Origin of the sequence: uncultured Thermosynechococcus sp. (assembly GCF_938074695.1) — a bacterium.
In the GTDB taxonomy this organism is placed as follows: Bacteria; Cyanobacteriota; Cyanobacteriia; order Thermosynechococcales; family Thermosynechococcaceae; genus Thermosynechococcus.
On record NZ_CALJEM010000020.1, the window covers coordinates 1 to 55,456 of the forward strand.

The following is a 55,456-nucleotide window of genomic DNA, read 5'->3' on the forward strand; positions in this document are numbered from 1 at the left end:
CTTCGTTACCCAATTTGCCGTGCGCGTTGCCTATTATGCTTTTGCTGCTTGCTTCAGCATCTTCCTCATTCTCTACCTTTTGCGGGGAATCGGTTGGCTGACAATGCTGCCGGGGGGACTTTTCTTGAGCCTCGTCATTGCCAGCTGGTTTACAGGGCTTTGGTCGGTTTTCACATTCTTGAAACAGCGTTACTAGCCTTCTCGCGGTGGATTTTTCTTTGCCGACGGATCTATTCAGGTGGGCAAACCCCTGATTTTTGCGTTGGATCCGCCGGAGTCCCTCTGGGAGCGGGTTTGAGCATTTTTAGTTACCTCGTAGAAAATAATTTACCCCCCCTTGCAAGGGATTCCTCGGAACAGGGGGTTGCAATCCGCTCAGGGAGAGGCTATATTAAGGACGCTCTTGCTTCCCTTGGGGAAAGCTGACTAAATGGAAATTAAAGGGTGGAAACAATTTGAAAGACCTTATCCATGCTTGTCAGCTCAAGGAGCATCATCATTTGCTTAGGAACATTGCGTAGGTAAAGTTGCCCGCCAGCGGTGCGAACGGTTTTAAGCGCAACGACGAGGGCACCTAAGCCAGAACTGTCAATGAAGGTGACCTCAGCGCAATCCAGCAATAAGTCTTGGGTTCCTTGTTGAACTAGTTCAGCGATTTTTTGACGAAATTCCTGAGCTTGCGGGCCACCAAAGACCCCTGACAGCTTGATGACTTCAGCAGTGTTGGCCATAGCATGATGACGAAAAGGGAATCCCCGCTAGTATAAGCCTTTTTCCCTAGCAATTCCCAGAGAGGGGCGGCTCTGTGAAATTTTGTGGAGCAAGCGTAACAAGCCGTAGTAGTCATAGTAGGCTTAACTCTAGCCGTTGAGAAATTTCTAGGACGATAACTCATGGTGCAACGTGGTTCTAAAGTCAAGATTCTCCGCCCTGAATCCTATTGGTACAACGAAGTGGGCACCGTCGCCTCCGTGGATCAAACCCCCGGCGTCAAATATCCGGTAATTGTGCGCTTTGACAAAGTCAATTACACCGGCTACAGCGGCAGTGCTGGTGGTGTGAATACGAACAATTTTGCGCTCCATGAACTGCAAGAGGTGGCTCCTCCCAAAAAAGGGAAATAGTGTCTTGTGCCGGAATTACCGGAAGTAGAAACAGTCCGCCGTGGGCTAGAAGTCGTCACCTTGGGGCAGCCTATTGTGGGGGGAGAAGTGCTTCTAGCCCGTTCGATTGCCCTTCCTGACCGGCCCCAAACCTTTATCGAGTCCCTGCGCGATCGCGCCTTTACCCAATGGCAACGGCGGGGGAAGTACCTTTTGGCCACCCTCAGTGACGACAGTTGCCTTGTCATTCATCTGCGCATGAGTGGCCAGCTCCTATGGCTGACGACCCCCCAGCCCCCCTGTCCCCATACCCGTGTCCGCTGGTTCTTGGCAACGGGGGCAGAACTCCGTTTTGTGGATCAACGCACCTTTGGCCGCTGTTGGTGGATTCCGGCCCATTGCCGCCCGGAACAGGCAATTCCCACCCTGGCCACATTGGCACCGGAACCCCTGAGTGAAGCCTTTACAGTGCGGTTCTTGGCGGAGCGGTTGGTGCACCATCGCCGTGCCCTGAAAACGGCTCTGTTAGATCAAACCGTTGTTGCGGGCATGGGGAATATCTATGCCGATGAGAGTCTTTTTTTAAGTGGCCTGCACCCCGCCCTGCCCACCCACACCCTGACAACGGAGCAGATCGCTCGCCTGCACCAAGTCATTCGCCGAGTGCTCAAGGAAGGAATTGCAGCGGGTGGTACCACTATTCGCACCTTTGTTACGCCGCAGGGGGTAAATGGTCACTATGGGGGTCAGGCATGGGTGTATGGTCGCCAAGGGAAAGCCTGCCGCGTCTGTGGCACGACCATTGAACGGCTGCGCTTGGCAGGCCGCTCCAGTCACTATTGTCCCCGCTGTCAGCCACTCTCGTCGGCAATGGGCAGATAGAGGGTGAGAATTTCGCCGGCTTGGCGATCGCGCCGTTGAATCACCTTTGCCCCCACGGCCTCAATCAAGAGTTTGGCAGCTTCAAAATTGAGACTCAGTTGCCCTGTTGCCGGATGCCAGAGGAGAAAGTGCCCCAAAGCGGCAAGATCGCTGCGGTATTTGTACTGGGGCGATCGCAATTCCAGCTTCACGTGCTGTCCTGCCCGCTGCACCACTAGCTGCAATTCACTCTCAGGGGCAAGGGTTTGGCTGTAGTACTCCACTAATCCTGTCAACACCTGATCCAAGGACGTTGGATCACTGAGGACGCGGGGTAACTCTGACGGACAATCCACTGCCAGTTTAACTTGCCGACGCGCCGCCTGTTTTTGCCAGCGGGTCAAGTTTGTCATGAAAAGTTCCGCCAAGTGGGTTTGGCCCAAAGCAAGGGGGGGCTTAGGGCTAGGACGAGTGAATATTTCTGCAGCATCACTCAGCAGATTAAAGCGGGTGATTTGATCTTGAATCTCTTGACCAATTTTTTGCAGATACTGGTAGGTGCGCTGGGGTAAATTCTCTTGCCGTTGTAGCAATTGGATAAAGGTATTGATGGTTGTGAGGGGAGTGCGCACCTCGTGGGCAAGGGCTTGCAGGAGGCTAATGTCAGCGGCCATGGGTGTTGTAGCCGCAGTCGGGGGGAGAGCCTCAGGGTAACTGTAGTCCAACAACCATTGGGCAAATTCGCTCACCAAGCGATAGCTGGGGGGAACCATGGCCGCGCCGGCAAACCATTGATCTATGGGGTGGAGATCGGTTAAAGGCAGTTGCTGCCGTAGCTGCTGCCAAAAGGCATGAATTTCTTCTGGATCAAAAGAAAAATGCAGTCCTCGCTCCCCTTGATAGACCAGCAACAGATTGACCTCCGGACTCAGTAACAGGCAAAAAGGACTCCTTCCCTCCCCCCCTGAGGGCAAAAGGGTCATTGCCGACAAAGCAGGCTTGGCATCCGTGGGGGGGAGGTAGGGGAGCGATCGCCCCTGGGGCAAGAGGACATAGGTTTTTAGGGGGGAATCTTTGACAATCGGACTGGGGAAGGAGACTAAAAAGCCCTCAATGGGATGTATTACTGCCAATAATTTTTCTAGGGCAGCCACCCCCGCTTGCCACTGCCAAAAGCGATCGCCGGCCCGACCGTCATCACGATCAATCGCGGAATGCGAGCGTCCCATAGCAGCCAATACAACGTCCCCCACTGCCTTGACCATAGCCCCAACGTTTCCGATTCGCCTAGGGGTAAAACCGAACTTAGGCGGGGATGATGCCGTACAGATCGTAAATGTCGGCAGCGGTGATTTTTACAGGGACAATTGTGCCCAAGGTGGCCCTGCCCTGGACATAAACTACCCCATCCACATCGGGGGCAAAGCGGGGAGAGCGGCCAATCAATTCCCCAGTTTGCGGATTTTCCTGTTCAATGAGCACAGGCACGGTCTTGCCCACCTCGGCGGCATTTTTGCGCTGAGCAATGGGTTGTTGCAGTTGCATCAGGCGATCGCGCCGCGCTATTTTGATTTCCTCTGGGATTTGATTGGGCAGCTCATAGGCAGCAGTGCCTTCCTCAGCGGAGTAGGTAAAGACCCCCACATGGTCAAACTCGTGCCGCTGCACAAACTGGCAGAGGTGTTCAAAGTGGCGCTCCGTTTCACCGGGAAACCCCACAATAAAGGTCGTGCGCATTACTGCTTCGGGTAAGTCCTGCCGCAGCCGCTCCATCAGGCGATCGTTGACCCCCGCCTGCCATGGCCGATTCATTGCCCGCAGGACTTCAGGGTGGGAATGTTGCAGCGGCAAGTCCAGATAGGGCAGGATGTTGGGCGTTTCCCGCATCGCCGCAATGACTTCAGGCGTCAGCCCCGTGGGATAGGCATAGTGCAGGCGAATCCAAGGCACGTCCACTTTGCCAAGGGCGCGAATCAGCGTTGCCAGTTGGGGCTGGCCATAGAGATCCATGCCGTAGTTGGTCGTAATTTGGGAAACAAGGATGATTTCTTGTACCCCCTCAGCGGCTAACTGCCGAGCCTCGTTGACAATGGACTCAATGGAGCGCGATCGCTGGTTGCCCCGCAACTGGGGAATAATACAAAAAGCACAGCGATAGTCACAGCCTTCGGCAATGCGCAGATAGGCCACAGGTGCCGGGGTGGTGCGGTAGCGGGGAACCGTTTCATCGGCAATGTAGGTGGGGACGGCACTGATTTGCTGCACCCGCTCGCCCCGTTCCACCCGCTCAATGACCTCGACAATGTGGTGGTAATCGCCACTGCCAACAACGGCCACGGCTTCGGGAAGCTCCGCCAAGAGTTCCCCTTGAAAGTGCTGTGCCAGGCAGCCGGTGATGACAATTTTCTTATTGGCCTCCGCCAGTTCGACAAGGGTGCGCACCGACTCTTCGCGGGCGGCTTGGATAAAGCTACAGGTGTTGACCACAACGTAGTCGGCTTCGGTTTCATCGGTTCCTACCCCATAGCCCGCCGCCGCAAGGAGACCAATCATGTGCTCTGTGTCCACGCGGTTCTTGTCACAGCCTAGGTGGGCAAAGGCAATTTTGGGTTTGCTGGGTTTTGACATCTAAGCGACTCGGTGCCCTCTAACAGTAGGGGGTAATATCTTCGCCACACTCCTCGGCTAAGTAGGTGAGGGAGCGGAAGCGCAACCCCATTAACTGATCATAGAGGGGATTGAGTTTACACAAGGGGGGGATATGCACAATCTTGCGGCCAAAGAGGACAATATCGCGCTCAAAGGGGCATTGGGGGGGAATCAGGCGGCAGAGAAAGCGAGCCACCTTGGCATCCTTGATCTCTAACCCATCCAGCCAGCGGCGCACCGGATCCAGCAGGCGCAGGGTTTGCTCATTGCTCTCGTGCTGGCCATCAAGGGTATGTTTTAGGGAGTCCAAGGCATCAATTTCCAGTCCTAGGGCACGGCAGAAGCGTTGCAGTTCGGCATCCTCCGATTGGGAGTAAATGCCATTGGCCAACGCCACCATGACGGCGGTGCGCAGGAAATTTTCCGCAAGGGGGCGATCGCTGCCAAAGGTGGCCTGCAATTCTGCATCGGTGACGGGGGCAAACTGCTCAAGATCGATTTCAGGGGCAATTTCCTCGCGAATTAGACTAGTAATCAGTTGCTTTTCTTCGGGGTCAAAGTGACCATCGGCACAGGCAATACTCAAAAGTCCTTTAATCCAAATGGCCGTTTGTTCCGGTGTCAGCTCAAGGGGAGATGCCACTGGGGTTGTCATAGAGATTGCCTCAAGATTACTGCTCACTACGACTCTACTCTAGCCCTTGGGCCTTCGTACCCTTCTGAAAGAGCACGATCATCCTTGCTACAATTGACGAAGTTTTGTTAAGCAGTGTGTCACGTCCTTGACTGTTTCGCTGTTGCCCTCCACCTGCTCTAGCCCTTGGTATGCCCTTGATCCCATTTGGCAGGGGGATGCGGCAGCGATCGCCCAAGGCTTGCCCCATGATCTTTTAGCGCCCGCGTGGCAAATGCTGATTCTGGGGGATGGCTCCCCCACCCGCCACCTCCAACTGCTGACCGGTGAAACTACAGAAGTGGATGTGATTGATATGTCCGCTATTGGCCACGCCAGCGATCGCGCCCCGGCGCAACTACAACTGATTCCAGCTCCTCGGCTGCGGCGTCAGGTGTGGCTACGAACTGCCTCAGGTCAACGCCTTGCCTATGCCACCTCCTGGTGGGAAGCCGCCCATGTGGATGAGTATTTGCAAAACCGCGCCATGCCCATTTGGACGAATCTCGCCCAGCGCAAGGTGGAGCTTTATCGCGATATTCAGGCGGTGTATCTAGGGCACTCTGAAACCCTGGCTGCCGCCTTTGGTGAGCCGGGACCCTTTTGGGGGCGGCATTACCTCTTTTGGCACGATCGCCGTCCTATCACCCTCATCTATGAAGTCTTTTCTCCCTATCTCTGCCGTTACCTTGGCCCAATGGGAAGTACGGTCTATTTGGCAAATTCAACTCCAACATTAGCCTAGGGCCGGTGTTTCCGTAACGTTTTGTAAATATAATATGAACAGCTTTTTGTCTCCCTTGGGGACTACGTTCATCTTCGTCAGTTAGGGTAACGTCATTCATGCGAGTTGCAATTGCCGGTGGTGGCCTAGCGGGCTTAGCCTGCGCCAAGTATCTAGTGGATGCGGGACATACCCCCATCGTCTTTGAGCGTGCCAATGTCCTTGGGGGCTTGGTGGCGGCATGGCAGGACGCCGATGGGGACTGGGTAGAAACGGGCTTACACGCCTTCTTTGGCGCCTACCCCAATATGTTGCAACTCCTTGAGGAATTGGGAATTAGCGATCGCTTGCAATGGAAACGCCATGCCCTGATTTTTAACCAACCCGAAAAGCCGGGGGTGCTCTCGTGGTTTGCTGTCCCCGATATTCCTGCGCCCTTTAATGTGCTGCTCTCGATTTTGCGCAACAACGATATGCTGACCTGGGAGCAGAAGTTCCGCTTTGCTTTAGGCCTGTGGCCGGCGATCGTGCGCGGTCAAAAATACGTCGAGGCGATGGACAAATACACACTCCTTGAGTGGCTACAACGCCAAGGCATTGATGAGCGGGTGAACTCCGATATTTTCATTGCCGCCTCCAAGGCTCTCACCTTCCTGAACCCCGATGAAGTCTCGGCAACGATTCCCCTGACGGCAATGAACCGCTTCCTGCGGGAACGCTATGGCTCAAAAATTGCCTTCTTAGACGGGGCGCCCCCCGAACGCTTGTGTCAGCCAATTGTGGATTACGTTACGACCCGCGGCGGTGAAGTGCACACCAATGTGGCACTGCGGGAGATTGTCCTCAATGAGGATCTCTCTGTGCGCTCCTTTGTCATGGCCGATCGCGAGGGGCAGCGGCGCTTTGAAATCACCGCCGATGCCTATGTCTCGGCAATGTCCGTGGATGCCCTTAAACTGCTGCTGCCGAAGCCGTGGCAAGACCTGCCCTTTTTCCAGAAACTCAATGGCCTGGAAGGCGTTCCTGTGATTAATGTCCAAATCTGGTTTGATCGCAAATTGCCGACCGTGGATCATCTCCTTTTCTCGCGATCGCCCCTCTTGAGTGTCTATGCCGACATGAGCGAAACCTGCAAGGGCTATGCCGATCCCGACAGGTCAATGCTGGAGCTGGTATTAGCCCCTGCCGCCGAGTGGATTGGCCGCAGTGATGAAGAGATTGTGGAGGCCACCCTTGCCGAACTGGCCAAGCTCTTCCCCAATCACTTGCCAGAACCTGCTAAAGTGCTGAAAACAGCGGTGGTGAAAACCCCCCGTTCAGTCTATAAAGCCACCCCCGGTCGCCAAGCCTTTCGCCCAGAGCAGGTCACCCCCATTCCCAACTTCTTCCTCGCGGGGAGCTATACAATGCAGCCGTACCTTGGGAGTATGGAAGGGGCAGTTCTTTCTGGTAAGCTGACAGCGCAGGCGATCGCGAAGCGGCTCGCAGAGAGCAACACCCCACAGCCCCCCAAACCCTCTACTCAGACTGTCGCCAATGCTGCAACTGCCTAGAGCCGAGTACGTTCCTCCCCTGATTTCCCTCGACGAAGCCTACGAGTTGTGTCGTCAGGTAACCGCCACCTACGCCAAGACGTTTTACCTCGGCACACTGTTGATGCCTCCCGCCAAGCGCCGCGCCATTTGGGCAATTTACGTCTGGTGTCGGCGCACCGACGAGCTAGTGGACGGGCCGCAGGCAGCCACAACCACCATGGCCACCCTCGATGAGTGGGAAGCCCGCCTTGAGGACATTTTTGCCGGTCGCCCCCACGATGCCATGGACTTAGCCCTGACGGCAACGCTGGAACAATACCCCCTAGACATCCAACCCTTTCGGGATATGATTGCGGGCCAGCGGATGGACCTGCACCGCAGTCGCTATGACACCTTTGCCGAGTTGGAACTCTACTGCTACCGCGTTGCGGGTACGGTGGGCTTGATGTCCCTTGAGGTTATGGGCGGCAATCCCTATAGCGATCGCCTGTGTTCCCCTTGGGTAGATCCCTATCAGGCCAAAGGTACCCTCAAAGATCAAGCGATTGCCCTCGGCATTGCCAATCAGCTCACCAATATCCTGCGGGATGTGGGAGAAGATATGCGGCGGGGACGAATTTATTTACCTTTAGAGGATTTAGCTGCCTTTCATTACACCGAGGAAGATTTGCAGCGGGGGGTAATTGACGATCGCTGGCGGGCACTGATGCGCTTTCAAATTCAGCGGGCACGACAATTTTATCGGCAAGCAGAAGTGGGGATTGCCTACCTAGAGCGGGATGCCCGTTGGCCTGTGTGGTCGGCGTTGATGCTCTATCGCCAAATTCTTGATGTCATCGAAGCCAACGATTACGATGTCTTTAACCGGCGCGCCTTTGTCTCTGGGTGGCGCAAGCTGCTCTCTATTCCCATTTCCTGGTTGAAGGCCAGCTTCTAGGTACCATGGCAGATCTCTACGTGGATTGGGACGAGTATCATCGCACCATTGAACGGTTGGCGATCGCCGTTTATGAATCGGGATGGCAGTTCAATCAAATCCTCTGCCTGGCCAAGGGGGGTCTGCGGGTAGGGGACATTCTCAGCCGCTTGTTTAATCAACCCCTCGCGATTTTGGCGGTGTCGTCCTATGGCGGTATCAATAAGCAAGAGCGGGGGCGCATCACCTTTGCGCGGGACTTGACCATGACCACTGCCACCTTAGGCAGCCATGTCCTGTTGGTGGATGACTTAGTGGATTCTGGCCTTTCGTTGAAAAAAACGCTGCGGTGGCTAGAGCTAAAATACGGCTTTGCCGTTGAGGAGGTGCGCACGGCAGTGCTGTGGTACAAAGCGGCCTCCTGTATTCGTCCAGATTACTATGTGCATTACCTGCCGGGGAATCCATGGATTCATCAACCCTTTGAACGCTACGAACAACTCACAGCCGCTGAGCTTGCTCGAACTCTAACCTCCTGTCCATGACGCCTACTCTTACTCCCCCCCACCACTGGCAGCGTCGCCACGTCCTCTCCCTCCAAGACTTTACGGTGGCGGAGCTAGACATTGTGCTGCAAACGGCACTGAGTTTTCAAGAAGTCCTGAATCGTCGCACTAAAAAAGTGCCAACCCTGCAAGCGCGGGTGGTGGCCAATCTTTTTTTTGAAAGTTCAACACGCACTCGCAATAGTTTTGAGCTGGCAGCCAAACGACTTTCTGCCGATATTCTCAACTTCTCTCCCGGCACCTCTGCCCTCACCAAAGGGGAAACGATTCTCGATACCGCTAAGACCCTGTGGGCGATGGGGGCAGAGTTCATGGTGATTCGCCATCAGCAGTCGGGAGTGCCCCAGACCATTGCAGCGGAAATGGATCGTCTTGGCGCTCAGGTGGCCGTTCTCAATGCCGGTGATGGCTTGCATGAACATCCCTCTCAAGCGCTGCTGGATCTGTTTACCCTTTGCCAACTCTACGATCCACATCAGCCCTGCTGTGCCCTGTTGCAGGGGAAGAAAATTGCCATTGTCGGGGATATTCGCCATTCCCGCGTGGCGCGATCCAACCTCTACAGCCTTAAGACCGCTGGTGCCGATGTGCACTTAGCTGGCCCCCCTACCCTGCTGCCGCCGGAATTTGCAGAGTATGGGGCAACACTCCACTGGACGCTGGAACCGGCCCTTGCCGATGCTGATATTGTCATGACGCTGCGGCTGCAACGGGAACGCATGGATCAACACTTGATCCCCAGTTTACGCGAGTACCATCGGCAGTTTGGCATTACCCATGAGCGGCTGCGCCTGTGTAAACCCCATGTGCGCGTGATGCATCCGGGGCCGGTGAATCGCGGTGTGGAATTGAGTTCGGCACTGCTGGAGGATCGCCAATCGAGCCTTGTTAATCAACAGGTGACCAGTGGGGTGGCGGTGCGGATGGCCTTGCTGTACTTAATGGGAACGTACCATGGAGTGAAGGAATGATTAGGGTGACGTTTCTGCCGGATCACGTCTCTGTTGAAGCCGAAGCGGGCGAAAGTTGGTTGAGCGTAGCTGAGCGAGCCGGTGTGGAGATTCCCACGGGGTGTCGCATGGGGAGTTGCGGAGCCTGTACGGTGGAATTGGCGAATGGCGAAGAAATTCGCACCTGTATCTCTACAATTGCCGGCGATCGCAAAGATTGCACCCACATTACGGCCTATGTGTTTCGCGATCCGACTTGGTAACTTAAGGGAAGATTGGGCAGCAGTCACTGCCAAATGAGAAAGCGCACCGTTAAAAAAAGTGCCGAAACCCCTAACTGCAATGCCGTAATCGGTATCCCATAGCGCAGGAAAGTTTTGAAGCGAATGCGGCGGCCGTGGAGTTCGGCAATCCCCGCACCGACGATGTTGGCAGAGGCACCGACAAGGGTGGCATTGCCCCCTAAGGTTGCTCCTAGCATCATGGCATAGAACAGGGGTAGCACCTGTGCTGGTAAATCACCACCATAGCCGACGTGAAGAATTTCTGCACCCGCTAGCCCCACCTCTACGAGGTATTTTTTCAGCAGCGGTACCATCGCCACCACCAAGGGGATATTGGGAATGACGCTGGAGAGAATGCCAATCGTAAACAGTAGGAGTAGCGAGCCAAAAAAGATATTTTGGCCAATGATAACGCCGAGAAGTTGCGAAAGTTGGCCAATGATGCCTGTTTTCTCCAAGCCACCAATGAGGACAAAAATACTCATAAAGAAGATCAGGGTGGCCCAGTCCACATCCCGTAGAATGTTGGTAACCGTATCAATCTTGCTTTGATGGGACAAAAGGAGTGCCAAGGCAGCCCCCATTAAAGCAACCGCAGGGGGAGCCACTTTAACGACCATGCCATCGCCAATAACAAAGAAGGTCAAGACAAAGACGATGATCACACAGCCGACGGCCAGGGTGCGGGGATGATTAATTTTCGGGTGGGGCAAGTGATCGAGGGAGTTGAGTTCTTTGCGCCAAATACGGCGAAAGAGAATCGGCAGGCAAAAGACAATGACGGCGATCGCCAGTACCCCCCCTAGACTGAGACGCAGCAGATAATCGGCAAAACTAAGATTGATGGCATCCCCGACAATATAAGTGGCTGGATCGCCGACAAGGGTCAGCAACCCGGCACTATTAGAGACAATCACCATCAGGATAATCAGGGGCACAAAGTCCACCCCCACTTCAGCCGCCATGGGGGGCAACAAGGGGGCAAGGAGCATCACTGTCGTGGCATTGGGCAGCACGGCACAGATGGGGGTTGTTAGAGCCACGATCCCCAACAGCAGGCGTTTTCCCTGACCTCGGGCAAGGATCACCATTTGGGTTGCCAGATACTCAAATACCTTGGTGGGTTCAAAGGCGCGAACCAGAACCATGACCCCAAAAAAGAGAGCGAGGGTACCATGACTGCGGCCAATGTAGCTAATGGCCTCCCCAAGGGTCATGATATTGAGAAAGACAAGGAGAATCGCCCCCAAAAAGGCCGCAATCGTAATGTTGATCCACTCGGTCATGATCAGAAGGATCACGCCTAGGAAGATCGTGCCAGCAGCGAATGCATGCCAGTGTTCAATCAGCATTGGGCTTCCTGAAAATTGCTAAGGTAACAAATTCGGTCAACGCCACGAAACCGAAACGCTGGAACACTGAGCAGTTGTAAAAAAAACAGCCAGTCTCCAACTGAATGCCGACGAAGTTAGCTGACGGGCTAGGATTCAGTGGTATCCTTTCTCGGTGGAGAATGCGCCCCTGATTCGTTGGTTCCTCCGCTCTAAGCTGCCAAGGCTCAGATTAGGCACAAGAAGATAAATTGCTACTCAACGTAGCATAGGCCTCTTGAATCCTTCAAGAGAAATTCTTCTATGACGTAAATAGAAAACCTTAATGAACGCTTTCCCAGACTGTTGCTCCTTGGTTAAATGTGTCAAAATGTTTCCTGTGTCAATTTAACAGTGGCCTACCCTTGCAAACTCCTACGGCGATCGCCCTTGGCAATTTTGACGGTGTCCATCGAGGGCATCAAGAGGTGATCCGCACCCTTGTGGCCGCAGCCCCTCCAGAGTGTTCCCCTTCGGTGATTACTTTTTCACCCCATCCACAGGCGTTTTTCACAGGGGAGAAGCGCCTTCTCCTGACCCCTGAGGCGGAAAAATCTGCGCTCCTAAAGCAGTATGGCATTGAGCAGGTGATTGTTTTGCCCTTTACCCATGCTTTGGCTCAACTGTCGCCCTTGGAGTTTGTTGAGCAAATTTTGGTGCAGCAGTTGCAGGCAAAGGTGTTGAGTGTGGGATTTAATTTTGGCTTTGGACGGGGGCGATCGGGCACAGCGGAGGACTTGCGCAGCCTCTGTGCCGCCTTTGGCATTCCGGTGCACATTGTGCCCCCCTATTGTCGGGGGAGCGATCGCGTGAGTAGCTCGGCGGTGCGGGCAGCCCTCGCAGAGGGGGATGTGGCCTTGGCACGGGAGCTATTGGGACGCCCCTATGCCTTGACGGGGACGGTCATTCCAGGGGAACAGTTGGGACGCCAGTTGGGGTTCCCCACAGCCAATTTGTCCCTCCCCACTGAGAAATTATTGCCCCGCCATGGGGTCTATGCCTGCCGCGTAACAGGTGCAGCATTTGCTGGTGAGCAATTGGGGGTGGTAAATATTGGTCTGCGACCCACGGTAACAGGCCGGCAGGTGACCACGGAGGTGCATCTGTTGAATTGGCAGGGGAGTCTCTACAATCAAGAAATCACCCTCCACCTGGAGGCCTTTATTCGCCCAGAGGTGAGATTTCCCAGTTTGGCTGCCCTACGGGCGCAAATTGCTGCCGATTGCCAAGTGGCTGCCGATCTCTTGAAGCAAGTTGTCTCCTATGCGTGAACCTCTCCGGCGACTGGTAACGAACCTTGGGCAAGTCATGGTGGGCAAAGAAGCCGCCATTGAACTCCTGTTGGTGGGGTTGCTGGCAGGGGGTCACGTCCTGTTGGAGGATGTGCCGGGGGTGGGGAAAACGCTCTTGGCCAAGGCGTTGGCGCGATCGCTGGGGGGGACCTTTCAGCGCATCCAAGCCACACCTGATTTACTGCCCACCGATTTATCGGGCACGAACATCTGGAACCCCAAAACCGCAGAGTTTGAGTTTCGCCCCGGCCCTGTCTTTTGCAATATCCTCCTAGCGGATGAGATTAACCGTGCCACACCGCGAACCCAATCGGCCCTTCTAGAGGTAATGGAGGAATACCAAGTCACCATTGATGGCGTCACCTACCCCCTACCACAGCCCTTTTTTGTGATCGCCACCCAGAACCCCGTGGAGTACCAAGGCACATTTCCCCTGCCCGAAGCCCAGTTAGATCGCTTTGCCCTGTGTTTTAGTTTGGGCTACCCTAGCGAGGAAGAGGAGCTGCAGATGCTACAACGGGTGCGCGGGGGCTTGGAGGTCAATCAATTGGAGCCTTGCCTGAGCTTGGGGGAAATCCAACAGTTGCGGCAGCAGGTGCTACAGGTACGGGTGGAACTTCCTTTGCAAAAGTACATTCTTGCCCTTGTGCGGGCGAGCCGTGAGAGCGATCGCATTACGCTGGGAGTGAGTCCGCGGGGAACAGTCATGCTCCAGCGAACAGCTCAAGCCTTAGCGTTTCTCAATGGCCGCGACTACGTCCTGCCCGATGATGTGAAGCAATTGGCCCCCCATGTACTGACCCATCGTCTAATTACAGCAGCGGGGCGCTCAGGTCGTGCCTGTGTAGCAGAACTGTTGGAAACAGTGGCAGTTCCCTAGGGGGAGGTAGCGCGAATGCGGGAGGACGTGGCCATGGATAGCGTGGCTCAAGTTATTAGACTCCCCAGGCTGGATTCGAACCAGCGACCAATCGGTTAACAGCCGACCGCTCTACCGCTGAGCTACTGAGGAATATTGACGTTTTTCTAGTGTAGCGTAGTTCACTGCTCTTTGCAAGCCTCGACCCCCCTTAAGACGGCAGTTTGGGCCAGCGCTGCCGCAGTTCAGTGACTACTCGATCTAGGGCAACGGCATGGGAGGCCTTAAAAAGAAGGCGATCGCCCGCTTGCATTTCCTTCAATAGGTACTCCACCAATTCTTCGTGGCAAGCAAATTGTTGACTGGGAACATGCCCCGCTCCGCGCGCAAGGGCTGCCCCTTCATTACCTCTATCGAGGATCAAGAGACCATCGAGGTCTAATTCGGCAATCGTTGCCCCCACCTGCTCATGAAAGGGGAGGGAAAACTCGCCCAGTTCGCGCATAGGGCCGAGAACCGCCAGATGCCGCCGACCGGGGAGCGATCGCAACAGGTGCAAGGCCGCCACCATGGATTCTAGGCCGGCATTGTAGGTTTCATCCAGCAAGAGAATATCTGGTTCAAGGAGATAGCGGCCGCCGCGACCACTGGGCAGTTCTAGCATTAACTGGGGAGGCAGACAACTGCTCTCTAGATCCAGAGCTTGCAGTACCCCAAGGGCGGCCAAAAAGTTGAGGGCATGGTGGGCGCCAGCAAGGGGAACGGTGTAGGTACGTCCATTCACATGCAGGGTTTGGGGGGGTTGGTAGCGTCCCCGCAGGGTGCCCCCCTCAAGGCCATAGGTAATCGTGCGTCCTGACCAAACCTGCATGGCTGTTGGCAAGAGCAAGGGGCTATCGGCATTGAGCACCGCAGTTCCCCCCGCGGGCATTTCGGCAAGCAGTTCGCATTTGGCTTGGGCAATGGCCTCGCGCGAACCCAAGCGACCAATATGCGCCGTGCCAACATTGGTAATTACGGCAACATCGGGCTGGGCAATCCGGCTCAAGAGGGCAATTTCGCCGCGGGCACGCATCCCCATTTCAATCACGGCAAATTGGTGATGGGGTTCCAGTTGCAGGAGGGTCTTAGGAACGCCAATCTCGTTGTTGAAGTTGGCTGTGGTTTTGTGAACAGCACCGTAGTGACTGAGGACAGCAGCAATCATTTCCTTGGTGGTGGTTTTGCCCACCGAGCCAGTAACTGCAATGACTTTGGCTGAACATTGCTGCCGCCACCACTGCCCCAAGCGCTGATAGGCCCATAGGGTATCCGGCACCCGAAGCTGCGGCAAAGGAGAAGACACTGCTGTCTCGACAATCAGGGCGATCGCCCCCGCTGCAGCCGCTTGCTCCACGAATTGATGGCCATCAAAGGTTGCCCCCCGCAGGGCAACAAATAGATTTCCTGCGGCAATCTGGCGGGAGTCAGTGCTGACCCCCGTAATGGGTACCTCTGGCGAGGCAGTTTCTACCCCTAACGCATGGGCGATCGCCCCCAGGGTCGTGTTCACGAGGCTGCCCTGCCAATGTGACTACATTTCAAGTAAGGTTGTAGTACCTCCGGTACCCGCACCGTGCCATCCGCCTGTTGGTAGTTTTCCAGAATGGCCGCCATCGTCCGTCCAACGGCTAAACCAGACCCATTGAGCGTGTGCACAAACTGGGTTCCCTTTTGCTTGGCTCCCTTAAAGCGAATCTTGGCTCGACGGGCTTGGAAATCCCCAAAATTAGAGCAACTGGAAATTTCGCGGTAGCAGCCCGCTGCGGGCAGCCACACTTCCAAGTCGTAGCACTTCATGGCAGCAAATCCCAGATCTCCGGTGCACAGTTCAACCACCCGATAGGGCAGTTTCAGGGCTTGGAGAATGAACTCTGCATCGGCCACAAGGGCTTCATGTTCCGCAGCGGAAGTTTCCGGATGAACAAACTTAACCAACTCAACTTTATTGAATTGGTGCAGGCGAATGAGACCGCGGGTATCCTTGCCGTAGCTGCCCGCTTCGCGCCGAAAACAGGGGGTGTAGGCACAGTGGTAAATGGGCAGTTGCTCGGCGGCTAAAATTTCCTCCCGATAGAGATTCGTTAGCGGCACTTCCGCCGTTGGAATCAACCAGAGATCATCATCGGCACAGCGAAAGCTCTCCTCAGCAAATTTGGGGAGTTGCCCCGTTGCGGTTAGCGAGGCGGTATTCACCAACAGGGGCGGCAACACTTCCACATAGCCGCGCTCGCGGTGGGTATCGAGCATGAACTGGATCAAGGCCCGCTCCAGGGCAGCCCCCATGCCCCAGAGGGTAACAAAGCGGCTTTGGGCGACTTTTACCGATCGCTCCACCTCCCAGAGTCCCAGTTGAGTGGCAATGTCCCAATGGGGCTGGCACGGCTGAGTTGGTTTATATTCATCCCCCCAACGGCGCACCTCCACGTTTTCGGTTTCATCGCGGCCAATGGGAGTTGTTTCGCTGGGAAGGTTGGGAATTGTCAGCAGCAGGCGCTCTAGTTCCTCCTTGAGCTGCCGTTCTTGGGGTTCGAGATCACTGAGCTGCTGCTTGAGATCGTTGGCCTCGGTCTTTAGAGCTTGGATTTCGGGGTCAGTGGGGGGAACACCGGACTTAATTTTTCTGCCGACAAGGGCACCAATTTCGTTACTGCGGGCCTGGAGGCGCGATCGCTGTTGTTCCAACTGTCGCTGTTGCGCATCCAATTCTAAAATGCGCTCAAGGTCAAAGTCACCGCCGCGCCGCCGCAGGCGATCGCCAAAGGCTTGGGGGTTTTCTCGCAGTTGTTTTAGATCAATCACAGGTGACGAAACCTAGTGCAAACCGCATTGATCCTATCACCAAGGAAGGAGATTGATTCTAGGGACTGCCTTGCCGTTGTTTGTCATCCAACCCGCTAAAGTTCGTCTATCCACCATCGAGATTTTGATATTGGTGGCGTCAACAAGGGGTCACCGTCCTCTAAAATGAGGGATGTATTAAGCGGTGTTAGCAATATGAGTGTCATTAGTCAGGTTCTTCTTAAAGCGGATGATGAATTACGCTACCCCACCACGGGCGAACTACAGACGATTATTGACTTTTTCCGAACGGGTGAGCAACGTCTCCGCATTGCCACAACACTGGCCGAAAATGAGAAACGTATTGTTGAGCAAGCCAGTAAACAACTGTGGCAGAAGCGGCCTGACTTCATCTCACCGGGGGGGAATGCCTACGGTCAGAAACAGCGTGCCCTCTGTCTGCGCGACTATAGCTGGTATATGCGCCTGATTACCTATGGCATCCTTGCGGGTGACAAAGACCCCATTGAGCGCACGGGCATTATTGGTGTACGGGAAATGTACAACTCCCTGGGCGTGCCAATGGCTGGCATGGCAGAAGCAATCCGTTGCCTGAAGGAGGCCTCCTTGGCACTGCTGAGCACCGAAGATGCCGAAGTTGCTGCTCCCTATTTTGATTACATTATTCAGGAAATGTCCTAGGACAAGGGGCAACACCACGCCCAGTGGCCGCTTGTTTGAACCCCTAAGGGGGCAAGGCCACCCTCTATGAAACAGCCCCTCGAAGTCGTCATTTTGAGTAATGGCCCCGGTGAACTGGCCACGTGGGTCTATCCCTTTGTGACGGCGCTGCGGCAACAGGTCAAACAAGGCATCCGAGTCTCAGTGGTGATGGTTCCCTGTCCCCATGCCAGTGGTCAGGAGGCGGAGATTGCCCGCCGCTATCCAGGGGTAGATCGCGTGCTGCCGGCCACAGAGTTTTGGCACCTTGTGCGCACAAAGACCACTCGCAGCAAATGGGATTGGTTTCCCCAAGGGGTTGTGGTCTTTTTGGGAGGCGATCAACTGTTTGCAGTCCTGCTGGCCAAGCGGCTAGGCTATCGCTGTGTGCTCTACTGTGAGTGGCAGGCACGTTGGCAAAGGTGGGTAGATGGCATTGGGCTGCGCCGTCCTTTACCCATGGGCAAAACCAGCGCCAAGGTGGCGGTGGTGGGAGATCTGATGACCGATGTGCAAGCCCTTGCCCTCGATTCTTTGCCTGATGTACGCCAGCAGTTAGGCCTTGCCCCAGAGGCTCCCCTTGTGGGTCTGATGGTCGGTTCCAAGCCCAATAAACTTAAGTTGGGGGTACCCCTTTGCCTGGCGATCGCCGACCATTTAGCTGCCGCCCATCCCCCGATTTCCTGTGTGATTCCCGTGGCACCCACCCTGACGCTCAACACCCTTAGCGGTTACGCCGATCCCCACTTTAACTCGGAACTCAAGCACGTTGAGGGCACCACTGCCACACTCATCCAACCCAAGGAAGGGTTGCCCTATTTGGAGACGCCAAGGGGAACGAAAATCTATCTCTGGCAGCAGCTACCCAACTATCCTCTCCTACGGCAACTTGCTCTCTGTGTCACTACCGTTGGCGCCAATACCGCAGAACTTGCCGCCTTGAATGTGCCGATGATTGTTCTGTTGCCTGCTCAACAGTTACGGGTACGGCGAGCACACCCTTGGGATGGCTTAGCGGGCTTACTGGTGGGCTTGCCGGCGATCGGACGGCAGTGGACGGCGCTGGTCTTTTGGGCACTCGTCGCCAAAGGATTGGGCTGGCGGCGCTTTTGGCAGTTGTGGCGATCGCCCCAAATAGATTGGGCCTTGGTAAAACAGGGGCTTGGCTACAAGGCGTGGCCGAATATCTGGGCGGGCAGAGAAATTGTACCGGAGCTGGTGGGTCCCATTGAGCCGGCGGCGGTGGCGGATTACATTAAGTATCTTCTGAATCACCCTCAGGAATTGAGTCAGATGCGGCAGGACTTGCAGGCGCAGGTGGGTGCGGCGGGGGCGGCGGCAAAACTGGTGGATTTGACGCTTCAGGTGGCGGGTTGGGCTGCCAGCGATCCAGAATGTCCTTGAGCACAATTTCCGTAAACCAAATCTGACCCACAATCACCAAGGGCAGCGCCAACAGCAATCCTAAAAAGCCGAAGAAAATCGCAAACACAATTTGCGAAACGAGGGTGACCGCCGGTAGTAGCGCCACCTGTTTGGCCATGACGACGGGTACCAGTAGGTACTGCTCCAACTGTTGAATGACAATGTAGGCAATCAGCACCGCCACTGCTCGCCAAGGGTTGTCAATAAAAGCAATGATCATCGGTGGAATCACACTCAAAGCAGGGCCAATATTGGGAATTGCCTCCAGAAGACCCGCCAAAAAGGCATTGGCCAAGACCAACCGTACCCCCAGCAGAGCAAGAACAATGCCGCTGACTACGCCGATTACGAGCATATTCAGGCCTGTGCCCGCCAGCCACGCCAAGAGTGCCTGTTCACTTTCAGTGAGAATGGTGTCAATGCGAGACCGATAAAAAGCTGGAAACAGGCGAATAAAACCGCGGCGGTAGGGCTGGGGATCAATCACGAGCATCACCGTCAGCACCAAGACCAGCAGCGTATTCAGTAAGACCGCCAGTGTATTGGAAAAGAGGGCAAAGAAGTTATTGAAAATTTGCTCAAGGAACGGCTCTAATTGGGTAATTAGCCGATTAATTACAGGAGTGTCATCAAAGCCGCTACTTGGTAAAAGGTAAGCAATCTCATCAAGCCATGCCTCCAGTCGCTCCAGACCTTTGGGAATCAATACCCCCAGTTGCTGCGCTTCTTGCAAAAAGGGGGGAATAATCATCCAAAAGAAGCCAAGGATGATCAGGAAAGTCAAGCTAATACTGATGGCGATCGCCCGTCCCCGTTGCAGTCCCCAGCTTTGGAGCCGCAGTTGTAGCCAGTTGAGGGCCGTTGCCAAGACCACCGCTAAGAAGACTAAAAGCAACACTTGGCGAATCTCCCAGAGGATGTAGAGACACACCCCCAAAACCAATAGCCCAATCCACTGCCCAAACGTCACCGTTTTGCGTCCAATCCCGACCTCAACTCCCTATTAGAATAGGATTAGAGTAGGTTTTGAAGCCCTCTCCGCCCAACCCCCGACTTGGCTAGAGGAGAAAGACGGTATTGTTGTCGCGGAGCTGGGGATACTCCGCTGGGGGTCTGTGATTGAACTGGGCAAAGTAGGCGGCCAAGGGTTCCGGTAGGGTCGGTAGCGTGACTTGGGTATCTCCCTTGGCAATTTCCGGCCAGAGGAACGAGAGAGCTTGGGCGAGGGGCTTGGCCTCAGCTTCCGATAAATTAAAAGGCGGCAAGGTAAGAAAGCGCACCATAAACCCCACACCGCGCTGAAGCATCCATTCCCGCGAGAGATCACTCAAGGTGGGGTAGGCACTGAGGGACTCAATGCGGTAGGATTCCACATCCACTTGCCACCCCCCCTGGGGGCGTTCCTGCAGAATGAGCCGACGATAGGGATGGGGATAGCTCACCAGCGAACCGGTCGTTAGGTCAAACAGACCCCCCTCATAGGCAATGTCTTGAACATGGAGATGTCCGGTTAAGACCAATGACACCCCTGCCGATCGCAATAGGTTCAATAGCTCTGCCCGATTCTCCAAGAGGTAGCGCTGCCCCATCGGACTTTGGCTTTGCTGTGGCCAATGCTCAAGGACATTGTGGTGAATCATCACAAGGCGCAGCCCAGAAAAGGGTTCTGCCAATAGAGCCGCCAACCATGCTAGTTGTCCTTGATCAACTGCTCCCACCTGCTGACCCGTTGAGCTAAATTGGTTGGAATTTAGGGCAATCAGTTGCAGATTGTCTGCGAGCAGGGTTTGATAGTAATGCTTGAGGCTCTTGCCATAGCCAGCGTGGGCATACCACTGGGGAAACTCAGCCCAGCCAATACGGTTGTTATCCCCTAGAGCAAGAGGCACATCGTGATTTCCCGGAATGACATAGCAGGGAATGGGCAGGGTTTGCAGATAGGTACTGAGCCAGCAATGGTTTGCCCGCTCGCCATCCCGTGTCAGATCGCCGGGAATCAGGAGGGCATCAATTCCCAGCCCTAGGAGATGGGCAACGGCGGCTTCAAAGGCAGGGATACTGATTTCGTAGAGAAAAATAGGGGGAGAATCTGTCGGAATAGTCGCCGGCAGGGCAATGTGGGGATCACTGATAATTCCGAGTCGCACCGCCATCGCTATTTCCTAGTGGCGGAAGTGTCGCCGGTTGGTAAAGACCATGGCAATTCCCGCTTCATTGGCTGCTTGGATAGACTCATTATCCCGCAGACTGCCTCCTGGTTGAATAATCGCGGCAATACCGGCACGGGCAGCGGCTTGCACAGAATCGGCAAAGGGAAAAAAGCCATCACTGGCCAGCACCCCTCCGCGCGCTGCCTCCCCTGCCTGATCAAGGGCAATTTTGACAGCCCCGACGCGATTCATTTGACCTGCACCAATCCCTTGGGTTTGGCGATCGCGACTGACCACAATGGCATTGGACTTCACATGCTTCACCACTTTCCAAGCAAAGATCAGTTCGGCCATGAACTCTGGCGGGGGTTCTGTGACCGTCACCACCTGCCAAGTGTGCGGTTCAATTGGCGCTGCCTGCATCTCTTGGAGAAGAAACCCCCCAGCAATTGTCTGTACTGTAACAGGAGGAGCAGTTTCTAACTCCCCTAGGGTTAAAACCCGCATCTTCGGCTTGGTTTTTAGGATGGGCAGCGCCGCTTCCTCACAGGCGGGAGCCACGACACATTCTAAAAAGGTACGGGTTAGGGCTTCAGCCGTGGCCACATCCAAGGGGCGGTTGAGGGCAACAATGCCGCCAAAGGCAGAGACGCTATCCGCCGCAAGGGCACGCTCGTAGGCTGCCACTAGGGTCTTGCCCTCAGCGACGCCACAGGGATTGGTGTGTTTGACAATGACGGCAGCGGGGGCACTGTCCCCTAAGAATTCGCTAATAACGCCCCGTGCGGCTTCCAAATCCAGCAGGTTGTTGTAACTGAGTTCTTTGCCTTGGAGCAGCTCAGCTGTAGCCCAACCCCTAGGGTGTGCCCCCGTCATATACCAAGCCGCCCTTTGATGGGGATTTTCCCCATAGCGCAGAACTTGTTTTTGCTGTCCGATAAGGTGAAAGACGGGGGGCAGAATCTCCGCTGGAGCACCAGGCGAAGTGATTTCTTGGAGATACGTGGCGATCGCCTGATCGTAACAGGCGGTCAGGGCAAAGGCTCGCTGAGCACAGGCCAAGCGAAAAGCAGGCTGAGGTTCACCGTAAAGACGCAGTTCCTGAAGGTAGGTCTCATATTGGCTCGGATCTACCAAGACCGTTACATAGGCATGGTTTTTGGCAGCAGCGCGGATGAGCGTGGGGCCTCCAATGTCAATCTGCTCAATGGCCTCTCCCAGCGTGACGTTGGGTCGGGCAATGGTTTCCGCAAAGGGATAGAGATTGGCAACCACTAGATCAATGGGATTGATCCCTTGGGCTTGCAGATCAGCTTGGTCTGCCGGGCGATCGCGCCGTGCCAAGATGCCGCCGTGAATTTTGGGGTGCAGGGTCTTGACCCGTCCGCCGAGAATTTCCGCTGCTCCTGTGTACTCAGCAACAGTGGTTACAGGAATTCCTGCCGCTTGCAAGGTCTTTGCAGTGCCGCCGCTACTTAAGAGCGTAAAGCCAAACTCCTGCACCAAGGCCGTTGCCAACTCCACCAGTCCTTGCTTATTACTGGTGCTAAGTAAGGCAATTCGCCCCATGACCGCCTTCCTCCTCGGTGACTGGGAACACCTAATTTTAGCGGAACATGCTGCTCACAGAGCTATCTTCATGAATCCGCCAAATGGTTTCTCCAAGAATACTCGCCACCGAAAGCACTGTCAGTTGGGGGAAGCGTTGGTTTTCCGGCACCGGAATGGTGTTAGTCACAATGACCTCTTCAAAGTCACCCCCTTGCAGGCGCTCAATCGCCGGCGGTGAAAATACGGCATGGGTAGCACAGGCATAGACTTCCTTGGCACCTTCCCGCCGCAGGACTCGTGCCCCCTCTAGGATCGTGCCCGCTGTATCAATCATGTCGTCCACCAGCACTGCCGTTTTGCCCTTAACATCCCCCACCACATTCATCACTTCGGCCACATTGTGGGCTTGGCGTCGCTTATCAATAATGGCGAGGGGCGCATCGTCAAGTTTATTGGCAAAGGCACGGGCGCGGGCTACCCCCCCCACATCGGGAGAGACTACAACAATATCCTCTAGATTTTTGCTGCGCAGGTAGTCAAGGAGTACGGGCGAAGCATACACATGATCTACAGGAATGTCAAAGTACCCCTGAATTTGCGCCGAGTGCAAATCCATGGCCAAGACGCGACTTGCCCCTGCTTGAGTGATCAGATTGGCCACTAATTTAGCGGTAATAGATTCACGGCCGGCGGTCTTGCGATCGGCACGGGCATAGCCATAGTAGGGAATTACCGCAGTCACTTGACGGGCGGAAGCGCGGCGGCAGGCATCCACCATAATCAGCAGTTCCATTAGGTGGTCGTTGACGGGTCGGCAACAGGGCTGAATTAGATAGACATCACAACCGCGAATGGATTCTTGAATCTGCACATACAGTTCGCCATCAGCAAACCGCTTGCGCACCATTGGGCCGAGATCAATACCGAGGTAGCGGGCAATTTCCTGAGCAAGGGCAGTATTGGCAGAACCCGAAAACAGCTTTAGACGACTGTGATCAGAAGCGTGAGAGGGGGTCGTCGTGGGCAATGGCGCAGTGTGAATCACAGCATCTCCCCAAGATGGCGTGCATTTTGAGTTCGATCTTATCATTTCCAACTTCGGGAGCCACTACCCTAGGGTTGAATTTATAGGAAAATTAGGAAAATTATAGAAAAACAAATTTTGAGGTCATCATCTTTACCAATGGCGCGATCGCAATTCCGACAATTGGGGGATGTTTTCTTGTCACCGACAGGTGTAGCTTGGTTATTCCTCTTACCTGCACTGTTATTTTTGACAATTTTTGTTTTTTTGCCGATTCTGTACCTAGTCTATCTCAGTTTTACAACCGGTAGTTTTAGTCAGGAAGGGGTGCGCTGGGTTGGCCTCCAGAACTATCAACAGTTGTTCCTCAGTCCCGACTTTTGGCAGGTGATTGGCAATACCCTCTATTTCACAGCAGCAACGGTACTACCGACAATTGGGCTGCCCCTACTATTGGCGGTGGGTCTCAACCAAGCAATTGCCGGACGGGATCTTTTGCGTACAGCCTACTTTTTGCCGACAATGACCTCAATTGTTGCCGCCGGTTTAGGCTTTCGTTGGTTGTTTCAAAGCGATGGCCCGGTGAATCAACTCCTGCAAAGGTTAGGGGGTGAACCCATTGCTTGGCTGAGTGATCCAACATGGGCAATGCCGGTGCTGATTTTGCTCAGTAGTTGGAAGCAGTTGGGGTTTAATCTAGTGGTTTTTTTGGCGGGGTTGCAGACCATTCCTCGCGATCGCTACGAAGCCGCCCTCCTCGATGGTGCCAACGCTTGGCAACGGTTTCGCTACATTACACTGCCGGGGCTGCAACCTACTCTAATCCTTGTGTTTGTGACAACCACCATTTTTACCTTGCGCAGTTTTGAACAGGTCTATGTGGTGACTGGCGGTGGCCCCCTAGATACAACAAACCTGCTGGTATTTTATATTTACCAACAGGCCTTTGCATTATTCGACTTTGGTTATGCCGCTGCGGCGGCAACAGTTCTTTTGGGAGTGACGCTTGGACTCCTCTGGCTACAGTTGCGTACGCGCCAAGACCCCACCTTCTAGAGAGAGGAGCCAAGACCGGCGTAGGCACCGTAGAAGAAAAGTCCCACAATGACAATCACTCCCATGCCGGCCACTGTGGCCACAATCCACAGGGGAATACGCCCACCTTCAGACAACATGATTAATTCCTCCTAGGCAAATTCGGGTGTGGGAAAGAGTTTTAGTTAAAGAAGTAGCTGGAAAAAAGCAACGCAAGGACAAAGATCAACAGCAATCCTAGATACAGGGATGTGCGATTTAGTTCGACGGGCTGACGATTTGGATTCGGTTCCATGGCTGTACCTTCCTAACGGTGGATAAACTGCATTGCCGCGATCGCCCCGAGGAAGAAAATCGTGGGCACAGCAAGCGTATGAACGGCCACCCAGCGGACCGTAAAAATGGGGTAAGAAACGGGTTCTTGATTAGGAGTGTTACTGGTCATGGCAATCCTACTTCAACTGTTCTAAGAAGGTTTCAACTTGTTGTTTGGCTTCAAAGCGATCGGTCACCAGCGGGATTGACCGCTGCTCCTGAGCATAGTAGCTGTCAGGGCGGGGGGTGCCAAACACATCATAGGCCAAGCCGGTGCTGACAAAAAGCCAGCCTGCAATAAACAACGCCGGAATGGTGATACTGTGAATCACCCAATAACGGACACTAGTGATAATGTCGGAAAATGGTCGTTCTCCTGTCGTTCCAGCCACGTTGCGATGCCTCCAAAGTGTCTAATGTCTAGCAAAGGAAACGCTACTATCCATCATACAGCTTTTTTTCACAAGGATTTAACTACGTAAATCCACCCTCCCGCCCAAGATAAAGCAGCCGCGAAAGTGGGCAAGTGGCTGTTGCAGAACTGCAAGCTCCCTAGAGAGCCTAAACAGTCTCAAACAGTGGCTCGCTAGAGGCCGGCCTTGGCGAGATCATTGAGTACCTCCTCGGCGCTCTGGTAGCGATCCCGAAAGTTATATCTGATCATTTTGTTGATAATGGCAACAAACTGCGGCGACAGATGCCGTCCCGGCTGCCAGACAATATCCCCCGTGTGGGGGTCAGAGGGCAAATCCATTGGAGCAAGTCCCGTCAGGCCCTCAACAATAACCATGCCCAAAGAGTAAATATCACTGGCAATCACGGGTCGTCCTGCCATTTGCTCGCTAGGGGCATAACCACGGGTACCAATTGAAATCGTGTATTTGCCGTGCTGAAGTAAATCTTCCGGCTGGACATGGCGTACCGCCCCAAAGTCAATCAAAAACAGTTGTTGATCACTGCGGCGGCGCAAGATATTGGCGGGCTTAATATCCCGATGCACCACCCCAAACTGATGCACATACTGCAAAATCTCCAGAATACCCTTAAGAATGGCGAGGGCTTCGGCTTGGGAGAGGGTAACTTTCTTTTCAAACTCCTCTTTGAGAGATTCGCCATCCACATATTCCTGGGCGAGATAGAAATATCCCCCCTCCTCAAAATACGCCAGCAGTCGAGGGATATGCTCGTGTTGACCCAATCGGGCTAATGTTTCTGCTTCCCGCTGAAAGAGGCGACGGGCAATGGCTAAAAAGCGTTCATCCTTACGGGAGGGCACCAACTGCTTGACCACGCAAATCGGATGATCCGGCAGGTGTAAATCCGCGGCCAAGAACGTTCGTCCAAATCCTCCTTCTCCCAGTTGACTCAGGAGACGGTAGCGTCCCCCCACCGTTTGGAGCAGTGGTTCACTAGGTTCCTCGGCAATCTCAGAAACGGCGGTGGTTTCCGGCTGCGTGCCGCTCGGTGTTTGCGGCTCTGTGGTTGGGGGTGCCGACGAGGGGACGGCCATAGTGCAAATCTCCTCTGGGAGCTGGGTGGGATCTGCAGGCGGTGTAGGTAAGGGGTCAGGGTTGGACGGTTGTGTTTCCAGTAGGTCTGTTCGCGGAGCCTCTGGAATTGGCAATTGGGTTTCGGGCAAGTCCGCACTGGTGGTGAACTGGGTTGATGGTATCGAGATTGGTTCTGGGGGAGTCAGTGGCTGAGGAAGGGGAAGTTGTGTTTCAGGCAAATCGGCACCGGCGAGGCTAGGGGTCTCCCGGAGGGTTGTTAAGGCTTCGGGAACCGTTAGTTGGGTTTCCGCTGAATCAAGGCGCAGGGTCGGGGGTATTTCTGGGGGAGTTGTAGGAACCCCCCTCTGAGTTTCGGGAAGATCAACCTTCGTGGGTTCAGGAGCAGTCGTGGCAGTTTCTGGCAAATCTGTAGCGGCAGGTGCCGCCTCCTCAGCGTGAACCACTAAGAAGGTTTCCCTCTCGGTGATGGGCTGTGGTGCTGTCTCGCGAATTTCTGTGGGTGGAATTTGATCCACGACGGAGGTGAGGAGGGTGGGGGCCGTGTGGGGGTTATCCCCAGTGGCGGGGGGTGGGGTGGGTTCAACGGGGGTAAAGGGAATCGCCGTTTCAGGTTGCAGCACCGTTGCGTTGGCATCCGTCTCTAGGCGAGAGACTTCTGTTGGCGGGGTTTCGGGAATTTCCAAAATGGGGGCTGATTGGGGTGTGGTTGGTTGACCTACGCCTTCAGTAATGAACTCCAAGGGAGCAGCCGTTGGTGTAGAGGGGCTAGAGATAGCGCGGTAGCCCAGCAGCAAAACCGCAGCGCTGCCAAAGCCAACGAGAGGCGCAACTAAGGGAATCCAACTTCCCTGTAAAAAGAATAGAAAGGTGAGGCCACTTAAGCTCAATCCTCCGGCCACTAGCAGCGGCACAATCACCCAACGGTGTCCCTTGGCGATGATCAGGGCACCTAAGCCAGACCAAACAAGAATCCAAAGGGCGATCGCCCCCTCTGGCCATGTCCCCATGGGAGAACGGTTATCGAGGGCCGCTGCCAGTAGATCTTCAAGGATGGCTGCTTGAACCAGTACACCGGGGGTAAGGCGGTTGGTTTGCCCCGGCAATGCCATTGGAATTAAAAACTTGTCGTTGCTGCTGCCAGTGAGGCCAATAAGTACGGCGCGATCGCGCACCTTCGAGGGCAGCACTTGACCTGTCAGCACCTCCCTTAGGGTGACTGTTTCATAGGGCTGGGTCGGGTGGGCATAGTTGATTAGGATTTGAAACCCTGCGGCATCTAGGTTGTTGTAGCCCCCCCAGTGGCTGGTTAAGGCCTGAAAATGAGCCGTTCCTAATTCAAGGCGGTTCTGAGTCACAGCTTGGGGATTCATCCCCAGAAAAACACGCGCCAAGGCCAGGGCAAAGGATTGAGGGGTAGAGCAGCGATCGCGAGCTTCTGGCTGGCTGGCGAGAATGGCACGGCGCACCACTCCATCCTCATCAATGGGAATGTCGGCAAACCCCACCTGCTCATTCGGCAGTCCAGCGGGAGGCGCAATTCCGGGATTTCCTTCGCTCCCTACTTTGCAGACAATGACGGTGTTGGGCTGGGTCATCATCACCCGTCCGAGGGAGGGTAGCACATCAGTGGGTGGTTTGAAGCGATCGGGAATCGGAAAATCCCGAAAAATATCAATGCCAATGACCTTGGGTTGATACTTTTGCAACTCATTGACGGCTTGAATGAGCACTTCGTCAGGAATCGGGTACTGCTTGAGGGCTTGAATGTCATCTTCAGTAATCTTGACAATCAGGAGTCGCTGAGATGTGGCCGGTGTCGATCGCCAGCGCAGCCATTGGTCATAGACTCTTAATTCCAAGGGTTCCAGCAGGCCGCCCAGCCGCAGGGCAAGGACGCCCACTGTGGCGATCGCAGTCGCAATGACCGCCGGTAAGGTGCGTTTAAGATGATCAGGGCTAGATACAGAGGTCATGGCACAATCTGGGGCTGTTCTGCTGACGCTGCAAGATTCTAAAAGCAGTTTTGCTTCTATCCTGACCTACAGCACCGGCGATCGGCAAATTGAGGCCCACAAGCTTTACAGCATTACATTCTTCTTGCTCTAGAGCAGGGGTTCCTCTAGAAGAAGGGGAAACGACTATAATCAGTGAGGTGATTGCTGAGCACAACAGGCGCTATGACGGAAATCCCCGATTCAACGACGACTTCAACATCCTCGGAAAGGACAACGGCAGCAGCACGTCAACTGCTGGGCATGAAAGGTGCCAAAAGCGGCGAGACCAATATCTGGAAAATTCGCCTGCAATTGATGAAGCCGATTACATGGATTCCCCTCATGTGGGGCGTCGTCTGTGGCGCTGCATCGTCGGGAGGATTTACTTGGAGTCTGGAGGATGTGCTCAAGGCAGCCACCTGCATGCTGCTATCGGGGCCTTTGATGGCTGGCTATACGCAAACGCTCAATGACTACTACGATCGCGAGATTGATGCGATTAATGAGCCTTACCGCCCGATTCCCTCCGGGGCAATTTCCCTCAATCAAGTGCGGGCACAGATTATTGTTTTGCTTCTTGCAGGCTTAGGTCTCGCTGTCTTACTGGATCTGTGGGCCAATCATCCCACATTCCCCGTGACCAAAATTGCTTTGCTTGGGGGCTTTTTGGCCTATATTTATTCTGCACCGCCTCTGAAATTGAAAAAGAATGGTTGGCTTGGTAATTATGCCTTGGGGGCAAGCTATATTGCGTTGCCATGGTGGGCAGGCCATGCGCTTTTTGGTGAATTGACGCCGACAATTGTAATTTTGACGTTGATTTATAGTCTGGCGGGCTTGGGCATTGCCATTGTCAACGACTTCAAAAGTGTTGAGGGCGATCGCCAACTGGGCTTGGCGTCACTGCCGGTAATGTTTGGCGTCACGACCGCCGCATGGATTTGTGTCTTGATGATTGACATTTTCCAATTGGGAATTGCGGGCTACTTAATGGCAATTCATGCCAATCTCTACGCAGTGCTCCTAATTTTGCTGATTATTCCCCAAATTGTGTTTCAGGATATGTACTTCCTGCGGGATCCCGTAAAAAATGACGTAAAGTACCAAGCCAGTGCCCAGCCCTTTTTAGTCCTAGGCATGTTGGTGGTGGGTTTAGCCCTTGGCCGGACAGCGGTGTAATTGGAGGGAATGACGACAGCGCTGACCTTTCGGGTAGAAAAGGGGGGCGATCGCCTCGATACATTCCTTGCCCAGCAGCATTCTCAACTCTCGCGATCGCGCTGGCAGCAATTGATCCAACAAGGACATGTACGCCTCAATGGCCAAGTGTGCAATCGCAAAAATCAACCCCTCAGTGGCGGTGATGTGCTGGAGGTGGTGCTGCCTGAGCCAAAGCCGCTGGAGGTGGTTCCCGAACCCCTACCCCTAAGTATTCTCTACGAGGATGAAGAACTGCTCATCCTCAATAAACCCGTGGATTTGGTGGTTCATCCTGCTCCCGGTCATAGCCACGGTACGCTAGTTCATGGTTTATTGGCTCACTGTCCGGATTTGACGGGGATTGGGGGTGTCCAGCGGCCCGGCATTGTGCACCGCTTAGACAAAGACACCTCTGGGGTTATGGTTGTCGCCAAAACGGAGTTCGCGCTGCAACATCTACAACAACAATTGAAAACGCGACAAATGCAGCGCCACTACTTGGGGGTGGTCTATGGCCAGCCTCCCCAAGAAATGGGGACTGTAAGCACTCCAATTGGGCGTCATCCGGTGGATCGCAAAAAGATGGCAGTGGTGCCCCCGGAAAAAGGCCGCCTCGCCATTACCCACTGGCATGTGAAGGAACGGTTTCGCCACTGTGCCCTTGTGGAGTTTCGCCTTGAAACCGGTCGTACCCATCAAATTCGGGTTCATGCTGCCCACTTGGGGTGGCCGCTGTTGGGAGATCCCCTCTATGGCCGAGGTACCCCCCTGAAAGTGAAGCTTCCCGGCCAAGCCCTCCATGCCTATTACCTGCGGTTGCAGCATCCGCGGACAGGGAAAGAAGTGGTCGCGATCGCCCCCTTGCCAGAGCATCTAGAAAAATTATTGCGCATATTGCGCCAGAATACCGCTCCCTAAGGTTGCGGCAAATCAAACATCAAGAGCTTTGCCAGTAAGCCCACTGTGGCAACCAAGAGTGCCACGAGAAATCCCCATAGGCGCGCATCCGTTCCCGCTTGGCGTTTAGAGATATCCTGCAACGTCGCTTCAATGGTGGTGATCCGTTGTCCCAGTTGCGCCTCCACTCCTTTAATTTGCTGCTCTAACTTCGTTTCAAGAGCACTGATCTGCTGCTCTAACTTAAACTCAAGGGCTTTGATTTGCTGCTCCAATTTTGATTCAACAGCACTAATCCGCTGTTCAAGAATTTTGATTTGCTGCTCTAGCTTTGATTCAACAGTACTAATTCGCTGTTCAAGAGTCTTGATTTGCTGCTCTAGCTTTGATTCAACGGCACTAATCCGCTGTTCTAATCGAGACTCAACGGTCTGAATTTGCTGTTCTAATCTTGATTCCACCGCATTGATCCGCTGCTCTAGTTTTGCTTCAACGGCATGAATCTGCTGCTCTAGCTTGCCTTCAACGGCATCAATTTTTTCTTCAAGGCGTTGAAAGCGCTCAGTTGTGGTGGCAATGTGGATGTCTAGCTTTTTATCAATTTGCTGAATGCTATTCTGGATGCCTTGAATAGACTCCAGGACTTGACTCAATTCAGACTGAGCCGCTGACTCATTCATGGATTAGGGGAGGGTTCACTTCTATGGAGCTAAGCGGATTCGAACCGCTGACCCCTTCAATGCCATTGAAGTGCTCTACCAACTGAGCTATAGCCCCGAATCAGCAGATTTTTATTCTTGCGCAAAGTGCTACTTTTGTCAACTCTGTCCCCCAGAGCAAAGGCATTCAAGTTTTCCGCTCACTTCCCTTCCAGCGATCGCCCTGTTGATCAAAGGAAGTATCAAGCGCTCAGTGTATAGTGGGTGTGAGTGCTGAGCAGGTAGGACTTTGGGATTTTTGCCCTCCCCCTTGCAGTGGATTCGGGTACTAATGAATCGCGATCGCTCCCCCCTCAATTCAAGGTTGAAGTATGCAGGTGTACTGCGGCAAATTTCCCCTGAAACGGCGCAATTTTGGCTCTCCCAAGAAGATGTGACAATTATTGGCCGTGATCCTGAGACTTGCCACATTGTCCTTGACGCTCACATTTATACTTCTGTTTCCCGCCACCACGCCCAACTTACCTGTCAAAAGCGCGGCAGTATTCCTGTGTGGGCGATCGCCGACCTGGGGAGTGTCAATGGTACCTATGTCAACCAACGGCGAGTGAAGACATTAACCCCGCTCAATGCCGGCGATCACATTCAATTGGGACGCCAAGGCCCTGAATTTGTCTTAGAGTATCTGCCCCTCACCGAAGTTGTGACCACCCAGCCTGATCAACCCCTCACCCTCACCCAACTCCTGCCTATTTTTGCAATCAATCCCGACTGGGTGCACAAAGCTTATCTTTTACCCGGCATTTTTACTGTTGTTGCAGTCATCTTGCTGTTTGCCACGGCTGGTTCCCCTGAGGCCTTCAAGGTAATCTTGGCACTCTATTTGGGCAGTGCTGCCTATTACTTTATCTATCAACTTTGTGGCAAACGCAAACCTCTATGGGTGCTCCTAGGGACGTTGACCCTGGAAATTTTAATTCTCCAAAGCCCGATTTTGCCGACGATGATCTATTTCTTCCGCACAATCTTACCCGGCCAACTGCATCCGCCCCATGCCTCATTTTGGGTCTTATTCAGCCACAACTTCATTGGCGCCGGGTTAATGGAAGAGTTACTCAAGGCATTGCCAATTGCTGTGGCCTACGGGTTGGGGCGATGGCTACCGAGTCCATGGAAACAAAAGGTGGGGGTATGGGAACCCCTTGATGGCATTCTCTTGGGAGCCGCTGCCGGCCTTGGGTTTACTTGGACAGAAACCCTTGGGCAGTACGTCCCGAGTATTGCCGGTCAATTTGGTCATTTAGCCGGTCTGCAAGTGCTGATTCCACGGGTCTTGGGATCCCTCACAGGGCACATGGCCTACACGGGCTATTTGGGCTATTGTGCGGGATTGAGCGTGTTGCGCCCTCGTCGGGCACCCTTGATTTTAGCGGTTGGACTGGGTTTAGCGGCTTTTTTGCATGCCCTTTGGAATACGGCTGCTGTCCGTTTTGGGCCGATGGGACTAGCCGCGGTGGGAATTTTGGCCTATGTGTTGCTCACCGCCGCTATTTTGAAAGCGCGACAACTCTCTCCCACGCGATCGCAAAACTTTGCCACGCGCTTTTATGGTTATCGGGAGGGCTAGTGCCAAGGGGAGGGCTGCTGCACAAAAGTAACAAAATTACGCAGTACTTGCAAACCAATCTTGCCCGACTTTTCGGGGTGAAATTGACAGGCAAAGACATGGTTGTGGGCGATCGCAGCGGTTACGGTTTGCTGACCATGAGTTACCGTTGCGGCCACTAACGCTGGCTCATCGGGGGCAACAAAATAGGAGTGGACAAAATACACCCAAGGGGTGGGCGGTAAATCTTGCCAAAGGGGACAGCCAGATTGCGTTAGGATGAGCTGGTTCCAGCCCATGTGGGGTATTGTGAGGCCGGGTTCAGACTGAAAGCGTTTGACTTGGCCGGCAAAAATACTGAGGCCGGCTTCTGTTCCTTCTTCACTGCATTCAAAAAGCACTTGCAGGCCAAGGCAAATCCCCAAGAAGGGCATTCCTTGCTGAATCAGTTGGTGAAGAACCGGCACCAGCTCCCGCTCGTGGAGATGAGTCATGGCCGGGTCAAAGGCACCCACGCCGGGGAGTACCACAGCATCGGCGGCAAAAATCTCACTGGGGCGATCGCTGACCAAGGGCCTTGCCCCCACTACATCAAGGGCTTTGCTAACGGAATGCAGGTTGCCCATATCGTAGTCAATGATAGCGATCGCTGGTGCGCCCACAGGAGATGTCTCCAAAAGTCACCCCACTTATTCTACAGGGGTGTTCATCACAGCTTGCCTTGCCTCTCGCACGATGCGAATCCCTCCCCAGAGCACAAGGCTGGCGATGCCAAACCCCACAATCAAGTCAGGATAGGGAGACTGAAAGAGGGCAACCAGCCCGCCGGCGGCAATCACACTGACATTGGCAATCACGTCATTTTGGGTAAAAATCCAACTGGCACGCATGTGCACTTCCCCCCACCGATGTTTGGCAATTCGGTAAAGGCAGTAGCCATTGGCCACGAGTCCTAGGAGGGCGATCCCTATCATCCAATCGGCCTCTGGTGCACTACCTGCTATAAAGCGACGGATCACATCCCCCAAAATTAAAACTGCAAGGGTCATCTGAAACAGACCACTCAGACCTGCCGCACGGGTTTTCTGCTTTGGAGAACGCCCCACGGCATAGAGGGAAAGACCATAGACGAGAGCATCGGCCAGCATATCGAGGGAATCCGCAATCAACGCTGTGGAATGGGCAAGAATACCGCTCCCCAACTCCACCAGAAACATCCCTAAATTCACAAGAAGTACAATGCGCAGGGTTTTGCGCTCCGCTTCATTTTTTGCTTCAATATGGCAACCACAGTCGGACATTTAGTGTCCCCAAATACTTCTAGGATATTATTCGGAACCTCGCAGCTTACAGCGTCCCACTCCTTAGTTTGATGGATCTCAATGACGAGGCAAACTCGCTTAGAATACGATTCCTTGGGTGCCATTGAAGTCCCCGCAGACTGCTACTGGGGAGCACAAACGGCACGTTCGCTGAAGTATTTTCCCATTGGTGGTCTGCGGATGCCCCTAGAGGTGATCCATGCCATGGCACGGGTCAAGAAAGCAGCGGCGATCGCCAACCGCGATCTGGGGGTGTTAGCACCTGACAAAGCGGCATGGATTATTCAAGCTGCCACGGAGGTCATCGAGGGACGCTGGGATGATCAGTTTCCCCTCTCCATCTGGCAGACGGGCAGCGGTACTCAAACCAATATGAATGTCAATGAGGTGATTGCCAACCGTGCCATTGAACTGGCAGGAGGGATCAAGGGGAGCAAAACGCCAATTCACCCCAATGATCATGTGAACTGTAGCCAATCCTCCAATGACACGTTTCCAACGGCGATGCATGTGGCCGCGGTCATAAAACTGCACGAGCAACTGTTGCCCATGCTGCGACGCCTCTTAAGGGTGTTGCAGGAAAAAGTGACGGCTTTTGCGGAGATTATTAAAATTGGGCGCACCCACCTGATGGATGCAGTGCCCCTCACCCTTGGCCAAGAATTTTCTGGTTACGCCAGTCAAATTGCGGCCTGCCAAAGCCACATTGAATACGTCCTGCAACATTTATATCCTCTTGCTATTGGCGCTACAGCAGTGGGTACGGGTCTCAATGCGCCCCCCGGCTTTGGCGATCGCGTGGCCGCCGAATTGGCTCAAATGACGGGGTATCCCTTTTGTAGGGCAGAGAATCCTTTTGCCGCCCTTGCCGCCCATGATCCCTTGGTGATGCTCAGTGGTGCCTTAAAAACCTTAGCAGCAGCAATGATGAAAATGGCCAACGATATTCGCTGGTTGGCCTCTGGTCCGCGCTGTGGGATCGGGGAACTCATTTTGCCTGCCAATGAGCCGGGGTCGTCCATTATGCCGGGGAAGGTGAATCCCACCCAATGTGAAGCCCTGACAATGGTCTGTGTGCAGGTAATGGGCAATGATGCGGCGGTCGGCATTGCCGGCAGTCAAGGGAATTTTGAACTCAATGTTTTTAAGCCCCTCATCATTTACAATGTGCTGCACGCAATTGAACTTCTCAGTGACGCGGGGCAAGCTTTTACAGAGTTTTGCTTGGCGGGCATTGAACCCAATCGGGAGCAAATTCAAACTCACTTGGAGCGATCGCTCATGTTGGTGACGGCCTTGAACCCCCACATTGGCTACGACAGGGCGGCAGCAGTGGCCCAAAAGGCCTACAGGGAAGGCAAGACCCTCAAGGCAGCGGCGCTGGAATTGGGCTACCTCACGGCTGAGGAGTTTGATCGGTGGGTGCGGCCAGAGCTGATGCTGGGCGAGAAGGGCACCAGTTGACCCCGCACCGACTGCTCCCAAAATGGGGTATTACCGGCGCGCGATCGCAGGCTTTGCCGCGTCACTGTCCAACTCACAGTTGGATCAAAAAGAACAAAGTTGCGACTGTTCAGTTCGAGGCGGGGTGGCTCCACGCCCAAAATTCGTGCGGGTGCCGTACTGAGGGCATGCCAAAGTTCAAGGGCACTCAAGTATTCCTTGGCAACGAGTTCCTGCCACAGGACAGGGAGGGCTAATTCGAGACCAATGGCGCCGGGGAGCGCCTCCGCAAAGGAAACCATTTTCTCTTCATAGAGGAGAGGAGTATGGTCAATGGCGATCGCCTCAATTACCCCTGTTCTAACTCCCTCAATCAGGGCTTGGCGATCGCTGGCCGTTCCCAGAGGGGGAGCAAGGCGGAGATTCGGATCGTAACCGGCTAAATCCTCAACCGTAAAGAGCAAATGTAACCACGACACACTGGCGCTGACGTGGGCAGGCTTCTCCTTAGCTAGAATCTCCACACTGCGGGCTGTTGAGAGGCGCATGAGGTGCAGCGGCGTTGAGACCGTGCGTGCCAGTTCTAAGATTGCCAGGAGGGGAATTGTTTCACAGCAGACGGGTTGCTCCACCAATCCCAAACGAGTGGCTGCCCCACTTTGCCGCGCCACCCCATTGCCCGCTAAGGCCGGGTCAAAGGGCCAAAGAGCCACGGGTTTCCCTAGGGGCTGGAGATAGGTCAGTGCCCGCTGCACCAAGGACCAGTGGGTCAACCCTCGGTCATCGCAAAAGCCGACCACGCCACTGGCGGCCAGTTCCGCTAAATCCGTTAGTGCTGTGCCCCTACAGCCTTGGGTGAGGGCGCCCCAAACTCGTACCTGTGCCCAGGCGGTGGTGGGAATCTGCTGCTGCAGCGCTTGCCAAACAGCGGGATGATCAATGGTGGGGTCTGTGGTGGGCAAAAGGGTTAAATGCTGCACCCCACCGGCAGCTGCCGCTGCTAAGAGACTCTCTAGGGTTTCTCGCGTTTCGTAGCCCGGCTGGCCACTGTGGCTGTAGAGATCCACCAAGGGCGGCGCTAAAATCCAATTGCTGGCTGGGAGGATTTCCGCGTCAGCGGGCACCGCTTGGGGCGCGATCGCCACCAGTTGATCATTGTCTAGCAGCACATCCGCGCGCCAATCTTGGCGGTTGACGGGATCCAGCAGCCGCACCTGTTGTAACAGTCGCCACACCATCGCCTACAAGGCTCCCGCCGCGGTTCGATCCAGCACACCCCCCAAGTGGGTAGTAATATTCACTGCCTGCAAGCGTGGCAGACCTCCCATGAGGGGATAGTCAATCACCGTAACGCTGCCATTCCCCTGCTTAAAGAGCCAGAAGTTTTCAATGCCGAGGCCAAGGATGTGGCAAAGCAGAACCTTATTGGTGGCATCGTGAGCCACAACCAAGACATTGTGGGGGGTGGGGGCATGGGTTTTCCAGCGCCTAATCCATTTTTCCCATGCCCTGACCACGCGATCGCGCACCTGTTCGAGGTTTTCCCCATTGGGCATTTGCACAAGGGCAGGGGTTGTCCGCCAGCGTTGCAATTCCCCTGGATAGGCTGCCTCCACCTCTGGTTCAAACTTACCCTCCCAATCGCCATGGCTAATCTCGGCAAGGGCAGGCTCTAGATCTAGCATCACACTAGGGTGGTACTGCAAAATTGCCAAAGCGGTATCCTTAGGCCGCAGGAGCGGACTACTCAACGCATGGTGGAAGGGCACCTCCTTGAGGAACTCGGCCACCGCTGCCGCTTGGGCACGGCCCGTCTCATTGAGGGGCACATCAATTTGCCCTTGAAAGCGTCCTTGGCGATTCCAGTCCGTTTCACCATGGCGGACAAGAAAGATACGCAGCGTTTGCTCCTTAAAGCGGGGCTGGGGAAAGGGATCATGGAGATGGCTAGTGAGATTGAGGGCTTCCAGTTGCGCCGGTTGTCGCAAGCCATTGCTGAAATTTAAGACACTGATGCCGCCATTCGCCTGCTGGAGCCGCAGATAGCCCTTAACCCCCAAGCCGAGACCGGTGCAAATCAGGGCACGATTCATGCCGCTGTGGCCAACAATGAGAATCGTTTCGTTTTCGTGAGCCGCCAGCAGGGCTTCCAAAACCATGCCCGCGCGATCGTAGAGATCCAATAGCGGGAAAAATTCCTTGGTTTGGCCACTTTCCGTGGTGATTTTCATCATCAAGGTTTCTGGAGCCTCTTGCCAGCGGCGATAGTCCTCTGGGAACCGTGCCTTCACTTCGGCAAAGGGCAAATCTTCCCACGCCGGCAGGGCAATCTCCTTGAGCAAATCTAGGGCTTGGGGGGACTGGAGTTCAGGGTCTTGCAGCTGGGCATGGATGCCCTCTGCCGTCGCCTTTGCCCGTCTGAGGGGACTGGTGTAAATCTTGCGGATGGGAATGCCCCGCAGGGCGAGACCCACTTGGGCTGCCATCCAATGACCACGCTCCGTGAGGGAAGAGGCATCACTGTGACCTTGCACCCGCTCTTGAACATTAAACGTGCTTTCACCGTGGCGGACAATAATGACTCGGGTACTCAGAGCTTTCTCCTTAGCGATTGACAGACAACAAGCTTGGCCGTCCCACCGTGCCATAAAGACTGTACCAGAAACCGTGGCTTCAGGAGCCAAAGATTCAGGAGGAATCAGGGGGCATCCTCCCCCTGAAAATCAAAAAACCGATCGCAGGGGCGATCGGCAAGCATTAAAGACCTATTTGGTGATGGGTCAGAGGCTACTTCTTGGTGATCCGAGGAGGCTCACGGAAGAAGATAGCAAAGAAGAACAGCGCGATAATGCAAGCAAAGATGAAAACGTAGGTGATGGTTTCCATAGTCGTCCCCTAGGAATGATTAGACCGCTTCTTTGCGACGGGTGGTGACATCGCCCACTTTTTGGTAGTAGCCCCATTCCACTTGCTCCGGCGATAGTTCTGGATCAATCCCAGAGAAGACATCGCGGAACAGGGTGCGGGCACCATGCCAAATGTGACCAAAGAAGAAGAGCAAGGCAAAGACGGCATGGGCAAAGGTAAACCAGCCACGGGGACTGGTGCGGAAAATCCCGTCGGAGTTGAGAGTGTCTTTGTCGAATTCAAAGATCTCACCGAAGATGGCCTTACGGGCATAGCTTTTGACGGTGGGCGGATCGGTGAAAGTTTGGCCGTTCAATTCACCGCCGTAGAAGCTGACGGTAACGCCTTGTTGCTCAAAGCTATACTTCGCCTCTGCACGACGGAAGGGAATGTCGGCTTTGACAACGCCATTTTTGTCGGTGAGGATGACGGGGAAGCTCTCAAAGAAGGCGGGCATCCGACGGACAAAGAGTTCCTCTCCCTCTTTGTTGCGGAAGACCGCATGGCCTTTCCAGGCTTGGGCAATCCCATCCCCTTTATTCATGGGGCCGGTACGGAACAGGCCACCCTTAGCGGGGTTATTGCCGATGTAATCGTAGAAGGCCAGTTTCTCTGGAATTGCCGACCAAGCCTCTTCAAGAGTGGCACCACTGGCAAGGGAAGCTTGCACGCGGCGGTTAATCTCCTGTTGGAAGTAGCCACTGTCCCACTGATAGCGAGTCGGACCAAAGAGTTCAATGGGTGTGGTGGCACTGCCATACCACATCGTGCCGGCAACCACAAAGGCAGCAAAGAAGACGGCGGCAATACTACTGGAGAGTACCGTTTCGATATTCCCCATACGCAGGGCTTTGTAAAGGCGTTGGGGTGGACGCACCAAGAGGTGGAATATGCCAGCAATAATCCCGACAATGCCTGCGGCAATATGGTGAGCAACCACACCACCGGGGTTGTAGGGGTTAAAGCCATCGGGTCCCCATTCGGGGGCAACAGGTTGAACACTGCCCGTCAAGCCATAGGGGTCAGAGACCCACATCCCAGGGCCAAAGAGACCCGTCAGGTGAAAAGCACCAAAACCAAAGCAGAGTAAACCGGCAAGGAACAGGTGAATGCCAAATATTTTCGGTAAGTCGAGAGCCGGCTCACCCGTGCGAGGATCGCGGAAGAGTTCGAGATCCCAATAGACCCAGTGCCAGCAGGCTGCCAAGAACAGCAGACCCGACAGCACGATGTGGGCTAGGGCAACCCCCTCAAAGCTCCAAAAACCGGGGTCAATCCCCGTTTCGCCGGTAATACTCCAACCGCTCCAAGAGCCTGTGACCCCCAACCGCGCCATGAAGGGCAACACAAACATTCCTTGCCGCCACATTGGGTTGAGAACTGGATCACTGGGATCAAAAATAGCTAGCTCATAAAGAGCCATCGACCCTGCCCAACCGGCGACCAATGCCGTGTGCATCAGGTGGGCCGCAATCAACCGCCCTGGATCATTGATCAGGACAGTGTGGACTCGATACCAGGGTAGTCCCATTGACTACGCTCCTCCTATACAAAAATTTAGCGTTTGCATGAACAAATTTTATTAAGCAGCCGGATCACGGTAACAACCGCCTCCCTCTTAAGAGTTTAACGGCCAATTTACCCGTAACTTCAGCTACGGTTGGGCAGTTTTTCTGCCAAAATGAGAATGTATTAAGAATAGTAACTAGCGTAGGTTCCTATGGCAAGCAAAGCTGAATTTGTGGCCACAAATATTAAGTTTGTTAACGAAAACAAAGAAATTATTGCTGCCAACGGCGCGAATCTGCGCTTAAAAGCAATGGAAGCGGGAGTTGACCTCTATACCCTCAAGGGCAAGCTCTTTAATTGCGGGGGCTATGGCCAGTGTGGCACGTGCATTGTTGAGATTGTCGAGGGCATGGAAAATCTCTCCCCCCGCACGCCAGTGGAAGAGCGCAAGCTCCGTCGTAAGCCAGAGAATTATCGCTTGGCTTGCCAAACTCTTGTCTATGGATCAGTGGGTGTGAAGACAAAGCCTAAGGGCTAGACCGTGAATTCTTACTTAGGCCAATCAGGTAGCTGTTTTCAGAGCCTGCAGGACACTGGCGGCCTGCTTTAGCCAGCGGAGTAACTGAGAATCATCAACGGTGGGGATGACGCCGAGGAGGTCGTGAAGGTCTTCAGGCGATCGCCCCGTGGCTGCTTGCCACGCTTGAATGAGTTCTGCATCCTTAGGAGGAGGGTGACGATTGATAGCAAGGCCGAGTTGGCCGGCTAAATCGTAGCGGAGCCGATCTTGCAGCTGTTTCAAGACAAACTGCCGCTGCTGCGCCCGCTGAAGAACGCCTGCGAGGGCTTCAATGTAGGCGGCACTGTTACTCGAGACGGGTTCTTTTTCTAAAAAGAGTGAACCAAAGCGTTGGCTTTGTTGCCATAGCAGGAAGAAGAACAAGAGGACTAACTGCAACCCCACAGCCAACCAAGGGGTACGACTGAAGTAATCGAAGAGAGTCTGAGGTACGGTGCCCCTTGCCACATCCTCTGGCGTGCGCTGGCGATAGCCGTGGAGCCATTCATCAAAGTAAATGGTTGCCCCCGGTTTGACGACCTCCTGCAAGAGCTGAGCCACAATGGCAAAGTTGGCAAGACCCGTTTCGCCGCCATAGGCATTGGCCACTAACCAAGGATAGACGCCAAGGATGCGCTGTTCATGATTGGGGGGACTATGGGAGCGTCTAAGATAGACAATCCAACCGTAATCATCGGCAAGGAGGGGGCGATCGCCCTGCCGGACGGGAACGCGGCGGCGCGTTTCAACTAACACATTGCCTTGAGGCATGGAGAGCCGTGTCTCAAAGGGGGCGGCTGTGGGTTCCCCATGCCAGTAGAAGCGCACCAGCGTATTGCCCTGAGCCAGCCACTCCACAAGGGGCGGTGGCCAACCAATGGGACGACCACTGATTTGAAGGAGAATGTGCCCTTTGCTCTTGAGGTTGTTGAGGTTGTCATAGTTCCGCTGCCAGCGCTCCACCCGAAACCCCTGCTGCTCTAGGTAGGCATAAAATTGCTGCGTGCCCCAAGAAGAGGAATCGAAGGAGGAGCCAGCGCGGCTGCTGGGTGCCACCACCAGACTCAGGAGGCCGACCACTAACAGTACAAGGAGAGCGAGGCCAGGGAAAAATTCCTGCCGACGGTTGATCGCGATCATTGCTGGCCTCCCCGCAGGAAGGGTTCCACTTCAAAATAGGCGGCTTGACAAGTGGCTAGGGTTTCGGCGTCCACTGCCTCGGCACCATAGTAACTGCGACTGTGAACTTGAAAGAGGTGCTGGATACTCCGCCGTACGGCGGGCGATCGCTCCCCCAGTTGAAAGAGCCGCTCCAATTCCCGCAGGTAGTCGCCATTGGTGCAATGGGGCTGAAGCCGCAGCCAGCCCGCCTCCTGCAACCGATAGAGCAAAGCCATATAAAGGGCACGGCAGGCTCCCCGGTAGTCCCCCGCCAATTGTAGATTTTGGGCAAGTTCCAGCCATTCCCCCACGGCCTTGGGGCGCTCCCCAAGGGTAGAAATGAGTCTTGTTGAAGGGGAAGGCGATCGCCTTTGCCACCATCGCCACACCCTGCGCCCTAGGAAATACAGGGCGAATCCAAGGCTAACAAGGAGAACCCCCTGAAAGAACCCGCGTAGCCATGGGGAGGACTCCCCAAATGGTTCCTGCCGGCGAAAGAGTTGCAGCAAGGTGTACTCAAGGGCTTCACTCCATTGTCGCCACTGGCGATCGCCCTGCCAGCGCAGATCCTCAAAAAAGGTCACTGCCGCCAGATCCGACTACGCCTCCAATTGTCGCACAAAGAGCACGGGGCACTCGGCATAGACCCGCACATAGTCTGAAAGGGAGGTACCCAAAAGACGATCTAAGTCGGGCAAACTGCGGGCGATTGAGGGACGCCGATCTGGGGAGCCAAGAACCAGAAGATCGGCATTGGTGTCGCCAGCAATGCGGCAAATCTCTTCACCGGGTTTGCCTGTGGTCAGCACGCACTGGTACTCTACCCCCCGTTGTTTGGCCACGGTGGCAGCTTGCGCCAGAATCGGGTCTTTCTCAGCAGCAGTACTGGGGGTATCGGCATGGCCTTTAGGGTCTGGATTCACATGGGCAAGAATGAGTTTGCCGCCTTTGACCCCCTCGATGAGGCGTACCGCTAAATCCAAAGAGGCTTTGGCGGCTGCAGAATTATTGAGCGCCACCATGATGCGATTGATTTTCTTCACATAGAGGTCATCCCGTACCAGCAGCATAGGCCGAGAGGAAAGCTGGAACACATACTGGCTGACGGAGTTTTCCAAAATGGATTGCAAGCGTTTGAGTCCTCGCGAGCCCATAATGATGAGGTCGGCATTGATTTCATCGGCCACCTGTAACACGGTATCTTTGGGATCCCCTTCCCGCAGCATGGTATTGACGCTAATCACAGGGTCAAGGTGCAGGCGGGCCACAGCTTCCGCTAGGAGTTTGGCACCCGCTTGACGTTGTTCGGCCATCTCCTCGGCGGTAATTTTCGGTGGAATCACGTGCAAAACGGTGACGGCAGCCCGTTGAATCGCTGGCAACTCCATCAGCGATTTGAGCATTTGTTCGGATTGTCCAGTTCCTGAGTCTGCCAATAGAATATTTTCAATCATATTAAACTCCCAACCTCTGCTGAGCATCACGGCTCCGACGGCCACTCCAGTCCTTTTCAGGAGGGATGGCACACGCTGAAAACAGCCAAAACTGCTGTAGCACAGGAGCATCTCCCTTTTGTGTTCGCCATCTTCGTAGAAAAGGGCTGTATGACAATCTTAGGCCTGGGCTAGGGGCTTGTTGGCGAAACGCTACAAATCTTATAGGCATTGGCGAGAAGTACGCTCTCTAGTGGTGCTTTTGATACACTAGGCAAGAGATCGTTCAAGGAAGCTCTATGCCGCGATCGCAACGGAACGACAACTTCATTGACAAAACCTTTACGGTCATGGCTGACCTCATTCTTAAGATCTTGCCCACCAGTGCACAGTCAAAAACCGCCTTTGCCTATTACCGCGATGGCATGTCTGCCCAAGCAGATGGAGAATACGCCGAGGCGTTAGAAAATTACCAAGCAGCCCTTGAACTGGAAGAGGATCCCAACGATCGCAGCTATATTCTCTACAACATTGGCCTCATCCATGCCAGCAATGGCGATCATGAAAAGGCACTGGAGTATTATCACCAAGCCCTTGAACTCAATCCCCGCATGCCCCAAGCCCTCAATAACATTGCTGTGATCTACCACTATTTGGGAACACAGGCCGAAGAGCAGCAGCGCTCCGAGGAAGCGGAGCAATTCTTTGATCGCGCCGCAGAGTACTGGAAACAGGCAATTCAACTGGCTCCCAATAACTACATCGAGGCGCAAAACTGGCTGAAGACCACAGGTCGCTCCAATATTGATGTTTACTTTTAAGCAAGAATTGACATGGCAACTAAAGTGATTACGGCAGAGGACGTGCGCAAGGTGGCTCATTTAGCGCGCTTGGCCATTGATGAAAGCGAAATTGCAGCCCTGACGGAGCAATTGGATAGCATTCTGGAGTATGTGAATCAACTCAGTGCTCTAGATGTCACAGAGGTGCCGCCAACAACGCGTGCAATTGAGGTGAGCAACGTCACCCGTCCCGATCGGTTGGAGCCGTGGCCCAATCGCGAAGATTTGCTGGCGATCGCCCCCGATCGCGAGGAGGATTTCTTCCGCGTCCCCAAAATCATGTAGAGTAGGCTGTGCGGCGGCGTCAACTTCACCACCTACAACTGGACTTATTTCCTTTCCTTTCAGTCTTGGCCTGTACCCTTGGTACTTTAATCCTCCTAGTGGTGGTGATTAGTGCTAGCAGTCTGGGACGAGAACGCACCAATGTGCAAATTTTGGCACGGGAAAATGCCCAGAATAGCGAACGCACTCCGCGCTATCTAGAGTGCCGCCGCGAAGGGGTCATCCTCCATCCCCAACGAGTCCTTGTGAAGACAGCCGATCTGGCGAAGCCCACTTCGGTACTTGGCAGGTTATTGGCCAATCTCAGTCGCCGGCGGGATCGTGAGTACATTATTATTGCCGTGCGCCCCGATGGCTTTGAGTGCTTTGAGGAAGTGCGCCATCAGGCAGAACAGGCAGGGGTAGCTCTAGGCTATGAACCCTTCAATGCGGAGTGGGAACTCTGTGTGCCTGCGCCGGGGCGCAGCAATTGCCCCTAAGAGTATATTTCCAATATGGGCACCGGTGTAGCTGCGGGGTTGGCACAGTTACCGATTGCCAGTGCTGTTCCAGCTAGCACAATTACCGGTGGGCTGGGCATTGACAGTGGCTTTTAGTTGGGGCAGCAACGCCGCGAACAGATCCCTCTGGGTCTGAGTCCCTCTCTGGAGGAGATTACAAGTCTTTTTCTCATCGCAATCGGTGCCTTCACTGGTTTGAATCCCCCTAGGGCGATCGCCAAAGCAGGTCAGCCATCCGACACACCTGCGCCATAGCCGCCACATCATGGACGCGCACCATATCTACTCCTTGGGCCACAGCATGGCAGCAGACGGCTGCGGTACCCCACACGCGATCTTTAGGATGGGGTAGATTCAGGACATCGCCAATAAAGCGTTTGCGCGACGGGCCAATTAAAAGGGGATAGCCAAGGTCTCGAAACCGATGTAGCTCCCTCAGCAGTGTGAGGTTCTGGGGCGTGGTCTTAGCAAAGCCAATGCCGGGATCAATCATCAAGTGTTCTGGAGCAATGCCACTGGCGATCGCCCGCTGGGTTTGTTCTTGAAAATAGCGGAGTAAGTCGCCAATTAAATCGTCATAGTCGGTCAATTGCTGCATAGTCGCTGGGGTTCCCCGCCGATGCATGAGAATGTAGGGCACCCCCAATGCAGCGACCGTCGCAAACATCTCGGCATCCGCTTGCCCCCCTGAGACATCGTTGACAATGTTGGCCCCTGCTTCCACCGCTGCCCGGGCAACCAGCGCATGGGTCGTGTCAATGGAGATGGGAATCGGGGACTGCTGACGGATGCCCTCAATGACAGGCACCACCCGCGCCAACTCCGCACTAATGGGAACTTCACTGGCGCCAGGACGGGTGGACTCACCGCCCACATCAATGACATCAGCGCCGGCGGCCACCATTTCTAAGGCATGGGCAATGGCACTGGCGGGATTAAAAAAATCCCCACCGTCGCTAAAACTATCGGGGGTGATATTCAAGATGCCCATGATGTAGGTGCGCTCTCCCCAAATGAGGGCGCGATCGCCCACGTACCAGCCTTTCATGCACCAGTTTCTCCTTGTCGTTTCGCCTGCAGTCGGAAAAGAATTTCCTGGTGGACCGGTTGAGTAATGGGATAGAGGTAAGCCAAGACCATGCCAAGGATGAGAAAAAAGGTCGGCAGCGGTCCAATGGCAATGCGGATGGCCAAAAGTGCCGAGGCAGGCTGAATAGGTCGCGGTTCACCGCCAATAGTGGGGAGATACCCTGCCCACTGTAGCGCCTGACCCACAAGAAACAGCGCCAGGGCAAGACCCACTTTTTGTAACAGTACCATAAAGCCATAGAAGATACCTTCCCGCCGCTGGCCGCTGTTGAGTTCGTCCAGATCAATGACATCGGGGAGCATTGACCAGGGGACAAGATAGGCCGTTGAAACCCCAAACCCCGCCAGAATTGCGCAGACATAGACCAGTGCTGTCTGCCCCGGCTGTAGCAAAAACAGCCCTGCCTGAGCAATGATCCACAATGTCATACCCATGGAATAGACGGCCTTCTTGCCTAGGCGGCGACTCACTGCACTCCAAACAAAGAGCATCCCCATTGCCGTAGATTGAACCACAAGTGCCACCTGCGTATATTCAGCGGGAGACATTTGCAACCAATCGCCAATAAAAAAGGGAATCAGGGAAGCTGTAATTTGCACTGCTAACCAAGAGCAGAGGTAAATCCCCATGACCAGCAAGAAGGGACGATTGTGAAAGACTAAGCGCAATTGCGTTCTCAGGGGTAAGCGGCTTTGGCAACGGCTAGGGGTATGCTGTTCAAACTCGCGCACGCGCTGTTGGGTTCCCCACACACACCAGTAAATAGGGAGTACCGAGAATGCCGCGGCAATCCCCCCGAGGACAATATATTGGGTTGGTGGCTCCTGAATGACTTGGAAGAGAAGTTGTGCCAGCAGTAACGCACCAATGCTGCCCCCAATGGAAAAGGCAAAGCGAAAACTATTGAGACTGGTGCGTTCGTTGTAGTCCTCAGTGAGTTCTGCTGTCAGGGCACTGTAGGGCAGGTTCACAGCAGTATAAAACGTGTTAAACAGGATGCCCATGATGGTGTAATAGGCAAACAGGAGCGTTTGATCCGTTGTCGGTACCCACCAGTTCAAGAAAAAACAGACGCCAAAAGGAATGGCTGCTGAGATCATCCAGATGTGGCGGCGTCCCCACCTACCCCTGGGGGTGCGATCGCTCAAGTAGCCGATGATTGGGTCGTTGATGGCATCCCAGATTTTGCCGATCATCAGCACGCTTCCTGCGAGGCCGGCACTGAGTCCAGCCACGTTTGTCAGGAACACCATCAAGAAAAACACCTGCAAGTTGGCGGTAATAGCAGTTCCAAGATCGCCGGCACCGAAGGCCAGTTTAGTCCAAAAGGGGAGGGGGGCACGGACACTGGCGGCGGAACTTTCGCTGGAGGGATCTGCTGACATTAGGATTTTTCCACTATTGGGAGATGAGGATTGGGATTCTTTTTGAGCGTGCTTTCCATAGTTGTTGCTAAGCAACCCGCCGGGGTAGAGGCACTAACTAACCACTGAAACTGCCCATTGACTTGCCCATTCTAAAATGCGGTGCACCTCTTCAGGGGTTCTCCCCTGGCAGTAGAGGCGGAGCAGGGGTTCAGTGCCACTAAAGCGAATCAGCAACCAACTGCCATTGGCGAGATGAAATTTGTAGCCGTCAACAGTGTCCCAATGGCTGACGGGCATATCCAAAATCTGGGTGAAGGGATGCTCGGCGAGTGTCGTCGCAAGTTTTTGCCGCTGCGCCGAGGAGGCAAGGGTGAGATCAAGGCGATCATAGACACTGTAAAAGTTTGTCATTTTCTGCAAGTGCTGATAGTATTCCCCTACGCTCAACCCCGAGGTTACCAAGGCTTGCAGGAGGTACAGAGCTGAAAGGAATGCATCCCGTTCAGGAATATGGTGGCCATAGCCAATCCCACCGGATTCTTCTCCCCCTAAGAGGATGGTTTCTCCAGCAAGCATGCGATCGCCAATGTACTTGAAGCCAATGGGCGTTTCAATTACAGGCAACCCATGGTGAGCGGCCACCCGCGCCACCAGATCCGAACTGCTAATGGATTTGATCACGGCTCCTCGGTAGGGACTGTGCTGTGCCAGATGATCAATCAAAATGGGAATGATTTCTTGGGCAGTGTACAGCACCCCCTCGCCATCAATCACCGCCAAGCGATCGGCATCGCCGTCGAAAACTAGGCAGACAGTGGGAATTGTGCTCTGTTGTTGCCGCAGTTGCTCTTGGGTTGCGGCTAAATACCGGCCAATCGGTTCAGGGGCACCGCCGCCAAAGAGAGGGTCGCGATCGCGCCGCAATTCCTGTATCGGGACTTCCAATAACCGCTCTAGTCCCCCTGCGGCCACCCCATGCATGACATCAGCACACACCTGCAGCTTGCCCGTGGCGATCGCCTCCCGAAGTGGCGCCAGATCAACATGACTGCGCAAAGCTGCACAATAGCTCGGCCAGGGATCAAAGACTTGATAGTCCGTTTTTGCTTCACGCACCAATGGTGGGTCTCCCTGAGCCAACTGTGCTTCGATAGTTTGGGTGACGGTTGTTGGGACTGAACCGCCAAAGGCGCCCTTCACTTTGAGTCCTGCATAGATAGCGGGATTGTGACTTGCCGTAATCACTAAGCCACCAATTGCTCCCGCTGCTTTGACTGCCCAGCTAAAGGCGGGGGTGGGTGCTGCACAACTAGAAAGCCACACCTCGTAGCCTTGGCTGATCAGTAGTTGGGCAACGGCTGCCGCAAACTGTTCCGCCAAAAATCGGCGATCGTAGCCCACAATGATTCGAGGTTCTGCGTCCTTGCCATAGGTGTGATGGAGCACTGCCGCCGCTGCCTTCGCAGCTCGTAGCAAACGGTTAAAGGTAAATTCGGCACCAATAATGCCCCGCCAACCATCCGTACCAAAACGAATGGGGGCATCCTCAGGAATCAAAACCTGATCTAGGCGAAGGACGGAATCAACCATAGAGCGCAAAACTCAAAACCCCTCTGAACATATCATGCAGTTGTGCAGCCCTTTTCCGAAGTGGAAATGAGGGTGATATAATTATTGCGAATTGTTAATTAGGCGATGGGCACTGCTGCTAAGTGCCTTTTGGAATAATTGACCTCTAGTCGCCTAGACCTGCATCACCTTTAGAGAGGTATAGAACACTATGGCATTTGTACAAGAACCCCTTCCCTTTGATCCGGGTGCCCTTGAACCCTATGGGATGTCTGCGAAAACTTTAGAATTTCACTATGGCAAGCACCATAAAGCCTACGTGGACAACCTCAATAAACTTACCCAAGATACCGAACTGGCTGACAAATCCCTTGAAGATGTTATTCGCATAACCTATGGCGATGCAGCCAAAGTGGGCATTTTCAACAATGCCGCGCAAGTGTGGAATCACACCTTCTTCTGGAATAGCCTCAAGCCCGGTGGTGGTGGTGCCCCCACGGGAGATGTAGCGGCTCGCATCAACAGTGCTTTTGGTAGCTATGACGAGTTCAAGTCCCAGTTCAAAAATGCGGCTGCTACTCAATTTGGCAGCGGCTGGGCTTGGTTGGTGCTCGAAGCTGGTACGCTGAAAGTCACCAAAACCCCCAATGCGGAAAATCCACTGGTTCATGGTCAAGTGCCTCTGCTGACCCTTGACGTGTGGGAGCACGCCTATTATCTCGACTACCAAAACCGTCGTCCCGACTTCATTGATAACTTCCTCAACCAACTGGTGAATTGGGACTTTGTTGCCAAAAATCTAGCGGCTGCCTAAGATTTCTCACCTTAATTTGCTACTACTGTATGACTCCACTAATCCCCGTTCTCCTTGAGCGGGGTTTTTGTTGCCAAATCGTGAGTCAGCCACAGCCCTCCAACATGGTTAAGTTAAAATTAAGATAAGAGTAAGTTTGGTTAATCAACGTTAATTTAGTAGTGGTATTTCTTTGGGCGCTGAGCAGGGGGGCTGATGGAAACCCTAGGGCATGTCGCGTACGCCGCTTTTGAAAAGTACTACCGCAAAATTAGCAAACATGAGCCGGGGGTGATTCGCGATCGCGATGTTGAGGCAATTCACCAGATGCGGGTGGGTCTGCGTCGCCTGCGAACGGCTCTGGAAGTGTTTTGCAACACAGTGCGGTTGCCCAAGGGGGTGTCAATTCAGCGGGTGCGCTCGATCGCGGGCAGTCTCAGTCCCGTGCGGGATTTAGATGTCATGATGCTGGCGCTCAAGGAGCAGTATTACCCTCATCTGCCTCGCCCTGAGCAACAACAACTGGCAAAACTAATTAAGAAACTTGAAAAACAACGCACAGAACTGCTGCAAAAAGCCCTCCAACTGCTGCGGAGCGATCGCTATCGCAAATTGCAACAGGGGCTAGAAGAATGGCTAGCTGCTCCTCAATATCGTGAGGTTGCCAACTTACCAACGGAACTGATTGCGCCAGATATTTTATTGCCTCTGGTGTGTCAACTGCTGCTGCATCCGGGGTGGCAAGTGGCGATTGAATGGCAGGGCGATCGCCCCGTCTTCCTTGCGGTTAGTAACCCGCCCCAGTGGCTGCAAACAGCAGGTGAAGATCTCCACGATCTCCGCAAGCAAACTAAGCGAGTCCGCTATCAGATGGAACTCTTTAGCAGTGTCTATGGAGATGCCTTCGCTAAACAGGTGGATGCCTTTGCTCAGTTGCAAGAACTCTTAGGTACACTTCACGATGGCGTTGTCCTCCATGATTTTTTCCGTACCCAACTCGGACTTAACCTCCGCCAAGCCTCTCCTTGCCTTGCAGAAATGATTGCCCTTGAGCAGACACGCCAGTGGCAAACTTGGCGCTGTGTCCAGCAGGAATACCTCAGCCCCGAAAAACGCCATCAAGTGCGCTCCTTGCTGCTGATGCCAGTAATGACTATAAGCGGCAATGGCAACTCCCTCGGTCATCAGATCATCGGCTCTTCCAACTAACGGGATGCGCTCGCGATGGTAACAAATACTTTTCAATTGTCCTAGGGCGATCGCCCTTGGCGATCCGTATGCGACGATAAAAACAAAACCCCTGCCAGTCGAGGAGAACAACAAACGAATGAGCGTCATGGAACAACAAACCTTAAGTGTTGGTCTGCGGGTGCGCGTCAAGACCCCCACCGTGGTCTATCACCATCCTGAGCATCGTAACGAACCCTTTGACCTTCAGGGAATGGAAGGAGAAGTTTGCGCCATCCTCAACGACTGGCAAGGTCGTCCCATTAGCCCCAACTACCCAATTCAGGTGCGCTTTAGTCCCAAATTTATTGCCCATTTTCACCCCGACGAACTGGAAGTGATTTAGGTACGCTGTGTATGCCTCCCCGTTGGCCCCGTAAGCCCGATCGCCGTGATCCGCGCTATCGCCGCCTAGACGATCGCATGAATTTTGCCGTCCATGTTGCCCTTTTTGCTGCTTTTAATTCCGGTGGCTGGTTTTGGCATCAACTGCAACCCACGGCAGTGCCCTTTATGCCGACGGTAACGCTTATGTGGTTAACGTTGTTGGCAGGTCATGCCCTCTACGTCTTCGCGATCGCTCGTTATGCCGACTGAAACCAAGATCTTCTCCCTCGGCCATGGCTGTAACAACTGAAGGTAATCATCAAATGCGCGATTAAATTATCTGTTAACCATTTTATTTTTGATTTAATCCAGACATTCGGATTGATGGTAACCCTAACAATGGTGACTGTCGCCTCGGCAATAACCGTCTTGAACGCACTGGCCCTGAGATGAGGTCACTCTTTTGCTAGTCTGCTATGGGCGATCGCACAGTAACCTACAGTCCAGCCTTTACCCTTGTCCCCACCTACGAGTGCTTTAACCGCTGCACCTACTGTAACTTTCGCCGCGATATTGGCAGCAGCGGTTGGTTGAGTGTAGAGGCAGCAGCCAAACAACTTGCTTCTCTTGACCCCAAGCACGTGCGCGAAATCCTCATTCTCAGTGGTGAAGTTGCCCCCAACAGTCCTCAACGCTCCCAATGGTTGGAGCGTCTTTACGAGCTAGCCGCCTTAGCGTTGGATTATGGATTTTTGCCCCACACCAATGCCGGTCCCCTCAGTGGAGTAGAAATGGCCACTCTTAAGGCGGTGAATGCTTCGATGGGACTCATGCTAGAGCAATTGACCCCAAAACTATTGCACACTGTCCATCGCCATGCCCCCAGCAAAGACCCCCAACTGCGCTTGAGGCAACTGGAACAGGCAGGGGAACTAGGCATTCCCTTCACCACGGGGTTGCTCTTGGGGATTGGCGAAGAACCACAGGACTGGGCAGAGACCCTCACTGCGATTGCTGAGTGCCATCGGCGTTGGGGACACATTCAGGAGGTTATTCTGCAACCCCACAGTCCCGGCCAGCAACAGGACGCAGCGTTGCCCCCCTTTGATCTGTGGCAATTACCGAACGTGGTACGGTTAGCGCGATCGCTCTTGCCCGAGGAGATTACCATTCAAATTCCGGCAAATCTCGTCACAGATCCAGAGGTCTTGCGGACGTGCCTAGAAGCCGGTGCTCGCGACTTGGGGGGCATCGTCCCCTTGGATCATGTCAATCCAGACTATCCCCATAGGGACATTGACCAACTGAAAACTCAGCTCCAGACTTGGGGATGGGAACTCGTTCCCCGATTGCCGATTTACCCTCAATTTTTGGATTGGCTCCCGCCTGTTTTAAGGAAAAGAGTTCCTCCGGACTATTGCTGAAACGGCCAGTCATTATGTAATATCATAACCTATTGTTTTTGCAAATAGAAGTGAGATTGGCAGTGCTAAGTCCTAATTGGTTGTTACTGCAACTGGGAATTCATATCAACCTATTGCAGCTGGTTAAGGGTTTAATAAGCATGCCTCGCTACCTTAAGGATTTAATCCAATTCAAAAAAAACTATCGAGGCTCCCTGGGACTGCTCCCCTGCCTACATGATTGGTATGAGGAAGCAGGAGTAGCAAAGGGAGAGTACTTTTGGCAAGATTTGTACGTTGCTCAAGAGATTTTTAAAAATCATCCACTGCGACATGTTGATATTGGCTCTCGAATAGACGGTTTTATTGCTCATGTTGCTAGCTTTAGAGAAGTTGAAGTTTTTGACATTAGACCTCTTAAATCCTCTATTCCAAATGTTGTTTTTCGTCAGGTAGATCTGATGAATCCAAATTTTTCTTTGAGTAATTATTGCGATTCTCTCTCGTGTCTGCATGCTTTAGAGCACTTTGGTCTTGGGCGCTATGGTGATCCCATAAATCCAGAAGGACATCTAGTTGGCCTGCAAAAAATGGCGGAACTACTTCAGCCAAAAGGATTATTTTACCTTTCTGTACCAATTGGTAGAGAAAAGGTTGAGTTTAATGGGCATAGAATTATTGACCCTATGTATCTTTTAGAATTGACTACCAATCTGGGCTTGATTTTAGAGAAATTTGCCTATGTGGATCGAAATGATACATTAGTAGAATCCACAAAGCCAAATCATGACATAGAGCAACTATCCAGATTGCGTTACTCTCTTGGCATCTTCACATTTATTAAGCAAGCATAAACAATCTAGATCATCAGTTAGGGAGTCAAAAAATAATGTTTTCTCAATTACTTTCTTCGCTATTTGGCAGCAAAAATGAAACTGGCCGCAGCAAGTGGCTGGAACAAAAGTTACGCTCTATTCCACCCGGATTGAGAATCCTGGATGCCGGAGCCGGCGAACTGAGGAATAAACACCTGTGTGAGCATCTCATCTACGTTTCTCAGGACTTTTGCCAGTACGATGGTCAAGGAAATAAGGAAGGTCTGCAGGTGGGAAATTGGGACACTAGCAAAGTTGATCTTGTTTGTGACATTACAGAGATTCCAGAGCCTGATGCCTCTTTTGATGTGATCCTTTGTAGTGAAGTATTCGAGCACATTCCCGATCCCCTCAAAGCTCTAGAAGAGTTTTCCCGATTACTGAAAACAGGGGGCAAATTAATTCTCACCGCCCCCTTCGCATCTCTAGTGCATTTTGCGCCCTACCACTATGCGACTGGATTTAGTCGGTATTGGTATGAATATCACCTGCCACGATATGGTTTTAAGATTGAGGAGTTGGCACCCAATGGTGATTGGTTTGCCTATCTTGAGCAAGAGCTTATGAGATTGCCTCAAATGGCACGAAAGTATGGAGACTGGAGTTGGCCAATTTCCTACCTTGTCTCTCTTGTTGGTAGCCTTTACTTCTTATTACGGGGGAAACAGCCAAAAGCTTCCGATCTTGCCTGTTTTGGCTGGCACTGTTTGGCTATAAGATGCTGATTTTACCTTTCCAAAGTCTTAACTGTATGATTAGGAGTGAGCTGCCCAAGAAATTACAAACCCTCGTTTGAGGGAGGGGGATTGTCTTGGATGCCGTTGAGGCCAATCAAAACTAGCTTGTTTCCTTTCTCTTAACTTTCTCTGTGCCGTAACTCCAATCCTAGTTTGTAGATATGGCGGCGTGGCAAGCCAGTAAGAGTTGCTATCTGGCTGCTAGCCTGAGTAAGAGAAAAGCCTTGCGCCAGTAGAGCACTTAGTTCTTCTTTGAGAGCTTCCCAATCTACGGCTGAAGAGGAGGAAGCAGCTCCCCCTATCACCAGGGTGTACTCGCCTCGGGGAGGATGGTTAGCGAGATGGGCACAAGCAGTAGCCAACGTGCCGCGCCAAAACTCCTCATGGTATTTGGTGAGTTCACGAGCGAGGACGAGGGGGCGATCGCTCCCCAAGGTCTGACATAGCTCTGTTACCGTTTGCACCAAGCGATGGGGGGCTTCGTAGAGAAGAATCGTGCGAGTTTCCTGTTGTAATGCCGCCAGTCGCTGCTGGCGATCGCGCCCCTTGGGAGGCAAAAAGCCTTCAAAGCAAAAGCGATTCATGGGTAATCCTGAGGCCATCAAGGCCGTCAAGGCAGCGTTTGGGCCGGGAATTGGGGTCACCGGAATAGCTGCGGCAATACAGGCAGTAATTAATTCATAGCCGGGATCGGACACCCCCGGTAAGCCTGCATCACTGACTAGGGCAATCTGCTGACCTGCTTCTAGGCGCTGAAGCAGTTGGGGCACACGCTGCCGAGTATTGTGCTCATGGAGGCTAATTTGTGGTGTGGTAATGCCAAAGTGCTGTAAGAGGCGACCAGTGTGGCGCGTATCCTCCGCAGCAATCAGATCCACCTCCTTGAGAATACGTAGGGCACGAGCAGTCATGTCCTCCAGATTACCGATGGGGGTACCCACCACCCACAATTGTCCAATGCCCATTAGGAAATTTTTTCGCCACTGAGAATAAAGATCGGTTCCACCGCTGCAAAAATTTGGTGTCCCCCCCGTGTTTCCAGACGATTGATCACCGACTGCACCACCTCTAGACTGCGGGCTTGGACTGTCGCGAAGCCTTCAGAGAGGGCATAGAGATTTTCCAAACTGCTGGCGATCGCCACCAAACGGCCACCGGGCGCAAGATACTCCCAAGCTCGGAGTAAAACTTCTTTAATCGGGCGTCCTCCTTCAAGGCAAATGCGCTGTGGTGTACCGCGTAACTGAGGAAAGCAATCTGGCGCCGAACCGGCAACAATCTGGACATTTTTGACGCCAAAGCGATCGCAATTGCGCTGAATGAGATCAACCACTTCCTCGTCTCGTTCAATGGCAATCACCTTTCCCCGCTTCGCCAAGCGTGCTGCTTCAACAGCAATTGTCCCTGTGCCTGCCCCC

General features: G+C 53.8%; 59 protein-coding genes, 2 tRNA genes, 1 pseudogene and 1 riboswitch (1 of these 63 cut by a window edge). Of the genes and pseudogenes, 29 read left to right on the forward strand and 33 right to left on the reverse strand.

Annotated elements, in window-relative coordinates:
* Nucleotides 1-196 (forward strand): annotated as a pseudogene (locus Q0683_RS02725) (hypothetical protein); the annotation flags it as partial.
* Nucleotides 197-437: 241 nt separating this feature from the next.
* On the opposite strand, the gene Q0683_RS02730 reads toward Q0683_RS02725, so the two are convergent.
* Nucleotides 438-731, reverse strand: a complete 294-nt coding sequence (locus Q0683_RS02730) for an STAS domain-containing protein (protein ID WP_298613217.1) — start codon at nt 729-731, stop codon at nt 438-440.
* Nucleotides 732-893: 162 nt separating this feature from the next.
* Between Q0683_RS02730 and Q0683_RS02735 the strand changes: the two genes are divergently transcribed.
* Together Q0683_RS02735 and Q0683_RS02740 are read left to right on the forward strand one after the other, a co-directional pair.
* Nucleotides 894-1,124 carry a photosystem I reaction center subunit IV gene (locus Q0683_RS02735; RefSeq protein WP_298613214.1) on the forward strand — a complete coding sequence of 77 codons (231 nt, stop codon included), beginning with the start codon at nt 894-896 and terminating at the stop codon, nt 1,122-1,124.
* Nucleotides 1,125-1,130: 6 nt separating this feature from the next.
* Nucleotides 1,131-1,985, forward strand: coding sequence for a DNA-formamidopyrimidine glycosylase (locus Q0683_RS02740; RefSeq protein WP_298613212.1), 855 nt, complete (start codon nt 1,131-1,133; stop codon nt 1,983-1,985).
* On the opposite strand, the gene Q0683_RS02745 is transcribed toward Q0683_RS02740, so the two are convergent.
* The 3 genes from Q0683_RS02745 to Q0683_RS02755 form a co-directional block, all read right to left on the reverse strand.
* Entirely contained in the window at nt 1,955-3,193 is a 1,239-nt protein-coding gene (locus Q0683_RS02745; RefSeq protein WP_298613209.1) for a sensor histidine kinase KdpD, read from the reverse strand. The two genes, Q0683_RS02740 and Q0683_RS02745, sit on opposite strands and share 31 nt — an antisense overlap.
* A gap of 76 nt (nt 3,194-3,269) precedes the next feature.
* The gene (gene rimO / locus Q0683_RS02750) at nt 3,270-4,592 is read right to left on the reverse strand and encodes a 30S ribosomal protein S12 methylthiotransferase RimO (protein WP_298976186.1); all 1,323 of its coding nucleotides are present in this window, start codon (nt 4,590-4,592) and stop codon (nt 3,270-3,272) included.
* Nucleotides 4,593-4,611: 19 nt separating this feature from the next.
* A complete protein-coding gene (locus Q0683_RS02755; RefSeq protein WP_298613203.1) occupies nt 4,612-5,268 on the reverse strand; it encodes a Mo-dependent nitrogenase C-terminal domain-containing protein in 657 nt (218 codons plus the stop codon).
* Nucleotides 5,269-5,395: 127 nt separating this feature from the next.
* On the opposite strand from Q0683_RS02755, the gene Q0683_RS02760 reads away from it, so the two are divergent.
* The 6 genes from Q0683_RS02760 to Q0683_RS02785 all read left to right on the forward strand — a co-directional run bounded on the left by Q0683_RS02760 (nt 5,396) and on the right by Q0683_RS02785 (nt 10,240).
* Nucleotides 5,396-6,031, forward strand: coding sequence for a chorismate lyase (locus tag Q0683_RS02760; protein WP_298613200.1), 636 nt, complete (start codon nt 5,396-5,398; stop codon nt 6,029-6,031).
* Nucleotides 6,032-6,129: 98 nt separating this feature from the next.
* Nucleotides 6,130-7,563, forward strand: coding sequence for a 15-cis-phytoene desaturase (pds, locus tag Q0683_RS02765; RefSeq protein ID WP_298976189.1), 1,434 nt, complete (start codon nt 6,130-6,132; stop codon nt 7,561-7,563).
* Entirely contained in the window at nt 7,547-8,482 is a 936-nt protein-coding gene (locus tag Q0683_RS02770; RefSeq protein ID WP_298613194.1) for a phytoene synthase, read from the forward strand. The genes pds and Q0683_RS02770 overlap by 17 nt, the downstream gene beginning before the upstream one ends.
* A gap of 5 nt (nt 8,483-8,487) precedes the next feature.
* Nucleotides 8,488-9,006, forward strand: coding sequence for a phosphoribosyltransferase (locus Q0683_RS02775; RefSeq protein WP_298613191.1), 519 nt, complete (start codon nt 8,488-8,490; stop codon nt 9,004-9,006).
* Entirely contained in the window at nt 9,003-9,998 is a 996-nt protein-coding gene (locus tag Q0683_RS02780) for an aspartate carbamoyltransferase catalytic subunit (protein ID WP_298613188.1), read from the forward strand. Before Q0683_RS02775 ends, Q0683_RS02780 begins: the two co-directional genes overlap by 4 nt.
* Nucleotides 9,995-10,240, forward strand: coding sequence for a 2Fe-2S iron-sulfur cluster-binding protein (locus Q0683_RS02785; protein WP_298613185.1), 246 nt, complete (start codon nt 9,995-9,997; stop codon nt 10,238-10,240). The genes Q0683_RS02780 and Q0683_RS02785 overlap by 4 nt, the downstream gene beginning before the upstream one ends.
* A 23-nt stretch (nt 10,241-10,263) precedes the next feature.
* On the opposite strand, the gene Q0683_RS02790 is transcribed toward Q0683_RS02785, so the two are convergent.
* Nucleotides 10,264-11,607, reverse strand: a complete 1,344-nt coding sequence (locus Q0683_RS02790) for an ArsB/NhaD family transporter (RefSeq protein ID WP_366142466.1) — start codon at nt 11,605-11,607, stop codon at nt 10,264-10,266.
* A gap of 95 nt (nt 11,608-11,702) precedes the next feature.
* Nucleotides 11,703-11,841: riboswitch (cyclic di-AMP (ydaO/yuaA leader) on the reverse strand.
* A 113-nt stretch (nt 11,842-11,954) separates the two neighbouring features.
* Here Q0683_RS02790 and Q0683_RS02795 point away from each other — a divergent pair.
* Complete coding sequence (locus tag Q0683_RS02795; RefSeq protein WP_298613179.1) at nt 11,955-12,902, forward strand: bifunctional riboflavin kinase/FAD synthetase; 948 nt, start codon at nt 11,955-11,957, stop codon at nt 12,900-12,902.
* Entirely contained in the window at nt 12,895-13,803 is a 909-nt protein-coding gene (locus Q0683_RS02800) for a MoxR family ATPase (protein WP_298613177.1), read from the forward strand. The genes Q0683_RS02795 and Q0683_RS02800 overlap by 8 nt, the downstream gene beginning before the upstream one ends.
* Nucleotides 13,804-13,863: 60 nt before the next feature.
* Here Q0683_RS02800 and Q0683_RS02805 read toward each other — a convergent pair.
* The 3 genes from Q0683_RS02805 to serS form a co-directional block, all read right to left on the reverse strand.
* Nucleotides 13,864-13,935, reverse strand: a tRNA-Asn gene (locus Q0683_RS02805).
* A gap of 58 nt (nt 13,936-13,993) precedes the next feature.
* Nucleotides 13,994-15,334 (reverse strand): UDP-N-acetylmuramoyl-tripeptide--D-alanyl-D-alanine ligase, encoded by a 1,341-nt coding sequence (gene murF / locus Q0683_RS02810; RefSeq protein ID WP_298613174.1) that lies wholly within the window; start codon nt 15,332-15,334, stop codon nt 13,994-13,996.
* Complete coding sequence (serS, locus tag Q0683_RS02815) at nt 15,331-16,623, reverse strand: serine--tRNA ligase (RefSeq protein ID WP_298613221.1); 1,293 nt, start codon at nt 16,621-16,623, stop codon at nt 15,331-15,333. Before serS ends, murF begins: the two co-directional genes overlap by 4 nt.
* A gap of 195 nt (nt 16,624-16,818) precedes the next feature.
* Between serS and apcD the strand changes: the two genes are divergently transcribed.
* On the forward strand, nt 16,819-17,304 hold the full coding sequence (gene apcD, locus Q0683_RS02820; protein WP_298614126.1) for an allophycocyanin subunit alpha-B: 486 nt from the start codon (nt 16,819-16,821) through the stop codon (nt 17,302-17,304).
* 1,273 nt (nt 17,305-18,577) lie between these two features.
* Here the strand turns inward: apcD and Q0683_RS02830 are convergent.
* From Q0683_RS02830 to Q0683_RS02845, 4 genes are all read right to left on the reverse strand, one after another.
* Nucleotides 18,578-19,717 (reverse strand): AI-2E family transporter, encoded by a 1,140-nt coding sequence (locus tag Q0683_RS02830; protein WP_366142720.1) that lies wholly within the window; start codon nt 19,715-19,717, stop codon nt 18,578-18,580.
* Nucleotides 19,718-19,805: 88 nt separating this feature from the next.
* The gene (locus Q0683_RS02835) at nt 19,806-20,900 is read right to left on the reverse strand and encodes a metallophosphoesterase (protein ID WP_298614122.1); all 1,095 of its coding nucleotides are present in this window, start codon (nt 20,898-20,900) and stop codon (nt 19,806-19,808) included.
* Nucleotides 20,901-20,909: 9 nt separating this feature from the next.
* Nucleotides 20,910-22,466, reverse strand: coding sequence for a bifunctional phosphoribosylaminoimidazolecarboxamide formyltransferase/IMP cyclohydrolase (gene purH, locus Q0683_RS02840; protein ID WP_298614120.1), 1,557 nt, complete (start codon nt 22,464-22,466; stop codon nt 20,910-20,912).
* 37 nt (nt 22,467-22,503) lie between these two features.
* Nucleotides 22,504-23,538 carry a ribose-phosphate pyrophosphokinase gene (locus Q0683_RS02845; protein WP_366142721.1) on the reverse strand — a complete coding sequence of 345 codons (1,035 nt, stop codon included), beginning with the start codon at nt 23,536-23,538 and terminating at the stop codon, nt 22,504-22,506.
* Nucleotides 23,539-23,631: 93 nt separating this feature from the next.
* On the opposite strand from Q0683_RS02845, the gene Q0683_RS02850 reads away from it, so the two are divergent.
* A complete protein-coding gene (locus Q0683_RS02850; RefSeq protein ID WP_299044175.1) occupies nt 23,632-24,528 on the forward strand; it encodes a carbohydrate ABC transporter permease in 897 nt (298 codons plus the stop codon).
* On the opposite strand, the gene Q0683_RS02855 is transcribed toward Q0683_RS02850, so the two are convergent.
* From Q0683_RS02855 to Q0683_RS02875, 5 genes are all read right to left on the reverse strand, one after another.
* On the reverse strand, nt 24,525-24,644 hold the full coding sequence (locus tag Q0683_RS02855; protein ID WP_071823295.1) for a photosystem II reaction center protein J: 120 nt from the start codon (nt 24,642-24,644) through the stop codon (nt 24,525-24,527). The two genes, Q0683_RS02850 and Q0683_RS02855, sit on opposite strands and share 4 nt — an antisense overlap.
* 44 nt (nt 24,645-24,688) lie before the next feature.
* The gene (locus Q0683_RS02860; RefSeq protein ID WP_149820459.1) at nt 24,689-24,802 is read right to left on the reverse strand and encodes a photosystem II reaction center protein L; all 114 of its coding nucleotides are present in this window, start codon (nt 24,800-24,802) and stop codon (nt 24,689-24,691) included.
* A gap of 12 nt (nt 24,803-24,814) precedes the next feature.
* Entirely contained in the window at nt 24,815-24,952 is a 138-nt protein-coding gene (gene psbF / locus Q0683_RS02865) for a cytochrome b559 subunit beta (RefSeq protein WP_298614113.1), read from the reverse strand.
* A 7-nt stretch (nt 24,953-24,959) separates the two neighbouring features.
* The gene (gene psbE, locus Q0683_RS02870; RefSeq protein ID WP_011057381.1) at nt 24,960-25,214 is read right to left on the reverse strand and encodes a cytochrome b559 subunit alpha; all 255 of its coding nucleotides are present in this window, start codon (nt 25,212-25,214) and stop codon (nt 24,960-24,962) included.
* Nucleotides 25,215-25,408: 194 nt separating this feature from the next.
* The gene (locus tag Q0683_RS02875; protein WP_298976199.1) at nt 25,409-28,306 is read right to left on the reverse strand and encodes a CHASE2 domain-containing protein; all 2,898 of its coding nucleotides are present in this window, start codon (nt 28,304-28,306) and stop codon (nt 25,409-25,411) included.
* On the opposite strand from Q0683_RS02875, the gene Q0683_RS02880 reads away from it, so the two are divergent.
* From Q0683_RS02880 to Q0683_RS02890, 3 genes are all read left to right on the forward strand, one after another.
* A complete protein-coding gene (locus tag Q0683_RS02880; protein ID WP_298976201.1) occupies nt 28,305-28,439 on the forward strand; it encodes a hypothetical protein in 135 nt (44 codons plus the stop codon). The two genes, Q0683_RS02875 and Q0683_RS02880, sit on opposite strands and share 2 nt — an antisense overlap.
* A 71-nt stretch (nt 28,440-28,510) precedes the next feature.
* Nucleotides 28,511-29,506 carry a chlorophyll synthase ChlG gene (chlG, locus tag Q0683_RS02885; protein ID WP_298614515.1) on the forward strand — a complete coding sequence of 332 codons (996 nt, stop codon included), beginning with the start codon at nt 28,511-28,513 and terminating at the stop codon, nt 29,504-29,506.
* Nucleotides 29,507-29,515: 9 nt separating this feature from the next.
* A complete protein-coding gene (locus Q0683_RS02890; protein ID WP_298617922.1) occupies nt 29,516-30,445 on the forward strand; it encodes an RluA family pseudouridine synthase in 930 nt (309 codons plus the stop codon).
* On the opposite strand, the gene Q0683_RS02895 is transcribed toward Q0683_RS02890, so the two are convergent.
* Nucleotides 30,442-31,104, reverse strand: coding sequence for a hypothetical protein (locus Q0683_RS02895; protein ID WP_298976204.1), 663 nt, complete (start codon nt 31,102-31,104; stop codon nt 30,442-30,444). The genes Q0683_RS02890 and Q0683_RS02895 overlap by 4 nt on opposite strands.
* 24 nt (nt 31,105-31,128) lie before the next feature.
* Nucleotides 31,129-31,201, reverse strand: a tRNA-Ala gene (locus Q0683_RS02900).
* A 171-nt stretch (nt 31,202-31,372) separates the two neighbouring features.
* Here Q0683_RS02900 and Q0683_RS02905 point away from each other — a divergent pair.
* The gene (locus tag Q0683_RS02905; protein WP_298976206.1) at nt 31,373-32,710 is read left to right on the forward strand and encodes a PrsW family glutamic-type intramembrane protease; all 1,338 of its coding nucleotides are present in this window, start codon (nt 31,373-31,375) and stop codon (nt 32,708-32,710) included.
* Here the strand turns inward: Q0683_RS02905 and hisH are convergent.
* Both hisH and Q0683_RS02915 read right to left on the reverse strand, forming a co-directional pair.
* Nucleotides 32,707-33,351 carry an imidazole glycerol phosphate synthase subunit HisH gene (gene hisH, locus Q0683_RS02910; RefSeq protein WP_298614540.1) on the reverse strand — a complete coding sequence of 215 codons (645 nt, stop codon included), beginning with the start codon at nt 33,349-33,351 and terminating at the stop codon, nt 32,707-32,709. The genes Q0683_RS02905 and hisH overlap by 4 nt on opposite strands.
* Nucleotides 33,352-33,378: 27 nt before the next feature.
* Complete coding sequence (locus Q0683_RS02915; protein ID WP_298614524.1) at nt 33,379-33,990, reverse strand: cation diffusion facilitator family transporter; 612 nt, start codon at nt 33,988-33,990, stop codon at nt 33,379-33,381.
* 81 nt (nt 33,991-34,071) lie between these two features.
* Here Q0683_RS02915 and fumC point away from each other — a divergent pair, with 81 nt between their 5' ends.
* Complete coding sequence (fumC, locus tag Q0683_RS02920; protein ID WP_298614526.1) at nt 34,072-35,475, forward strand: class II fumarate hydratase; 1,404 nt, start codon at nt 34,072-34,074, stop codon at nt 35,473-35,475.
* On the opposite strand, the gene Q0683_RS02925 is transcribed toward fumC, so the two are convergent.
* From Q0683_RS02925 to psbB, 4 genes are all read right to left on the reverse strand, one after another.
* A complete protein-coding gene (locus Q0683_RS02925; RefSeq protein ID WP_298976209.1) occupies nt 35,403-36,692 on the reverse strand; it encodes a dihydroorotase in 1,290 nt (429 codons plus the stop codon). The genes fumC and Q0683_RS02925 overlap by 73 nt on opposite strands.
* A 3-nt stretch (nt 36,693-36,695) precedes the next feature.
* Nucleotides 36,696-38,102, reverse strand: coding sequence for a histidine phosphatase family protein (locus Q0683_RS02930; RefSeq protein ID WP_298617920.1), 1,407 nt, complete (start codon nt 38,100-38,102; stop codon nt 36,696-36,698).
* A 139-nt stretch (nt 38,103-38,241) separates the two neighbouring features.
* Nucleotides 38,242-38,340, reverse strand: a complete 99-nt coding sequence (locus Q0683_RS02935; protein WP_011057371.1) for a photosystem II reaction center protein T — start codon at nt 38,338-38,340, stop codon at nt 38,242-38,244.
* Between the two features lie 19 nt (nt 38,341-38,359).
* Nucleotides 38,360-39,892, reverse strand: coding sequence for a photosystem II chlorophyll-binding protein CP47 (gene psbB / locus Q0683_RS02940; protein ID WP_298976211.1), 1,533 nt, complete (start codon nt 39,890-39,892; stop codon nt 38,360-38,362).
* Between the two features lie 189 nt (nt 39,893-40,081).
* On the opposite strand from psbB, the gene Q0683_RS02945 reads away from it, so the two are divergent.
* A complete protein-coding gene (locus Q0683_RS02945) occupies nt 40,082-40,408 on the forward strand; it encodes a 2Fe-2S iron-sulfur cluster-binding protein (RefSeq protein ID WP_298614535.1) in 327 nt (108 codons plus the stop codon).
* Between the two features lie 24 nt (nt 40,409-40,432).
* Here the strand turns inward: Q0683_RS02945 and Q0683_RS02950 are convergent, their stop codons facing one another.
* From Q0683_RS02950 to Q0683_RS02960, 3 genes are read right to left on the reverse strand one after another with little or no spacing between them, the layout of a single operon-like run.
* The gene (locus Q0683_RS02950) at nt 40,433-41,569 is read right to left on the reverse strand and encodes a DUF4350 domain-containing protein (protein ID WP_298614538.1); all 1,137 of its coding nucleotides are present in this window, start codon (nt 41,567-41,569) and stop codon (nt 40,433-40,435) included.
* The gene (locus Q0683_RS02955; protein ID WP_298976214.1) at nt 41,566-42,174 is read right to left on the reverse strand and encodes a DUF4129 domain-containing protein; all 609 of its coding nucleotides are present in this window, start codon (nt 42,172-42,174) and stop codon (nt 41,566-41,568) included. The genes Q0683_RS02950 and Q0683_RS02955 overlap by 4 nt, the downstream gene beginning before the upstream one ends.
* 15 nt (nt 42,175-42,189) lie before the next feature.
* The gene (locus Q0683_RS02960) at nt 42,190-43,044 is read right to left on the reverse strand and encodes a universal stress protein (RefSeq protein ID WP_298611703.1); all 855 of its coding nucleotides are present in this window, start codon (nt 43,042-43,044) and stop codon (nt 42,190-42,192) included.
* A gap of 278 nt (nt 43,045-43,322) precedes the next feature.
* Here Q0683_RS02960 and Q0683_RS02965 point away from each other — a divergent pair, with 278 nt between their 5' ends.
* From Q0683_RS02965 to Q0683_RS02975, 3 genes are read left to right on the forward strand one after another with little or no spacing between them, the layout of a single operon-like run.
* Nucleotides 43,323-43,844, forward strand: a complete 522-nt coding sequence (locus tag Q0683_RS02965) for a photosystem I assembly protein Ycf3 (RefSeq protein ID WP_298611706.1) — start codon at nt 43,323-43,325, stop codon at nt 43,842-43,844.
* A 12-nt stretch (nt 43,845-43,856) separates the two neighbouring features.
* Entirely contained in the window at nt 43,857-44,150 is a 294-nt protein-coding gene (gene gatC / locus Q0683_RS02970; RefSeq protein WP_298611709.1) for an Asp-tRNA(Asn)/Glu-tRNA(Gln) amidotransferase subunit GatC, read from the forward strand.
* Nucleotides 44,151-44,158: 8 nt separating this feature from the next.
* On the forward strand, nt 44,159-44,629 hold the full coding sequence (locus Q0683_RS02975) for a hypothetical protein (RefSeq protein WP_298611712.1): 471 nt from the start codon (nt 44,159-44,161) through the stop codon (nt 44,627-44,629).
* 226 nt (nt 44,630-44,855) lie between these two features.
* Here Q0683_RS02975 and folP read toward each other — a convergent pair whose 3' ends face one another.
* From folP to Q0683_RS02990, 3 genes are all read right to left on the reverse strand, one after another.
* Nucleotides 44,856-45,698 carry a dihydropteroate synthase gene (gene folP / locus Q0683_RS02980; protein WP_298611715.1) on the reverse strand — a complete coding sequence of 281 codons (843 nt, stop codon included), beginning with the start codon at nt 45,696-45,698 and terminating at the stop codon, nt 44,856-44,858.
* Nucleotides 45,695-47,125, reverse strand: a complete 1,431-nt coding sequence (locus Q0683_RS02985) for an MFS transporter (RefSeq protein ID WP_298611718.1) — start codon at nt 47,123-47,125, stop codon at nt 45,695-45,697. The genes folP and Q0683_RS02985 overlap by 4 nt, the downstream gene beginning before the upstream one ends.
* Nucleotides 47,126-47,218: 93 nt before the next feature.
* The gene (locus Q0683_RS02990; protein ID WP_298617914.1) at nt 47,219-48,697 is read right to left on the reverse strand and encodes a phosphoglucomutase/phosphomannomutase family protein; all 1,479 of its coding nucleotides are present in this window, start codon (nt 48,695-48,697) and stop codon (nt 47,219-47,221) included.
* A gap of 190 nt (nt 48,698-48,887) precedes the next feature.
* Here Q0683_RS02990 and Q0683_RS02995 point away from each other — a divergent pair, with 190 nt between their 5' ends.
* The 7 genes from Q0683_RS02995 to Q0683_RS03025 all read left to right on the forward strand — a co-directional run bounded on the left by Q0683_RS02995 (nt 48,888) and on the right by Q0683_RS03025 (nt 54,026).
* The gene (locus tag Q0683_RS02995) at nt 48,888-49,490 is read left to right on the forward strand and encodes a superoxide dismutase (RefSeq protein ID WP_298611239.1); all 603 of its coding nucleotides are present in this window, start codon (nt 48,888-48,890) and stop codon (nt 49,488-49,490) included.
* A 195-nt stretch (nt 49,491-49,685) separates the two neighbouring features.
* Nucleotides 49,686-50,678: a CHAD domain-containing protein gene (locus Q0683_RS03000; protein WP_298611241.1), complete on the forward strand. Its 993-nt coding sequence runs from the start codon at nt 49,686-49,688 to the stop codon at nt 50,676-50,678.
* A 118-nt stretch (nt 50,679-50,796) separates the two neighbouring features.
* On the forward strand, nt 50,797-51,042 hold the full coding sequence (locus Q0683_RS03005) for a ferredoxin-thioredoxin reductase variable chain (protein ID WP_298611243.1): 246 nt from the start codon (nt 50,797-50,799) through the stop codon (nt 51,040-51,042).
* Between the two features lie 11 nt (nt 51,043-51,053).
* On the forward strand, nt 51,054-51,293 hold the full coding sequence (locus Q0683_RS03010) for a hypothetical protein (RefSeq protein WP_298611245.1): 240 nt from the start codon (nt 51,054-51,056) through the stop codon (nt 51,291-51,293).
* 206 nt (nt 51,294-51,499) lie between these two features.
* Nucleotides 51,500-52,447: a 7,8-didemethyl-8-hydroxy-5-deazariboflavin synthase subunit CofG gene (gene cofG / locus Q0683_RS03015; RefSeq protein ID WP_298976220.1), complete on the forward strand. Its 948-nt coding sequence runs from the start codon at nt 51,500-51,502 to the stop codon at nt 52,445-52,447.
* 140 nt (nt 52,448-52,587) lie between these two features.
* Nucleotides 52,588-53,280 carry a DUF268 domain-containing protein gene (locus Q0683_RS03020; protein WP_298976222.1) on the forward strand — a complete coding sequence of 231 codons (693 nt, stop codon included), beginning with the start codon at nt 52,588-52,590 and terminating at the stop codon, nt 53,278-53,280.
* 35 nt (nt 53,281-53,315) lie between these two features.
* Nucleotides 53,316-54,026 (forward strand): class I SAM-dependent methyltransferase, encoded by a 711-nt coding sequence (locus Q0683_RS03025; RefSeq protein ID WP_298976224.1) that lies wholly within the window; start codon nt 53,316-53,318, stop codon nt 54,024-54,026.
* A 131-nt stretch (nt 54,027-54,157) separates the two neighbouring features.
* Here Q0683_RS03025 and rsmI read toward each other — a convergent pair whose 3' ends face one another.
* Both rsmI and cbiT read right to left on the reverse strand, forming a co-directional pair.
* Nucleotides 54,158-55,003, reverse strand: coding sequence for a 16S rRNA (cytidine(1402)-2'-O)-methyltransferase (gene rsmI, locus Q0683_RS03030; protein ID WP_298976226.1), 846 nt, complete (start codon nt 55,001-55,003; stop codon nt 54,158-54,160).
* Nucleotides 55,003-55,456 carry the 3' portion of a precorrin-6Y C5,15-methyltransferase subunit CbiT gene (gene cbiT, locus Q0683_RS03035; RefSeq protein WP_298614384.1) on the reverse strand. The gene runs 149 nt beyond the window's last position, so only the last 454 of its 603 coding nucleotides appear in the window; the start codon falls outside the window, past its right edge; the stop codon is at nt 55,003-55,005. Before cbiT ends, rsmI begins: the two co-directional genes overlap by 1 nt.

Bases quoted from the DNA above. Each gene is read 5' to 3' on its own strand.
- Q0683_RS02745 (WP_298613209.1), bottom strand. From the start codon at position 3,193: ATGGGACGCTCGCATTCCGCGATTGATCGTGATGACGGTCGGGCCGGC.
- Q0683_RS02785 (WP_298613185.1), top strand. From the start codon at position 9,995: ATGATTAGGGTGACGTTTCTGCCGGATCACGTCTCTGTTGAAGCCGAA.
- Q0683_RS02755 (WP_298613203.1), bottom strand. From the start codon at position 5,268: ATGACAACCCCAGTGGCATCTCCCCTTGAGCTGACACCGGAACAAACG.
- Q0683_RS02860 (WP_149820459.1), bottom strand. From the start codon at position 24,802: ATGGAACCGAATCCAAATCGTCAGCCCGTCGAACTAAATCGCACATCC.
- gatC (WP_298611709.1), top strand. From the start codon at position 43,857: ATGGCAACTAAAGTGATTACGGCAGAGGACGTGCGCAAGGTGGCTCAT.
- Q0683_RS02800 (WP_298613177.1), top strand. From the start codon at position 12,895: ATGCGTGAACCTCTCCGGCGACTGGTAACGAACCTTGGGCAAGTCATG.
- psbF (WP_298614113.1), bottom strand. From the start codon at position 24,952: ATGACCAGTAACACTCCTAATCAAGAACCCGTTTCTTACCCCATTTTT.
- Q0683_RS02890 (WP_298617922.1), top strand. From the start codon at position 29,516: ATGACGACAGCGCTGACCTTTCGGGTAGAAAAGGGGGGCGATCGCCTC.
- Q0683_RS03005 (WP_298611243.1), top strand. From the start codon at position 50,797: ATGAGCGTCATGGAACAACAAACCTTAAGTGTTGGTCTGCGGGTGCGC.
- psbB (WP_298976211.1), bottom strand. From the start codon at position 39,892: ATGGGACTACCCTGGTATCGAGTCCACACTGTCCTGATCAATGATCCA.
- Q0683_RS02930 (WP_298617920.1), bottom strand. From the start codon at position 38,102: ATGGCACGGTGGGACGGCCAAGCTTGTTGTCTGTCAATCGCTAAGGAG.
- Q0683_RS02960 (WP_298611703.1), bottom strand. From the start codon at position 43,044: ATGATTGAAAATATTCTATTGGCAGACTCAGGAACTGGACAATCCGAA.
- Q0683_RS02775 (WP_298613191.1), top strand. From the start codon at position 8,488: ATGGCAGATCTCTACGTGGATTGGGACGAGTATCATCGCACCATTGAA.
- Q0683_RS02770 (WP_298613194.1), top strand. From the start codon at position 7,547: ATGCTGCAACTGCCTAGAGCCGAGTACGTTCCTCCCCTGATTTCCCTC.
- Q0683_RS02845 (WP_366142721.1), bottom strand. From the start codon at position 23,538: ATGATAAGATCGAACTCAAAATGCACGCCATCTTGGGGAGATGCTGTG.
- cofG (WP_298976220.1), top strand. From the start codon at position 51,500: ATGGGCGATCGCACAGTAACCTACAGTCCAGCCTTTACCCTTGTCCCC.
- Q0683_RS02985 (WP_298611718.1), bottom strand. From the start codon at position 47,125: ATGTCAGCAGATCCCTCCAGCGAAAGTTCCGCCGCCAGTGTCCGTGCC.
- Q0683_RS03000 (WP_298611241.1), top strand. From the start codon at position 49,686: ATGGAAACCCTAGGGCATGTCGCGTACGCCGCTTTTGAAAAGTACTAC.
- chlG (WP_298614515.1), top strand. From the start codon at position 28,511: ATGACGGAAATCCCCGATTCAACGACGACTTCAACATCCTCGGAAAGG.
- rsmI (WP_298976226.1), bottom strand. From the start codon at position 55,003: ATGGGCATTGGACAATTGTGGGTGGTGGGTACCCCCATCGGTAATCTG.
- Q0683_RS02995 (WP_298611239.1), top strand. From the start codon at position 48,888: ATGGCATTTGTACAAGAACCCCTTCCCTTTGATCCGGGTGCCCTTGAA.
- Q0683_RS02915 (WP_298614524.1), bottom strand. From the start codon at position 33,990: ATGTCCGACTGTGGTTGCCATATTGAAGCAAAAAATGAAGCGGAGCGC.
- Q0683_RS02835 (WP_298614122.1), bottom strand. From the start codon at position 20,900: ATGGCGGTGCGACTCGGAATTATCAGTGATCCCCACATTGCCCTGCCG.
- folP (WP_298611715.1), bottom strand. From the start codon at position 45,698: ATGAAAGGCTGGTACGTGGGCGATCGCGCCCTCATTTGGGGAGAGCGC.
- Q0683_RS02925 (WP_298976209.1), bottom strand. From the start codon at position 36,692: ATGGTGTGGCGACTGTTACAACAGGTGCGGCTGCTGGATCCCGTCAAC.
- fumC (WP_298614526.1), top strand. From the start codon at position 34,072: ATGACGAGGCAAACTCGCTTAGAATACGATTCCTTGGGTGCCATTGAA.
- purH (WP_298614120.1), bottom strand. From the start codon at position 22,466: ATGGGGCGAATTGCCTTACTTAGCACCAGTAATAAGCAAGGACTGGTG.
- rimO (WP_298976186.1), bottom strand. From the start codon at position 4,592: ATGTCAAAACCCAGCAAACCCAAAATTGCCTTTGCCCACCTAGGCTGT.
- Q0683_RS03025 (WP_298976224.1), top strand. From the start codon at position 53,316: ATGTTTTCTCAATTACTTTCTTCGCTATTTGGCAGCAAAAATGAAACT.
- pds (WP_298976189.1), top strand. From the start codon at position 6,130: ATGCGAGTTGCAATTGCCGGTGGTGGCCTAGCGGGCTTAGCCTGCGCC.
- Q0683_RS02880 (WP_298976201.1), top strand. From the start codon at position 28,305: ATGGCACAATCTGGGGCTGTTCTGCTGACGCTGCAAGATTCTAAAAGC.
- Q0683_RS02895 (WP_298976204.1), bottom strand. From the start codon at position 31,104: ATGAATGAGTCAGCGGCTCAGTCTGAATTGAGTCAAGTCCTGGAGTCT.
- Q0683_RS03010 (WP_298611245.1), top strand. From the start codon at position 51,054: ATGCCTCCCCGTTGGCCCCGTAAGCCCGATCGCCGTGATCCGCGCTAT.
- Q0683_RS02945 (WP_298614535.1), top strand. From the start codon at position 40,082: ATGGCAAGCAAAGCTGAATTTGTGGCCACAAATATTAAGTTTGTTAAC.
- Q0683_RS02935 (WP_011057371.1), bottom strand. From the start codon at position 38,340: ATGGAAACCATCACCTACGTTTTCATCTTTGCTTGCATTATCGCGCTG.
- Q0683_RS02875 (WP_298976199.1), bottom strand. From the start codon at position 28,306: ATGACCTCTGTATCTAGCCCTGATCATCTTAAACGCACCTTACCGGCG.
- Q0683_RS02730 (WP_298613217.1), bottom strand. From the start codon at position 731: ATGGCCAACACTGCTGAAGTCATCAAGCTGTCAGGGGTCTTTGGTGGC.
- Q0683_RS02965 (WP_298611706.1), top strand. From the start codon at position 43,323: ATGCCGCGATCGCAACGGAACGACAACTTCATTGACAAAACCTTTACG.
- Q0683_RS02990 (WP_298617914.1), bottom strand. From the start codon at position 48,697: ATGGTTGATTCCGTCCTTCGCCTAGATCAGGTTTTGATTCCTGAGGAT.
- Q0683_RS02735 (WP_298613214.1), top strand. From the start codon at position 894: ATGGTGCAACGTGGTTCTAAAGTCAAGATTCTCCGCCCTGAATCCTAT.
- Q0683_RS02850 (WP_299044175.1), top strand. From the start codon at position 23,632: ATGGCGCGATCGCAATTCCGACAATTGGGGGATGTTTTCTTGTCACCG.
- Q0683_RS03020 (WP_298976222.1), top strand. From the start codon at position 52,588: ATGCCTCGCTACCTTAAGGATTTAATCCAATTCAAAAAAAACTATCGA.
- apcD (WP_298614126.1), top strand. From the start codon at position 16,819: ATGAGTGTCATTAGTCAGGTTCTTCTTAAAGCGGATGATGAATTACGC.
- Q0683_RS02950 (WP_298614538.1), bottom strand. From the start codon at position 41,569: ATGATCGCGATCAACCGTCGGCAGGAATTTTTCCCTGGCCTCGCTCTC.
- Q0683_RS02780 (WP_298613188.1), top strand. From the start codon at position 9,003: ATGACGCCTACTCTTACTCCCCCCCACCACTGGCAGCGTCGCCACGTC.